The sequence below is a fragment of the Cupriavidus sp. UME77 genome (genome assembly GCF_014170355.1).
Lineage (GTDB): Bacteria > Pseudomonadota > Gammaproteobacteria > Burkholderiales > Burkholderiaceae > Cupriavidus > Cupriavidus basilensis.
Map to the genome: position 1 here is coordinate 55,689 of NZ_LZZU01000050.1, position 45,913 is coordinate 101,601.

Below are 45,913 nucleotides of genomic sequence, written 5' to 3' on the forward strand. Positions count from 1 at the left end.
GATGAAATCCGCCGCGGCGTCGAACCAGGCCAGTTCATGGCTGAGCAGCCCTGAACTGAAAATAGCCGGGCGCGATTCCGCGGCGAAATACCCCTTGAACGACGACGGGCACGTCACCAGCCCCGCGCGGCCGCCGAAGGCCTTGGCCAGGCTGGCGGTCTGGAAGTGGACCCGCTTCGATAGTCCGAGCTGCGCCACCAGGCCCGCGCCGCCGGGGCCATGCGTGCCGAGAGAATGTGACTCATCCACCACGATGACACTTCCCGTACGCTCCGCAACCTCCACGAAATCGGTCAGCGGGCACAGGCTGCCGTTGGTACTGTAGACGGAATCCACCACGATGATGCCGGGGCCCTCCTTGCGGATCTGGCGCTCGGCATGCTCCGCGTCGTTGTGCATGAACGGCACGGCACGGGCGCGCGCGGCGTGGGCGCCCTCCCACAGCGACATATGGGCCAGCATGTCCAGGTAGACCGGCGTGCGCTCGTTGGCGATGCTCTGCAGCAGGCCCACATTGGCCACCCAGCCCGACTGGCAGAGGATGCTGTCCTCGGCGCCGCTGAACTGCGCCAGCTTGCGCTCCAGCCGGCTGGTGGGGTTATCGCCGTACTGGAACACTGCCGACATCAGCAGCTCGCTCTCCGGCCCGCGCATGGCGGCCGTCTGCGCGCGCACCAGCTTGTCTTCGCCGAGCAGGCAAAGATAGTCGTTGCTGGAGAAATGCACGGCGTCGGGCCCGGGTTGCCGGCCGTGCAGCAGGTGGCTGCCGCCCCAGCGCTTCTGTACGCGTTCCACCTCGTGGCCCGCCACCCGCGTGGTGACAAAATCCGGCCAGGCCGCCACCGTGGCGGCGGCCTGGTGCGACGTACGGCTAGCTTGCAGGCAACCCGAATCCATATTGCTCATTACAACCCCCTTGAAGTACTCCGACTAAAGAAAATGGCCGAAACGGCCGATAGAGGTCGAGGCAACACAGGTGCTTCCCGCGTCCTTTGTTTGCAATGTAGGTTCCGGGGCGGAATGCAGCCTGCTGCATGTCTGATGTTGCGCCGACAAGCTATTCTGACGCGTGTACGGGAATTCGCCTTGTTCCGTAGCAGACAAATGGCGCGGCGACGCCACGCCTAGATGCGGGCCAAGGCTTCGGCGGGCAAGTCGGCAGGCGGCAATGCGGCGCCCAGCGGCGCGCCGGCGGCGCGCGGGCTGGCCATGCCTTGGTGCAAATATTCTGTGGGGGCGTGACCCAGCACGCGGCGGAACATGGTCGAGAACGCCGCCGGGCTTTCGTAGCCGAAATCCAGGGCAATGCGCGTGACGGCATCGCCGGCGGCCAGCCGGGATAAGGCCAGGACCACGCAGGCGCGCTGGCGCCATGCCGAAAACGCCATGCCGGTCTGCTCGCGGAAAAACCGGCTGAAGGTCCGGCTGCTCATATGCAGCGCCAGGGCCCAGCGTTGCGGCGAATCATGGGTGTCGGGCTGCTGGAGAAAGGCGTGGCATAGCGGCGCGAGCCGCGCATCGCGCGGCAGCGGAATATGCAAGGGCAGCGCCGTCATGCCCGCGATCTCATGCAGCAGCAGGGCGACCAGCGCGCCGTCCCGGCCGTCGGGATCGTAGTGCGCCGGCATCTCTACCGCGCCAATCAGCAACTGCCGCATCAAGGCGGATATCCCCACCACCTGGCATGTATCGCCCGGCCCCGGCACGGCGCCGGGCTCGATATACAGGCTGCGCGTGCTGACGCCCAGCATCGTGACCTCATGGGCCATCCCCGGCGGAATCCAGACCGCGCGCTGCGGCGGAACGATCCAGTTGCCATCGCACGTCGCCACATGCATCACACCCGTAGCGCCATAGAGCAGCTGCGCGCGCCGATGGGCATGGCGCGGCAGCCGGTAGCCCTTGGGATAATCGGTGCCGATCGCGACCACGGGCCTGGGCACATGGTCGTAGTCGTCGATGCGGACGTTGCGCATGGAAGAAAAGGCGGCGGAAGGGTGGAATGGCCGAAACACAAATATTATTGACCGATCTTCGAAAGTTGGCCATGCCAACCGCACGTATCGTGGGCGGACCTGGAACCCACCCCGCCTTTGCGATGCTCTATCTCCTTTTTGTCCTGTTCGGCTGCCTGACTGGCTTGACTACCGTTTTGTTCGGCTTCGGCGGCGGGTTTGTGGTGGTGCCTTTGCTTTACCGCGCATTGAGCGCCGCCGATGCGCATGGGCCAGGCCAGTCCGCCATGCATATTGCCGTCGCGACCTCGACGGCGGTGATGATCCTGAGCGCCTCGCTCGCCACCCGCAAGCATCGTCTGGCGGGCAACATCCTGTGGCCCTATGTGTGGCCGCTGGGGGGATTCATCGGGTTGGGCGCTGTCATGGGCGCCGGCGCCGCCACGCTGGCGAGCAGCGACGTGGTTCGCCTTGCCTTTGTGGCCTACCTTGGTGTCACGCTGCTGGATTGCCTGGCACGGCGCGGATTTCTCGCGCGCGCCGGAGAGGAATCACCGCAGCGGCTCGGGCAGGCGCAGACGGTGGCGGGCGGCCTGGCGATCGGTGCAGTCGCCACGTTCCTCGGCGTGGGGGGCAGCGTCATGACCGTGCCCGTGCTGCGCCGCCGTGGCCTGAGCATGGCGCAAGCCACGGCGATGGCGAACCCCTTGAGCCTGCCGGTTGCCGTGCCGGGCACCCTGGCCTATGTGGCCATGGCGTGGTACCAGCCGGTGGCGCTGGGCCGCGGTTATCTGGGGTACATCGACCTCGCCGCGTTCGGCCTGCTATCGATCGGCGCCCTGGCCGGCATCCGCCTTGCCGCCCCGCTGGCCGGGCGCATCCCCGACCGCGTGCATGCGCGCGTCTATCTCGGGCTGCTGGCCCTGGTGATGGCCAGCATGATGTTCAAGTAAGCGCGAGCCTGAAGCCGAACGCGCAGGGGCGCGCTAGCGGGCCGCACTGTGCTGCCGCGGCCGGGACAGGCGCGCTTAAGCGCCATCCGGAGCAAGCCATCGCCAGTAGCGTTCGGGCGCAGATAAGTCGGCCAGCTGTGCGCTGCCGAACAGCGGCAACTGACTGGCATAGGCGGCCACCGCGCGGGCCTTGCGGGCCGCATGGGAGGGCTCGCGCAGGGGCGTCTGCGGTGTGGCAGCCAAGCCGGCTGCATGCCAGTTCAGTAGTTGCCGCTGAAGCTGCCCCGGGGTACGGCGGTGGATCGCATCCTCGTAGAACAGCCAGGCCCGCTCCCGGCTGCCGGCCCATGCTTGCGCGCAGGCAGCGTGCACCAGGAGATGGTCGCGGTGAAAGACCCCGGCGGGCGCGAGCACGGGCACATCCGGATGTGCCGCCACGACCTCCGACACCGCTTGCGCGAGCCCTGCCGGCGCGCTCGGCACGCCGTACTGCCCATCGAGAAAGTCCAGCCACAGTGGCGTTGCCCGCAGCATGGCGAGCGCGCTGCGGTCTTCCTCGCGTCTGGCCAGCACCGCCGCGCGGGCGCTGGCAAAGCCCGCACCCGCGTCCCACGGCGGCGCTGCCATGGTTGCGGGTGGCAGGCCCGCAAGCACGGTGACCACCACGGAGCCGGGACACGCTGCCAGCCATGCGCCGCAACTGAATACCGCGTCGTCAAGGTGGGGCGAGATCACGAGTGCTGGCGGGCCTGTTTCGCACATGGCGCCGGCCGCTCAGGCCATGACCCGCGCAGCGTCCGTGCGCGCCCACCAGCGATGCTCGCCCACGGCTTCCAGGAATGCATCGTGCTCGGAGCCCCCATCCTTCCTGGCGAGCACCACGCCAGGGCCGGCAAAGCCGCCGTCGATCCCGGCTGCGCGCGCGGCGGCGGCAACCAGCATCGCGCCGGTGCCACCCGCGCCGATCGGCTTGTAGTGCTTGTAGGCCTCGCAGATGAAGAGCAGGGCAGCGGGGTCGGCCTGCAGCGCATCGACATCGCCTTGCGGCACATAGACGGCATCGAACAATACGGAACCCACCGAGGACAGCGCGTGGTCCACCGGCACCGTTTCGCCTTCGGCAGAGGTGACACCATTAGCGCGCGGGCCGATGACCTTGGCGGATGCCCTGGCCTTCTCGGCGCGCGCCTTGAGTGAGGCCACCGCCGCGCCGCTCACGCCGTCCGCCACCAGCACGGCAATCTTGCGGCCGCGGATATCGCCCTTGGGCTGCGATTCCAGACTCAGCGCCGGCGAAGCGCTCAGCCCGTAGTCATCGATCTCGACGGGATTGCCCACGGGCTCTACGTCAATCCCGAGCTTGCTTGCCACGCCAGCGGCCAGCTCCGGCGCAATATGGGCCAGTTGGCCAACCACACGGGCACGTATATCAGGGAGCACCACCTTGGATAGCTCGAAGGTGTAGGCATCCACGATCTGGCTCTTCTCCGTATCGGTCTGGCTGCGCCAGAAGAGGTTGGCTTGCGAGAAGTGATCGGAGAATGTATCGCTGCGCCGGCGGACCTTGGCGGCACCTTGCGCGGCTTGTTCCGCGTAGCCCAGGTGCGCATCGGCCTCGCCCGCCAGGAAGGGGCAGCCGCCGCCCACGGCGTTGGGCTGATAGCTGGAGCGGCCTTTCACTATCGTCTGGCGCATCATGCCGTCGCGCTGGTTGTTGTGCACCGGGCATAGCGGGCGGTTGATTGGCAGCTCGTGGAAGTTGGGGCCGCCCAGGCGCGTGAGCTGCGTATCCAGGTAGGAAAACAGCCGCCCCTGCAGCAGCGGGTCATTGGTGAAATCCAGCCCCGGCAACAGGTGCCCCGGGTGGAAGGCGACCTGCTCGGTCTGCGCGAAGAAGTTGTCTGGGTTGCGATTCAGCGTCATCTTGCCCACGCGGCGAACCGGCACCAGTTCTTCGGGAATCAGCTTGGTCGGGTCAAGCAGGTCGAAGCCGAATTTGTGTTCGTCCTCCTCGGGCACCAACTGCACGCCGAACTCGTACTCTGGGAAGGCGCCGTTCTCGATCGACTCCCACAAGTCGCGGCGGTGGAAGTCGGGGTCCTTGCCGTTGATCTTGAGCGCTTCGTCCCAGACCAGGGAGTGCGCGCCCAACACCGGCTTCCAGTGGAACTTGACGAAGGTGGCGCGCCCCTTTGCATTGATCAGGCGGAAGGTATGCACGCCAAAGCCTTCCATGGTGGCGAAGCTGCGCGGCAGGGCGCGGCCCGACATGGTCCACAGCACCATATGCATGGACTCCGGCTGCAACGAGACGAAGTCCCAGAAGGTATCGTGGGCCGAGGCCGCCTGCGGGATCTCGTTGTGCGGCTCCGCCTTCACCGCATGTACGAAGTCGGGAAACTTGATGGCATCCTGGATAAAGAACACCGGCATATTGTTGCCGACCAGGTCGTAGTTGCCTTGCCGCGTATAGAACTTCACGGCAAATCCGCGCACGTCGCGCGCCAGGTCCGCGGAGCCGCGCGAGCCCGCCACCGTGGAGAAGCGTACAAACACTGGCGTCTGTGCCCCGACACGCTGGAGGAAATCGGCCGTGGTGAAATCCGCCAGCGATTCATGCAGCTCAAAGTAACCATGCGCGGCGGCGCCGCGCGCGTGCACCACCCGCTCGGGGATGCGCTCATGGTCAAAGTGGGTGATCTTCTCGCGCAGCAGGAAGTCTTCCAGCAGCGTGGGTCCGCGTGCGCCCAGGCGCAGCGAGTTGTCGTCCTCGCCGATCCGCATGCCCTGGTTGGTGGTCAGCACGCGGTCCTCGTTAGAGACCACGTTGCCCACCGTGTCCGAGCCCAGCTCCTTGGGCTCGGGAGCAAGCCGCTCTCTCACGGCGCGGTCGTATGCGGCGTCGGCCCCGGTGGCTGCGCGAGTGGCGGTTTGCGTGACATGGCTTGTGGACGCTCCCGTGAGCGTTTGCGGCGCGTCGGCACTACTGGCAGGCGCGGGCTTTTTGATGGCTGTGGCGGCGGTCTTTTTGGAAGAGGGCGTTTTTGGCATGGCGAATCCTGGACAAGTGTCGGCCGGAAAGAGCAGCAAAGACTGATCCAAGGCAGATAGCGTGCCAAGGGCGCATCGGCATGCACAGGCGCGCTCCGGCTGGTCCTTGCCGGGCCATGCCGGGAAGGGCACGTGGAATTTTCATGGGGATGTAAATTGTGCCGGCACCTGTGTGCAGCTTGCCCCCATGTCCGCGGGGCTGCTGTAGGCCGGCACCGACAAACCGTCGCGCCTTCTCCCTACAGCCGGCGGGGCCGCGCTTTCGTAATGTGGAGGGGTGGCAAGGCAGGGCGCGTCGCAGCGCCGACGCCAAGGCCCGCTTCATCGGCTGTCGTCTTCACGGCGCCACTCTCTTTGAGGTTCTGAATCCCCGGACCCTTGAACACTGTCTTTCAACCCGCTGTAAGGAGCTCACATGGCTGACAAGAATATCTCCGTACTGAACGACCTGATCGAAGTTTCGCGTGACGGCGAGCAAGGCTTTCTCAAGGCAGCGGAAGATGCCCAGAATCCTGAGCTCAAGTCACTCTTCACCAGCCGCGCCACGGACATCGCCGCCGGCGTGAGGGAATTGCAGGCACAGGTGGCGGCGCTCGGCGGCAAGCCCGAGGAACACGGCAGCGTGGCCGGCGCGCTGCATCGCGGCTGGGTCAGCCTGCGCACGGCGGTGGCCGACCGCAACGATCTCGCCATTCTGGAAGAAACCGAGAAGGGCGAGGACGTGGCCAAGAAGAAGTACGCCGACGCGCTGCAGGAAACCGAGCTGAGCTTCGAAGTCCGTGCGCTGGTGGAACGCCAGTACCAGGGCGTGCTACGCAACCACGACCTGATCCGCGACCTGCGCAACCGCTATCGCGCAGCCTGAGGCCAGCCGCATCCCGCACGTCAGGCTCGTCATGGCAACCAGCGCCCCGCGTGACCTCGATGGCAATATTGCACGCCTGTTTTGTCAGCTGACGGAGCGGGCGTGCGACATGCCGTTGCCCGGCGCCGGGAACACCTGGCTAAGGTGGATGGCGCTTGCACAAGTGGCGGCGCAAGACGTCTGCCTGATCAAGCTGTTCGAAGCCCACGCCGATGCGCTTGCCATCCTGGCGGAGCTTGGACGGCCCCAGCCGCCGCCCGGGACGCGCTGGGCGGTCTGGGCCGCGGAGCCGCCGGATGCGCGCGTGGTGCTGCACGCGCACGGCAGCGGCCACGGTGGCGCTGTGCTCTCAGGACGCAAGGCATGGTGCTCGGGCGCGCCGTTGGTCACCCATGCCTTGCTGACCTGCTGGGACGCGTGCGAGCAGCCGTGCCTGGCCGTGCTCGCGCTCGATGCTCCCGGCATCGCGATCGACGAGGCCGCGTGGCGCTCTCCGGCCATGACAGCCGCGCGCACTGCCGACCTTGTGCTGGACGGCACGCCGGCGCGGCAACTCGGGGCATCCGGCGCCTACCTGCGCCGCCCCGGCTTCTGGCACGGCGGCGCGGGCATCGCCGCTTGCTGGCTCGGCGCGGCGGTTCCCTTCGTGCTCGCCCTGCGTGCGCTGGTGGCGCGGCGCGCCGAGGCCCATGCCGCCGCGCATTTGGGTGCGGCGGATATTGCCCTGCGCGGGGGCTGGGCGATACTGCGCGAGACCGCGGCCTGGATTGACGCGAACCCCGCGGCCGATGCCGCCACTGTGGTCCAGCGCGCGCGGCTTGCCGCGGAAAAGGCTGCCACCGACATCATGGCGCACGCCGGCCGAGCCCTTGGCGCCGGGCCCTTGTGCCGCGACGCCGCGTTGGCCGCGCGCTTCTGCGACCTTCCGGTCTTCCTGCGGCAGAGCCACGCCGAGCGCGACCTGGCGGCGCTCGGCATCGGCCTGGCTCTGCCCGGGCAAGGCGGTGATGCCGGCTGGGCGCCTTGGCTATCCGTGATGCCCGGGCAGGATCCATCCTAAGGATTGCACCATGACTCTCCCTGGGCCGCTGGCAGACAAGCTAGACGATGCGCCGGCTCTGGCGCCCGACGCCGGGGCTGCCTCGGGCCTCGCCTCGCACTTCGATGCGCTTTATGCCCGCAGCGACGACCCATGGTCCTACCGCAACAGCTGGTACGAAGCCCGCAAGCGCGGGCTCATGGTGGCCATGCTCGACCGGCCGCGTTACCGCTGCGCGTTTGAGCCCGGCTGCGGCAACGGCGAGCTCAGCGCGGCGCTGGTTCGCTACTGCGACAGCCTGCTGGCCGCCGACATGCATCCGCGCGCAGTGCAAGCCGCGCGGGCTCGGCTGGCGGGAATGATGAACGTACGCGTGATGCAGATGACGGCGCCCGAGCAATGGCCCGAGGGTAGCTTCGAACTGATCGTCATTAGCGAGTTTGCTTACTATCTGCCCGAGGCCACAGTCGCCAGGCTCGCGCGCCGCGTAGGGCGCACGCTGGCACCCGGCGGCCTGCTGCTGGCCTGTCACTGGCGGCACCCGTTCGCCGAGCGCCTGATCACGCCTGAGCGCGCCCACGAACTGTTGGCGAAACATGCCGGCCTGGAATGCATCGCTACCCACGTGGAGGCGGATTTCCTGATGCAGTCCTGGAGGCACGAAGGACGTTCCGTGGCAAGCCGGGAGGGCATCGCATGATCGGCGTGATCGTTCCGGTGCATAACGAGGAGGGCTGCCTGGCGGCGTGCCTGCAGGCGGTGTCGCGCGCGGCCGTCTGTCCGGGGCTGCGCGGCGAAGCCGTGCTAGCCATCGTGGTACTGGATACGTGCCATGACCGCTCGGCCGATATTGCCGCCGAGCACGGCGTACTGACGCTGTGCATTGCCGCACGCAATGTCGGCATGGCGCGCGCCGCGGGCGCGGCCCATGCGCTGGCGCTGGGCATGCGGTGGCTGGCGTTTACCGATGCCGACACCATCGTCTCGCCCGACTGGCTCAGCACCCAGGTGCAACTCGGCGCCGACGCCGTCTGCGGCTGCGTGCATGTGGAAGACTGGCAGGACAATCTGGAACTGGTGCGGCAGCGCTACCAGGAACGCTATTGCGCACAGGATGGGCATCAACACATCCACGGCGCCAACCTGGGGGTAGCTGCGGATGCCTATGTGCGCTGCGGCGGGTTTCCCGCGCTGCCAAGCAGCGAGGACGTGGCGCTGGTGCGTGCGCTGCAAGCGTGCGGTGCCAGCATTGCGTGGAGCGCCGCGCCGCGCGTGGTGACCAGCGCACGCCGGCACGCCCGGGTGCGGGACGGCTTCGCCGGCTACCTGCGCGCGCTGGCCGACGCGCCGGAGCCCGGCACTGCCTGCGCGCCCGTGATCGGCGCAGGATTGGCATCCCGCCCATAAGCCTTCTAAGATCAAGTCACACTCACCCGTCCAGGGACATGACCATGACCAATGCGAGCAAGCCTGCAGCGCCGACGCATCACAAGGCGCCCGCACCATCCAAAGCCAAGCCATCGCCGGCCAGCAAGGCCGCCCACGTGGAGGAAGAGCTCGACGAAGCCCTGAGGGAAACCTTTCCCGCGAGCGACCCGATTTCGGTGGACCACGGACGCGTCATCCGGCCTGCGAAGTAGCCGCGGCACGGGCCGCCCCGCTAGACCAGTTGCCGCAACTGCGCGACGACGTTCATCAGTTGCCCGTGCGCCACGATCACGCCTGACTCGTCCTGCAGCGCCTGCTGGTAGCGGTCACGAAACGCCGGGTCGCTGTCGGGACCAAACAGTTTCTCGGTGGCCGCGGCCACCGCCCTGCAGGTTTCATCGTGATGCTCGGGCGCGTCCAGCTCTTCGTCAATCTCGATGATCAGCCGCGAGAGCGGGTCCAGCCAGCGGAAATAGGTCTCCTCGGTCACAACCTGCACGAACAGCCCGGCCGGGATCGGGCCATGCAGGCGTTCGTACTCGGTGCGATTCAGCGCGATCACTTCCTTGTGCACCTTCAAGAGCGCGGCCCGCAGGGCGCGCAGGCCGCTGCGGCGATCCTCCTGCTTGGCCAGGAATTGCTCGTGTGCCATAGCCATTCTCCTTTTCTTGTTGGCTCAGTGGGGCTGCTTGTCAGTATAGGCAGGAGGGCACGCCCGGCGGTGCGCGCGTGGCTTGGCAGCAACCCCTAGGGTTAGCGCTGGCTTGCTTTGCGGGATGCCTTGTTGGCATACATGGCCGCATCGGCCTCGGCCAACAGTGCGGTGGTGCCATCGTGGCGCGCGGCATCGAACTGGACGGAGCCGACGCTGAACGCGATGTCATAACCTCGCGCCGCCTGCTCGTTGATCGCATCCATGGCCGATTTCAGGCGCGCCAGCGTAGTCTGGCACAGCGCGGCACTGGAGCCGGTCAGCAGCGCCACGAACTCATCGCCGCCCAGGCGGCCGATCACATCGGAGTCACGCAGCGACTGGCGCAACTGCGCGGCAAAAACCGACAGGGCACGGTCGCCCTCGGCATGGCCGAAGCGGTCGTTGATGCCTTTGAAATTATCCAGGTCGAAGAACAGCAGCGTGGCGGGCTTGTCCAGGCGCTTGCACACATTGAGCGCATGTTGCGCCAGCGCCGAGAAGCCGCGGCGATTGGACAACATCGTCAGCTCGTCCATGGTGGCCAGTTGCAGCGCGGCCAACTCCTGCTCGGCCATGCGAGCCAGGTCGCGCAACAAGGCGCGGTCTTCCTCGCCGAACTCGCGGGGCTGCACGTCGATCAGGCACAGCGTACCCAGCTTGCTGCCGTTGGCCACCGATAACGGACAGCCCGCATAAAAGCGGATGCCGGGCTCGTCCACCACCAGCGGGTTGTCGTGAAAGCGTTCGTCGAGCAGCGCGTCGGGCACCAGCAGGATGCCGTCATCGAGGATCGCATGCCCGCAGAACGAGACCTCGCGAGGGGACTCGGTGGTAGACAAGCCAATGCAGGACTTGAACCACTGGCGGTTGGCGTCCACCAGGCTGACCAGCGCAATGGGTACGCCAAACAGGCGCCGAGCCAGCCGGGTCAGGCGGTCGAAGCGCTCTTCCGCCGAGGTATCTAGGATATTCAGGGTACGCAGCGTATCCAGCCGAAGCTGTTCGTTGGCGGGGATCGAGGGCGGCGTCATAGGGATTCGGCGACTGGCAGGGGATGGTGTGCGACATCACGCTCTCTGGCTGCGATTGCACGCGCACCGCCTGTATATCGGCATACCCGGCGCGGATTGTAGTGGCTAATTCAAACAGGCATACGAACACGCATTCGAGCGATGTCCATGGCCTCAGCAGCGCAGCCGCGCCTGCTGATCGCGCAGGTTACGGTAGCGCCGGCGGTAGTCCTCCTGCTCCGGCAGCCGAGCCAGGCGGCGCGCACTGTAGTCGGACTCCAGCAGCCGCATCTGGTTGGCCAGCCAGTAACACTGGTTGACTTCGGTGCGGGCGGCCTCGTTCTGCTCGCGCACCAGCCGCGCCTGGTATTCGCGCTCCTCCGCCTCGCGTTTTTTCAGGAACTGCTGGTTGGCCGCGTCGGTAGCCGGTTCGGGGCTGATACGAGAGAGATTGCCGCCCAGCGCCGCGCCCTGCCAGCCGGCCGGGCACGGGGAGTCGGTGTAGAGCGTTTTGTTGCCGCTTACGCATTTGCCGGCGTGGGCCAGGCCCATGCAGCAGGCAAGCGCAAGCAGGACAAGCCAGTGCCGCATGGCAGTCTCCCGTTGGCACCGCCGGTGGCGGCCGCCGTGATTGTCGATCTGGAATCTGGTGGGCGTGTGCGCAACCCGGCCCATATTCTTGTCCGCCCCGGGGCGGCTTGTCCAGCGGTGCCGACCGTTCTCCCATGATCCTGGCGCCCTTGCATTCTCGGCAACAGAATCAGATTCAAGACGTTCTCCTTGCATCAAGGAGAACTACACATGGAAGGCGGCATCAGCTGTCACGGCTCGGCATCCTCGTCCGGCAAGCCGATCAGGTCAGCCGCCACCGAGCGGCGCGCATCCGCCGCCCGGAAATACCGTACCAGCGTCGCCACGCTGGTGTGCCCCGTCATGGCCATGGCCTCGGCCATCGGCACCTGGCGCGAAGCTGCCTCGGTCACGAAACCCGAGCGCAGCGAATGCGCCGAGAAATCTCCCTCCAGCCCGGCCGCCTCGCAACGCTGCCTGACGATCTTGCGCACGGCGGCGTCGGACAGCGCTTCGCCCACATGCCCGCCACGGCGCACGCGCCGGAAGATCGCGCCGTCGCCAATCCCCGAAGCCGCCAGCCAGGCCTCCAGCGCCGCGCCCGCCGCGCCGATCACCGGCTTGGCGTTGTCAGGCAGGTCGGCCCCGGCCTGGTTGGTCTTGGACCAGCCCAATTGATAGACGAACTCGCCCGGCGCGAGGCGCCGCAGGTTGGCCAGGGTGGCCCCCGCCACCTCGGAGCGCCGCCGGCCACCGCTGGACCAGGCGAACAGCAGCAGCGCACGGTCGCGCAAGCCGATCAGCGATTCGTCGCAGGTCTCCAGCAGCCGGGATAACGGCTCACGCGTCAGCGCCGCCTTGCGCGCGGGACGTTCGCCGCGCTTGGCATAGGCCCGGCGCGTACGTGCCACCAGCTCACGCGCGGCCGGGTCGGCGCAGGGGCTATCCAGGTTCTCGAGCCGATGCGCCTTGGCAATAACGGCCAGCCGGTGCATCAGCGTGGCTAACGCCGGCGGGCCCGTACGCGCCTTGAGGCCACGGGCGACCAGTGCCGCATCGATGGCCGGCGGTAATTCGCTGACCGGGCCCTGGGGCGTGGTCCGCGTGGCGTGGTCTACGACGAACTGGATGATGACCGCCGGCTGCAAGGGAAGGGCGATCGGCTGGCCGTAGCGCAGCGCGAACCAGCCTGCCCAATACCGTAAGGCGGAACGATAGCTGGCCACCGTGTTGGCGGATTCGCCCTCGCGGTACAGCGCTTCGGCGGCCTGGCGGCCAAGCGGGTCAAGTTCGGACGGGCGCAGCGGCGCGGGAAAATCGGCATGAGCGGGCTTCAGGCTGAGGGAATCGGGGCGATTTGGCAGGTTTTCGGCCTTGTCACCTGGGAATAGTGGTGGTTCTTGATAGATCATCATAAATATGATGTATGCTGTATGAAATTATACATCATTAGCCAATAAGGCACGATAACCATTCATTATCGTGCCTTATCTTTGGGGCGAGATCCAACGCCGCCAAAAAACTTGCCCGGACCATGCAAAACGCCAATCTGCCCGCCACGCGCTCCCGTTCCATCACCCAGCAAGATGTCTGGCAAGCCGCCGATGCCTTGCTGCTGGCCGGCCAGCGCCCAACCATCGAACGGATCCGGCTGCATCTTGGGCGCGGCTCGCCAAATACCGTCAGCCCGCACCTGGATGCGTGGTTTGCCGGGCTGGGCGCGCGTTTGCAGGACCCGCAAGCGTTTGCGGCGCCAGCGAACCTGCCCGAGCCGGTGAACCAGGCCGCACGCTATCTCTGGGATGCGGCACAAGCCGAGGCCCGTGCCACCGTGTCGGCGAGCTATGCCACGCGGGAATCGGAACTGGCGCTGGCGAGGGCAGCCGTCGAGGCGGAGCAAGCCACGCTGGCGCAGGAGCGCGCCATCCTGATGGCGAAGCTGGACGCGGCCGACAACGCCCTGGCCGAACTGGCGCGCGCCCGGGATGAAGCCAGCGAACGCGCCGCCCGCGCCGAGGCGCAACTAGTGGCGCAGCAGGCCGAGAACGACGCCGTACGCGCCGCACTGGGACGCGCGCAGGAAGAAAAGGACGCGCTGCTGCGCGATACCGCTAGCCAGCGTGCCGCTTGGGACAAGGAGCGCGAAACCATGGCGGATCGCTTTGGCGCCAATGAGCGGCGCATGGCGCTGGAACTGGACGGCGCGCGGGTGGCGCTGCGTGAAGGGCAGCGTCAGTTGGACAACGAGCGCAAGGCGGCCCAGCAAAAGCTCGCCGACGCGGCGCAAGCCGCGGGGCGGCAGGCCGAGGAACTGGCAAAGGTGGGGAATGCCCTGGCCGTGCTGGATGAGCGGGTCCGGCAGCAGGATGGCTTGCTGGCCGAGTACCGGCAGCAACTGGAAAACCGCGGAGAGCCGGAAGCGGATATCGGGCGGACAGCACGCCCGCCGATCCGAAAGGCTCGCCCGATGAGGCCCACCCGGCCACCGAGGTTCAAGGTGTAAAGAGGACTCTTCCTAAAGCTAGATCTAGCGTTGACAGTGAGGTGCAACCGGTTGAATTGATTGGATATTCCGAGGAGATTTCCCCACTGGAACACCTGGCACCTGACATCAGAACATGCCGGCAAGTTGCTGATTCACAAGCGTTCCCATGTCCCGGCTCCGTTAGTTCGCCCGCAGCAAGTGCTTCTGGATTTTCCCGCTCGTGGTCTTCGGCAGCGCATCGACGAAGTGATACCGGCGCGGCCGCTTGTAGGCAGCCAGCCGGTCGCCATGCACCAGGAAGCCATCGAGCAATGCCGCGGTAGCTTGCGCCCCGGGCTTGACCACCACATAGGCGCCGACAACCTGCCCCCAGGTAGCATCCGCCTCGCCGATGACCGCCACTTCCAGCACGGCAGCGTGTTCGATCAGCGCATCCTCGACTTCCCGCGGATACACATTCTCGGCGCCCGAATTGATCATGTAGTCGATGCGATCACGCACCCACAGGTAGCCGTCCTCGTCCAGGCTGCCGAGGTCGCCGGTGTGGTACCAGCCGTGGGCCAGGGCGCGCGCATTGGCGTCCGGGCGGTTCAGGTAGCCGGCCATCATGCACGGGCCGCGCACCAGGATCTCGCCGACTTCTCCGGGGGCGCACGGCTGGGCCGGATCGGTCGGGGCGTCGTCCTCGTGCAGCACCGCAACCACCAGGTCGTGATTGAGCGAGGGCAGGCCGGCCGAGCCGGCGTGGCTGAGCTGCTCGTGGGGATACAGCACGGACATGCAGGGCCCCATCTCGGTGGTGCCATACACCTGCACCAGGCCCGCGCCAACCACGCGGTCCCACTCGCGGATCAGGTGCGGCGCCATCGATGCGCCGCCGTACTCCACCAGCCGCAGCGACGACACATCGCGCGTGTGGGCGTCCGGGTGGTTGAGCATCATGCCGACCATGGTCGGCGCGGCGAAGAAATGCGTGACTTTCTCGGCCTCGACCAGTTGCCAGGCCTCGCCGGCATCGAAGCGCCGCTGCAGCACCTGCGTGGCGCCCAGCTGCAGGCGCGGCAGGAAGCTGGTGTGCAGCTCCGCCGTGTGGTTCAGCGGCGCAATCGACAAGCCCACGTCCTCACGCGACAGCGTCATGGCCTGATGCATCATGGCGTTGTGCGCGAGCTTGCTGCGGTGCGTGTGCAGCACGCCCTTGGGGCGGCCGGTGGTGCCGCTGGTATACATCAGGATGCAGGGATCGTTCTCAATCACAGCGATGCCGGGCGCGTCATGCGGCTGGCCCGCGGCCAGCGTGGCCAGGTGGTGCGTGGCAAAGGCCGGTGCCGGCTCGGGGTCCGCGTAGATCCAGCGTGTCGTGCCCGGGGCCAGCTGGGCGGCTTTTTCCACCACGGCGCTGCCTTCCTGCTCGAACAGCAGGGCGCTGGCCTTGCCATCCTCCAGGATAAAGGCCAGTTCCTGGGCGGCCAGCCGGTAGTTGATCGGATTGAAGATCGCACCCACCCGGGCCGCAGCCAGCATGCAAAAGACAAAGGCTGGCGTGTTGTAGAGGAAGGCCGCAACCACATCGCCATGGCCTACGCCGATCGACAGCAGCGCGTGGGCGTGGCGGTTCACCTGCGCATCCAGCTCGGCATAGGTCCAGGTGCGGCGGGTCGGCCCCATGCCGGCGACCAGCGCGGTCTTGCGTGGCAGGTAGCGCGCGGGCCAGGAAAGGGTGTCGCCCAGGGTAAGGACGTGGCTCAAGGCAATGCTCCAACAGCGGGGGTGGGGGTAGGGGCGCCGGCGGGCAAGGCAAGCCGGCGGAAGCGGTCGAAAGAAAGCGGTCGAAAGAAAGCGGTCGAAAGAAAGCGGTCGAATATAAAGCCGGCGTCTCTTTTTGGGAAATAACGATTTGCACTTTGCATATATGGATACGCCAGGGCGCGCCCGGCGCCGAAGCCAATTGACGCAAGACGCCATGCCCGCAACTCGATATCGTGCCAGCAAGGCCGGCGAGCCATGACTCGCCGATGACAACGGCAATCGATGACTGAGGCGAAAGGGGAAGCGCGTCCATGAACAAGCAAAGTCGGCAGGGCAAGGAAAACGTGCGGATAGGCGGCGCCTCCGGTTTCTGGGGCGACAGCGCAATCGGCCCGGTCCAACTGGTGGACAAGGGCGACATCGACTACCTGGTGTTCGACTACCTGGCCGAACTCACCATGTCGCTGCTGGCGGCGGCGCGGCTGAAGAACCCGGAAGCCGGCTATGCGCTGGATTTTGTCACCGGGGCCCTGCGCTCGGTCCTTAAGCCAGCCATGGAAAAGGGCATCCGCATCGTGAGCAATGCCGGCGGCGTGAATCCGCGGGCTTGCGCGGCGGCGGTGCGCAAGCTGGCCGAGGAGCTTGGCGTGACGGTGCGGGTGGCGGTGGTCGATGGCGACGACCTGTTGCCGCAGCTCGACGCGCTGCGCGAGGCAGGCACGCGCGATATGCAAAGCGGCGCCGCGATGCCGGCCCGCATCCTGACGGCCAACGCCTACCTGGGCGCCGTGCCGATCCGGGCCGCGCTGGATGCCGGCGCGGATATCGTGATCACCGGGCGCTGCGTGGACAGCGCGGTGACGCTGGGCGTGCTGATGCACGAGTTCAACTGGAGCCCCACCGACTACGACCTGCTGTCCGCGGGCAGCCTGGCGGGGCACATCATCGAGTGCGGCTGCCAGGCCACCGGCGGCCTGCACACCGACTGGGAGCAGGTGCCGGACTGGGCCAATATCGGCTACCCGGTGGTGACCTGCCGGGCGGATGGCACCTTCCTGGTCGGCAAGCCGCCCGGCACCGGCGGGCTGGTCAGCCCTGCCACCGTCGGCGAGCAGATGCTGTACGAGATAGGCGATCCCGCCGCCTACCTGCTGCCTGACGTGATCTGCGATTTCACGGGCGTCACGCTGCGCCAGGCCGGGCCGGACCTGGTGGAAGTACAGGGCGCCAAGGGCCGCCCGCCGACCGCCAGCTACAAGGTCTCGGCCACCTACGCCGACGGCTACCGCTGCTCGGCGCAACTGACCATCGTGGGCTTCGATGCCGTGCGCAAGGCGCGCCGCAGCGGCGAAGCCTTCCTGGCGCGCACCCGCGGCATGCTGGCACGGGCCGGGCAGCCGGATTTCACCGAGACCCGCCTGGATGTGCTGGGCACCGCCGCGGCCTTTGGCCCGCATGTGCCGCAACCGGCCTTGTTCGAGGCGGTGATGTGGCTGGCGGTGACGCATCCGGACAAGCGCGCGCTGGAGATGTTCGCGCGAGAGATCGCGCCGGCAGGCACTTCATGGTCGCCCGGGACCACCGGGGTAGGCGGGCGGCCATCGGTCAGCATGGCCATCAAGCAGTTTCCCTTCCTGGTGCCAAAAACGCGGGTCCAGCCCGCCGTGTGGCTTGACGAGCAGGCGGTGCCGCTGCCCGCGGCCTTGGCCTGCGCAAGCGATACGCAAGCCAGCACGGTGCCGGCTGCCGGGCCAGCCCGCGTATCGACGCCTTGCGCGGCGGCCACAGAGCCCGCCGCAGACTGGGTCGATGTGCCGCTGATCCGGCTGGCGTACGGGCGTAGTGGCGACAAGGGCGATTTCTCCAATATCGGCATCCTCGCGCGCGACGCCGCCTACCTGCCGCTGATCGCAGCGCAGCTGACGGAGTCCGCCGTGGCCGCGTTCCTTGCGCACAACGTCAAGGGCAGGGTGACGCGTTACTTCCTGCCCGGCATCGGCGCCTTCAACTTCCTGTGCGAGCAGGCACTGGGCGGCGGTGGCATGGCGTCGCTGCGCAACGATCCGCTGGGCAAAGGGATGGGCCAGGTCCTGCTGGCCATGCCAGTGCGGGTGCCACCCGCGCTGGCGCGGGCACTGGGCGCCTGAGCCAGGCCGGATGGGGTTTATCCCGATGCCGACGGCATGCGGCATCGGGATAAACCCCATCCGGCGGCTCTTGGGCCGCCTTCGCTGGCATCATGACGCAGGCGCGCAAGGCCGCAGGGCGGCTGCCCGCGCGTTCTTGCCGAACCAGGCGCCAGCCGTCAGTCACATCAGCCACTTCAGCCACTTCAGCCACGCGCGGCGCCGCGAACAGTGAGACCCAGATGCAGCCAGTTTTGCCATGCACACCGGACGTCACGGGCCTGCCGTGCGGGCGCCCGAGCGGAAGCTTCATGTGGATCGACCCCGACCGCGTGCTCTACGTTGGGCTGCTGGGCGCGCCGTCGGTGCGCTCCATCGGCGCCATCCTGCTTTATGTGGCGCTGGACGCGCCGTTTCGCCTGAGCGTGGCGGATGGCGAGTGGGAAACCGCCGAGATCGCCTTCGTGCCGCCCTACGTCGCGCACCGCATCGCTTCCGACAGCCGCAGCCTGTGCGGCTTCCTGATCGAGCCCGAGACCGTCGATATGTCCCGCTTGCCGCTGCTGCTGCGCGGGCCAGGCGGCGCGCTGGCGGCCCCGCGCATGGCGCAGCATGCGCGCGACCTGATCGCCCAGTTGCGCGGCATGCGGCGGCCAGAGCTGGGCGCCGGGCTGCTCGATGCGCTGTTGCTGGGCGAGCCGCTGGCGCCGCGCGCGCTCGATCCGCGCATCGATGCGGCGGTGCGCCAGATCAAGGCCGACCCGGGCGGGCGCAGCGCCGCCAGCGACCACGCGCGCGACGCCAACTTGTCGTTTTCCCGCTTCCTGCACCTGTTCAAGGAGGAGGTCGGCACGCCGTTCCGCACGTTCCGCACCTGGAAGCGCGCCCGCAGCCTGCTGCACTACGTCACCCAGGAGGCCAACCTGGCCGAAGTCGCGCTGGATACCGGCTATCCGGATTCCACGCACTTCAGCCACTCCATCCGCCGCGTGTACGGGCTCAAGCCGCGCGACATCTTTGCCGGCTCGCGCAAGCTCGCGCTGCATGGCCTGCCGCCAATGACTGCCTATCGTCCCGCGTAGCTGGCCAGGCGGCGACCACTTTGCACAAGACCAGCGGCGCGCTGCGCGCCAGAATCGAAGCCATCGAACCTCTTCAGGCCTGCCGCCAACGGCAGCCAGACACGCCCCATGAAAGCAACCTGCCAGGACCTGCTGGACGAATACCGCGAGCTGGCCGCCCTTTGCGCCACGCTCACCCCCGCGCAATGGCGCGAGCCAAGCGCCTTCTATGACTGGAGCGCCTGGGACGAGATCGCCCACCTGTGCTACTTCGACCAGACCGCGCTGCAGGCCGCCACCGACCCGCAAGCCTTCCTGCGCGACGCGCAAGCGCTCAACGCGCTGATGGCAGGAGGCGGGCATATCAGCGCCGTGGCGCGCGACACCTATGGCCACCTGGACGGCCCTGCCTTGCTGGCGTACTGGCAGCCACTGTACGAGCAGCTGGTGCGCACGCTGGCCACGCTCGACCCCAAGGCCCGCCTGCCCTGGTACGGTCCACCCATGAGCGCCCGCAGCTTTGCCACCGCGCGGCTGATGGAGACCTGGGCCCATGGCCAGGACATCTGGGATACGGCAGGCCGGGCCCGCGCGCCCACCGCCCGCCTCAAGCACATTGCCCATATCGGCGCCACCACCTACGGCTGGACCTTCGTCAACCGCGGTGAGCCGGTGCCGGGGCCCGCGCCTTATATCGCGCTGAGCGCGCCCGATGGCAGCGAGTGGGCCTGGAACGAGCCGCAGCAGGACAACTACGTGCGCGGCAGCGCGGAAGATTTCTGCCTGCTGGTCACGCAGCGCCGGCATCTGGACGATACCGGCCTGCAATACAGCGCCGGGCCGGCCCGGCAATGGCTGGCGCAAGCCCAGTGCTTCGCCGGGCCGCCCGCTACCGGGCCGGCTGCCGGCACGCGCGTGTTGCGCACGGCTTCGGCAGGGTGAACGGCACCGCAGCGCCCGTTCGGGCCGTGCAAGGCGAGCCGCTGGTGCCCGCACTTGCCGCCGGGATCGACGCAGCGCTGCGCAAGCTCAGCGCCGACGCCGGCGAAACCTGCCTCTCCGAGCACGCCTTCGCCAACCTGTACCTGTTCCGGCAAGCGCACGCCTACCGCTATGTCGGCGGAGCCTATCCGCATATCAGCGGCATGACCTATGACGGCGCGCGCCACGTGCTGCCGCTGTTCGCGCTGGAAACCACGCCGGTTGACGTGCTGCGCGCGCTGCTGCGCGAGCACGCCTGCCTCTATCCGCTGTCCACGGCCCAGGTCGCGCGGCTCGACCCCGCCATCTTCACCTGGACGGCATCGCGCGCCGACGCCGACTACCTCTATCCCGCCGCCAACTTCACGGCCTATCGCGGCACGACGCTCGCCAAGAAGCGCAACCTGATGAAGCAGTTGCTGGCGACGCATGCCGTCACCGCGCGCGCCTACCACCCGGGGCTGGCCGGCCAAGCCCTGGCCGTGCATGAGGGCTGGATGCAAGCCAAGCACAAAGCGCACGGCGAAGCCGACGACACCCCCTGCGGCGAGGCCCTCCAACACGCCGAACGCCTTGGCCTTGAGGGCTTCCTGTACGAGATAGCAGGGCAGCCCGTGGGTTTCGTGCTGGCGCAGGAGATCCGCCCAACGGTCTTCGCCATGCGCTTCGCCAAAGGCCTGGCGGACTGCAAGGGCATCTACCAGTACATGTTCCACCACTTCTGCACGGCGTACCCACGCCCGGTAGCGTGGTTGAATTTCGAACAGGACATGGGGCTGGACAACTTCCGTCAGACCAAGCTCTCCTATGCGCCGAGTGCGTTGCTGCCGAAGTTCAGGGTGCGATTGCGCACGGGTTGAGGTACTTCCGGCCCCCAACGCAAAAAGAACAAAGGCACAAAGGCACAAGGGCACAAGGGCGCGAAGCAGCACAGCCAGTTCTCGCAAGACCCTGCCGGCTCCCACCCCTACCATGGCTTCACACCGGCGCACCGCCCCGAACAGTGAACCCATATGGCAAATATCGAATCCAGACTCTCCGTCAGCAGTGAAGCATTCCAGGCCAACCGCGCCGGCATGCTGGCACTGCTGGAGCGTATCCGCGCCTTCGAGCAGCGCGCCGCCAGTTTGTCCGCCGCCTCGCGCGAGCGCTTCGAGAAGCGCGGGCAGTTGCTGCCGCGCGACCGGCTGGCATTGCTGCTGGACCCGGGCGCACCGTTTATCGAGTTGTCGTCGCTAGCCGGGCTGGGGCTGGACAACCCCGATCTGGACAAGAGCGTGCCCGGCGGCGGCCTGATCGCGGGCATCGGCTTTGTGTCGGGCCTGCGCTGCATGATCAGCGCCTCGGACTCGGGCATCAACGCCGGTGCCTTGCAACCCAAGGGGCTGGACAAGCAGCTGCGGGTGCAGGAAATCGCGCTCGAGAACAAACTGCCCTATGTGCAACTGGTGGAGAGCGCCGGCGCCAACCTGATGACCTACAAGGTCGAGGATTTCGTGCGGGGCGGCAACCTGTTCCGCAACCTGGCGCGCCTGTCGGCTGCCGGGCTGCCGGTGGTGACGGTGACGCATGGCTCGTCCACGGCGGGCGGGGCTTACCAGACCGGCTTGTCGGACTACATCATCATGGTGCGCGGCCGCTCGCGCGCCTTCCTGGCAGGCCCGCCGCTGTTGATGGCCGCGACGGGCGAAGTGGCCACCGAGGAGGAACTCGGTGGCGCCGTGATGCATACCTCGGTCTCCGGCCTGGGCGACTACCTGGCCGAGGACGACCGCGATGCGCTGCGCATCGCCCGCGAGATCCTGGGCAAGATCGACTGGCACCGCGACCAGCCCGCCGCCGCGCCGCGCAGCTACAAGCCGCCGCGCTTTGATGCCGAGGAGCTGCTCGGCGTGATGCCGATGGACCATAAGCGGCCGGTCGACATGAAGGAGGTGATCGCGCGCATTGCCGACGACTCCGACTTCCTGGAGTTCGGCGAGAACTACGGCGGCGCCACCGTATGCGGCCATATCAAGATCGAGGGCTGGCCGCTTGGCATCATCACCAACAACGGCCCGATCGATCCGGCCGGCGCGACCAAGGCGACGCACTTTATCCAGGCCTGCTGCCAGTCGCGCACGCCCATCCTCTACCTGAACAACACCACCGGCTTCATGGTAGGCCGCAGCTATGAGGAAGCCGGCATCATCAAGCACGGCTCCAAGATGATCCAGGCGGTGAGCAACGCCACCGTGCCGCAGATCACGATCTATTGCGGCGCGTCGTTCGGCGCGGGCAACTACGGCATGTGCGGGCGCGGCTTCCACCCGCGTTTCTGCTTCTCCTGGCCCAATGCCAAGACCGCGGTGATGGGCGGCGAGCAGGCCGCACGCACCATGGCCATCGTGACCGAAGCCGCCATGAAGCGCAAAGGCGGGCAAGCCGATGCCGACCAGTTGGAAGCACTGCAGAAAGGCATCGTCGAGCGCTTCGACCGCCAGATGAGCGTGTTTGTCACCAGCGCCCACGTGCTGGACGACGGCGTGATCGACCCGCGCAATACGCGCGCGGTGCTGGCCAATGTGCTGGCGGTCTGCCGCGAGGGCGATGCCAGGACGCCGCAAGCCATGCAATTCGGGGTTGCGCGGCCCTGATGGCCAGCGACTCAGCCAGAACAGACATGCAAAAGAACGAACGGAGACCAGCGACATGCTACTGACACCCGAACACGAGGCGCTGCGCGCCACCATCAAGCGCTTTATCGCCGAGCAGATCAATCCGCACGTCGACGCCTGGGAAGAGGCCGAGATCTTCCCCGCGCATGAGGTCTTTCGCAAGATGGGCGATCTGGGCCTGCTGGGCCTGTCCAAGCCGGAAGAGGATGGAGGCATGGGGCTCGATTACTCCTACAGCGCGGTGCTGGCGGAGACGCTGTCCGACATCAACTGCGGCGGCGTGCCCATGGCCATCGGGGTGCAGACCGACATGGCTACCCCGGCCCTGGCCCACCACGGCAGCGCGGAGCTGCGCCGCGAATTCCTGGCACCCGCGATCCGTGGCGAGTACGTGGCCTGCCTGGGCGTCTCCGAGGTGGGCAGCGGCTCCGACGTGGCCTCGATCAAGACCACCGCAAGGCGCGACGGCGACGACTACATCATCAACGGCGGCAAGATGTGGACCACCAATGGCACCCAGGCCGACTTCTGCTGCGTGCTGGCCAATACGTCGGACGGCGCGCCGCACCGCAACAAGACGCTCATCGTGGTGCCAATGAAGACCCGCGGCGTTTCGGTGGCCAAGAAGATCCGCAAGATCGGCATGGACTCGTCCGATACCGCGCAGCTGTATTTCGACGACGTGCGGGTGCCGCAGCGCTACCGCATCGGCGAGGAAGGCATGGGCTTTACCTACCAGATGGAGCAGTTCCAGGTAGAGCGCCTGTGGGGGGCGCTCAGCTCCGCCAGCCGATGCGCCAAGGCGATCGACCTCACCATCGAGTACACCCGCGAGCGCAAGGCATTTGGCCGCTCCATCCTGGACAACCAGTGGGTGCACTACACCTTGGCCGAGCTGCAGACCGAAGTCGAAGCACTGCACGCCCTGTGCTGGCGCGCCGTGGAGCTGATGGTGCGCGGCGAGGATGCCACCCGCCTGGCCACCATGGCCAAGCTCAAGGCCGGCAGGCTGTCGCGCGAGGTGGCGGACCGCTGCCTGCAGTTCTGGGGCGGCATGGGCTACGTGCTGGAGAGCCCGATCTCGCGCATTTTCCGGGACGGGCGGCTCACCTCCATCGGCGGCGGCGCCGACGAGGTCATGATGCAGATCCTGTGCAAGTTCATGGGCACCTTCCCCCAGTCGAAGTAAGCGTTCAAAGCTAAAGACAAGAGAGCAGACCAGGCCACCATGAAGCAGCCCACGCCATTCCAGAAGATCCTGATCGCCAACCGGGGCGAAATCGCCTTGCGTGTGATGCGCAGCGCCACCGCGCTGGGCTACCGCACGGTGGCGGTCTACTCCAGCGCCGACGCCGGCGCGCGCCATGTCCGGCAAGCCGGCCAGGCGGTGTATATCGGCGAGGCGCAGCCGGCGCAGTCCTACCTGCGCATCGACGCCATCATCGAGGCAGCGCGGCGTTGCGGTGCCGATGCCGTGCATCCCGGCTATGGCTTCCTGGCGGAGAATGCCGCTTTTGCCCGCGCCTGCCGCGAAGCGGGGCTGGTATTTATCGGTCCGTCGGCTGAGTCCATCGTTGCCATGGGCAACAAGGCCGGCGCCAAGCGCCTGATGATGGCCGCGGACGTGCCCTGCATCCCGGGCTACCAGGGCGAGGACCAGGATGAGGCGCGCCTGTGCGCCGAGGCCGAGCGCATCGGCTTTCCGGTCATGATCAAGGCCACGGCAGGCGGGGGCGGGCGGGGCATGCGGCTGGTGCCGCACGCGCGGGCCTTTGCCGAGCTGCTGCGCAGCGCGCGCTCGGAAGCGCAGGGCGCCTTCGGCGATCCCGAGGTGATCCTGGAGCGGGCCGTGGTGGAGCCGCGCCATATCGAGATCCAGATCCTGGCGGACCGCTATGGCAACGCCATCCACCTGGGCGAGCGCGATTGCTCGGTGCAGCGGCGCCACCAGAAGCTGATCGAGGAAGCGCCGTCGCCCGCGGTGAGCCCCGAGCTGCGGGCCCGCATGGGCGCCACCGCCGTGGCCGCCGTCAAGGCGATCGGCTACGAAGGCGCGGGCACGCTGGAGTTCCTGCTCGACCGCGACGGCAACTATTACTTCATGGAGATGAATACGCGGCTGCAGGTGGAGCATCCCGTGACCGAGGCCATCACCGGCCTGGACCTGGTGGCGCTGCAACTGCGGATTGCCGCAGGCGAGCCGCTGCCGCTCAAGCAGGAAGACGTGCGCTTTTCCGGCCACGCCATCGAAGTGCGGCTGTGCGCCGAAGACGCCGATCAAGGCTTTATGCCGCAAAGCGGCGAGATTGCACTGTGGCAGGCCCCGCCCGCCTTGCGCGTGGAGCATGCGCTGGGCAGTGGCGCGGCGATCCCGCCGTACTACGACTCCATGATTGCCAAGCTCATCAGCTACGGCGGGACACGCGACGAAGCGCGGCGCAAGTTGTCGCAAGGCCTGGAGGACCTGGTGGCGCTTGGCGTGACCACCAACCAGGTGTTCCTTGGCCGCTGCCTCGCCCATCCCGCCTTTGCCGCGGGAGAGGCCACCACCGCCTTCATCGACCAGCACCAGGACGCACTGTTGCAACCCGATGCGGCGCTACGCCAGCGCGCCGCCGCGCTGGCGGCGCTGCTCCTGTATGAAACCTCGCCGGAGCGCCAGCCGGGCGCGCCAGCCGCGAGCCTGGCCCCGACCCTGCCCATTGGCCTGCGTTACCGGGTCAACGGTGCGGAGCATCAGGCCAGCCTGGCATATGGCGGCGGCAATCGCTTCGCGGTTGCCATGGGCGAGTCGCGCTTTGCCTTCGAGACCATCGCGCTAAGCGAGCATTCGGTACGTTTCAATTGCGATGGCCTGGTCGAGAGCGCCACCTTCCATCGCGACGCCAGCACGCTGCTGCTGCACTACCAGGGCACGCCGCTGCGCATCGAAGACCACACGCGTGCCGCCGCCGCCAGGGCCGGCGAAGCTGCCGGCGACGGCAAGCTGCGCGCCTCCATGAACGGCCGGGTGGTCAACGTGATGGTGGCTGCCGGCGACCAGGTCGAGGCGGGCCAGCCCATGGTCACGCTGGAAGCCATGAAGATGGAGCACATCCACGTGGCCCCGGCCGCCGGCCGGGTTGGCGCCGTGCACGTGCAGGTTGGCGACCAGGCCGCCGCCATGCGCGTGATCGCGGAGATCGAGTTCGAGGCGCCGCCGGCGGAGCCGGCCAAGGCCGCCGCCTGAGCCTGTTGCCACGTCACGCGTCGGACCGAGTTTCAACACACGGACACAGCCTAACCAGCGGAGCACCATGAGCGAATCGGAAACCCCAGCCGTCCTCCATGAAAAACGCGGCGCCGCGTTCTGGATCACCATCAACCGGCCGGACAAGCGCAACGCCATCAACAAGGAAGTCGTGGCCGGCATCCGGGCAGGCTACCGCGCTGCGCACGCAGATCCCGCCATCCGCGCCATCGTGCTGACCGGCGCCGGAGACAAGGCCTTCTGCGCCGGTGGCGACCTGCAGCCGGGCAAGGGCTTTGCCTTCGACCTCTCGCAGCCTAGTGTGGACTACGCCGACATGCTGCGCGAGTCCCAGCAAGCCACGCTGCCGAGCATTGCGCGAATCAACGGCACCTGCATGGCCGGCGGCATGGGCTTGCTGTGCATGACCGATATGGCGGTGGCCGCCGACAACGCCTTGTTTGGCCTGCCGGAGGTCAAGGTAGGCGTATTCCCAATGCAGGTGCTGAGCCTGTTGCAGACCCTGGCGCCACCCCGGCTGGTGCGCGAGTGGTGCATCAGCGGCGAGCCGTTTTCGGCCGCCGAGGCCAAGGCCGCCGGGCTGGTCAACCACCTGGCCGCGCCGGGCGAGCTGGACGCGCGCACCGAATGGCTGGTCGCCCGCGTGGCCGACAAGTCGCCCACCGCCATCCGGCGCGGCAAGTACGCCATGCACGCCATGGCGTCGATGAGCTTTTCCGAAGGCATCGCCTATACCGAAAGCCAGATCGCGCTGCTGGCGATGACCGACGACGCGCGCGAAGGCCTGGCCGCCTTCAACGAAAAGCGCAAGCCGGTCTGGACCGGCAGGTAAAACAACCGGCGAGGCGCGCGCCGGGCGGGGCGCGCTGGCGGTGTCTGCAACGACTGAACAAGGAAGCAGCCTATGAACAAAGCATCGTCCACCCAACCGGACAGCGCCGCCTTCCTGGCGCTCGGCATGGCGCAATGGCTGTGCCGCCGCGCTGCGCGCAGCCCCCGCAGCCCCGCGCTGACCTGCGCCGGGCAGAGCTGGACCTATGCCGAGCTGGTGGCCGACGCCCAAAAGATGGCTGCCGTGCTGGCGGCTGGCGGCGTGGGACGCGGCCAGCGTGTGGGCTACCTGGGCCTGAACGACCCGCTGTTCCTGGTGACGCAGTTCGCCTGCGGCTGGCTGGGCGCCATCTTCGTGCCGCTCAATTTCCGGCTCACCGGGCCGGAGCTGGCCTTTATCCTCAACGATGCCGGCGTGCATACGCTGTTCGCCGATGAAGACTACGCCGGCCTGATCGATGAAGCGCGCCCGATGCTGGAGTGCCAGCGCTACCTGCGCCGCACCGATGCGCCGGGCTGGGAAGGTTTGTCGTCGCGGATGGCGCAAGCCGATGCCACGCTGCCGCCCGTGCCCACCGATCCGGATGATGTGGCCGCGATCATGTACACCTCGGGCACCACCGGACACCCCAAGGGCGCCATGCTCACGCATGGCAACTTCTGGACCAACAACCTGAACGTGATGATGCTGAGCGACCTCGCCAGCACCGACGTCGCGCTCAATTTCGCGCCCCTGTTCCATGTTGGCGGCATGTGCTGCGTGAGCTTGCCCATCCTGATGGCGGGCGGCCATCTCGTGCTGCAGCGCAGCTTCGACCCCGCAGCCGTCATGCAGGCGGTGGCCGAGCACCGCGTGACGGTCAGCTTCGCGGTGCCCGCCATGCTGCTGTTCGTCAGCCAGCACCCGGATTTCGCGCTGGCGGACCTGTCCAGCCTGCGGACCATTTCGGTCGGCGGCGCCCCCATGCCCGAGCCGCTGTTACGCCTGTTCGCCGGGCGCGGCATCCCGGTCAACCAGGGCTACGGCCTGACCGAGACTGCCGCCGCGACGACCTTCCTCGCCCCGGAGCGCGCCCAGGACAAGCTCGGCTCCTGTGGCACGCCGGCCATGATGACCGAAGTCTGCATCCGCGACTTCGACGGCAAGCCACTGACCGAGCCGCAGGCGCGCGGCGAGATCTGCGCGCGTGGCGGCAACATCATGAAAGGCTACTGGAACCGCCCGGACGCCACCGCCGGGGCGTTCTACGAAGGCGGCTGGTTCCGCACCGGCGACGTCGGCTATGTCGACGAAGAAGGCTTCTACTACGTCTGCGACCGCCTCAAGGACATGGTGATCACCGGCGGCGAGAACGTCTACCCGGCCGAAGTCGAAAGCGTGCTGTACGAGCACCCGGCCATTGCCGAAGTCGCCGTGATCGGCGCGCCCGACGAGCGCTGGGGCGAGCATGTGGTTGCCGTGGTGGCGCTCAAGCCGGGCGCCAGCCTGACGCTGGAAGCCCTGCAGGCGTTTGCGGAACCGCGGCTGGCGCGGTACAAGCTGCCGCGTGCGATGCGGGTGGTGGTGGCGTTGCCGCGGAATCCTACGGGGAAGGTTTTGAAGGTTAGGTTGAGGGAGATGGGGTAGGGGTGTTGGGTGGTGTATGGCGGGTTTGCTGATTCTTTTAGCGGCGTTGGTTTTTGGACCCAAGGGCCATACGACATCCCCCTGCGGGGGCTGCCGGTCACTCTTCTTTGCGTCGGCAAAGAAGACTAACGAGAAGAAAGCCGACCCTGCCGGGGGCAGAGCAATCAGGCTATTTGGGCCTCGATGGGTTCGTCGTACGGCCCGGAGTGTTGGCTGGCCTTTGCCATACCGGCTTGAAGGGCATCATAACTGCATGACCCGATGGTCACGTGGTGGTGCCCCTGATCGCTTTGCTTGGTGAGCATTCGACCATCTGCCGTTACCGGTGCGGACCACCACGACACATCGCCCGTCAGTGGTTTCGTGGTGGGGTGGGCGCGGTGGTGAAGGTCTCGGGCCAATCAAGGCGGTGCCACCGCGCCCACGACTGAACCGGTGCGCCTGCAACTTCGTGGCCGGCCACTGCGCGAGCGACAGACGGCTTGAAGCAAGTGATGTCCGCTACCGGGGGCCCCACCACGAATCCCGGAAGCTGGCAGCTTCGTGGTCAGTCAATCCGGTACCGGCAGATGCCCGCAGAACTGAGGCCATACGACGAAACCAGCGTCCCTAGCACCCGCGATTGCTCTGCTCCCGGCAGGGTCGGCTTTCTTCTCGTTAGTCTTCTTTGCCGACGCAAAGAAGAGACCGGCAGCCCCCGCAGGGGGATGTCGTATGGCCCTTGGGTCCAAAAACCAACGCCGCTAAAAGAATCAGCGAAAGAACCAGCAGACCGGAAATTCCGAAAAATAAGAGGCCCCCCAATGGCAGGACCAACCATCAATTTCTGGCAATCCCGCTTCGAATCCGGGCAAACCCCTTGGGAACGCGAAGCCGCCAGCCCGCAACTCCAAGCCTGGCTGGCGCAAGGCGTCATCCAGGCCGGGGAGCGCGTGGTCGTGCCCGGCTGTGGCGGCGGCTGGGAAGTCGCCGCGCTGGCCGCGCATGGCGCGCGGGTCAGTGGTATCGACTACGCGCCCGGGGCGCTGGCCCGCACGCTTGCCCGGCTGGCGCCAAGCGGACTGCAGGCGGACCTGGAAGAAGCGGACGTGTTGCATTGGAAGCCGGCCACGCCGGTGGATGCCATCTATGAGCAGACCTGCCTGTGTGCGCTGCATCCCGACCACTGGACCCGTTATGCCGCCCAGCTTCATGCCTGGCTGCGTCCCGGTGGACGCCTGCTAGCGCTGTTCATGCAGATGCGCCGCGACAGCGCCGGGCAGGGCGTGGTGGAAGGGCCGCCGTATCACTGCGACATCAACGCCATGCGCGCGCTGTTCCCCGCCCAGCTATGGGAATGGCCCAAGCCACCGTTTGACCCAGTCGCGCATCCCGGCGGCGCATTCGAGCTTGCGGTGGTGCTGGTGCGTCGCTGATCCCTTGGCGGCGCACAGCGCCAGCCGCGCCAACCATGGGTAATCCCCAATCCATATACAGCCAGTCCACACAAGAGGCACACCGGTAGTTTTGCTACGGTGGCAGCAGTCGCACCAGTCGCTGCAGTCGCTGCAGTCGCTGCAGTCGCAACACGGCGAAGCGCATGACGGCACGCGTCGCACCCGGTGTCATCGGGCGCGCTTGACCCACCCAATTCCGAGATCGGCCCCGGCCGCCCGCACACAGCGCGCGGCAAGGGGCGGCCGGCACAGGAGACAAGATTGGAGATCCTGCAATTGACGATCTCGGGGATCGCGCTGGGCTGCATCTATGCGCTGATCGCCCTGGGTTTTGTGCTGATCTACAAGGCGACCGAGACGGTGAACTTCGCGCAAGGCGAGTTCATGATGCTGGGCGCCTTCGCTGGCGTGGTGCTGACCATGCTCGGCTTGCCGCTGGTCCTTGCCGTGCCGTTGACGGTGGCGGGCATGGCTGGCTTTGGCATGCTGGTCGAGCGCCTGGCGATTCGCCCCATCCTGGGCCAGCCGCAGTTCACCGTGGTGATGCTGACCATCGGCATGGGCTACGTGATGCGCGGGCTGATCACCATGGTGCCGGGCATCGGCGCCGGCACGCATACCTTGCCGGTGCCCTACCAGGGCATGGTGTGGCGCACCGGCGCGCTGGTGCTGAGCGTGGAGCAGGTGGCGGTGATCGGCGTCACCGCGGCGCTTTGCGTGGTGCTTTACCTGGTGTTCCGCTACAGCCGCATCGGCGTGGCGATGCAGGCCAGCTCGCAGAACCAGCTTGCCGCTTACTACATGGGCATTCCGGTGCGGCGGCTCAACGGGCTGGTGTGGGGCTTGTCGGCGTCGGTGGCCGCGATAGCCGGCCTGCTGCTGGCGCCCATCACCTTTGTCCACGCCAGCATGGGCATGCTCGGCCTCAAGGCCTTCCCCGCAGCGGTGGTGGGGGGCTTCGGCAGCCTGCCGGGCGCAATCGTGGGCGGGCTGGTGATCGGCGTGGTGGAGTCGCTGGCGGGCTTTTACCTGCCCGAGGGCTTCAAGGACGTCGCGGCCTATGTCGTGGTGCTGATCATGCTGGTGGTCAAGCCGAACGGCCTGTTCGGCGAGAACCTGCGCAAAAAGGTGTAGAGACGCGATGCGATTCCTCTTCAAGACCGACTATCGCCAGGACCTGCGCCTGGCCAGGCACCCGGGCCATGTGTTCTGGTACGGCTTGCTGATGGCTTGCCTGCTGATCGCGCCGGGCTGGGCCAGCAGCTACTGGGTCGCGCAGCTTGGCTTTGTGCTGATCTACGCCATTGCGGGCCTGGGCCTGATGGTGCTGTCCGGCTACACGGGGCTGCTGTCGATCGGCCATGCGGCCTTCCTTGGCGTTGGCGCCTATACGCAGGCCTGGCTGACCAGCCACGGCGTGCCCTTCGTCCCGGCTTTGCTGGCCGCGGCTGCGCTGTCGGCACTGACGGGCGTGGTGGTGGGACTGCCGGCGTTGCGTGTCAAGGGCATCTACCTGGCGATCGCCACGCTGGCCTTCGGCCTGATCGTCGAGGAGGTCCTGGCGCGCTGGGAGAGCGTGACCGGCGGCAATGCCGGCCTGCCGGTGGCCGCGCCGCAACTGTGGGGCTATGTGCTTGACGGGCCGGTGGCGTTCTACTACCTGTCGCTCGCGGTTTGCCTGCTGGCCACGCTGGCCGTGCTCAACCTGTTGCGCAGCGCCACGGGGCGGGCCTTTATCGCCATCCGGGACTCGGAGATCTCGGCGCAGAGCATGGGGATACACCTGGCGCGCTACAAGACCTTGTCGTTTGCGCTGTCCGCCGCGCTGGTTGGCATCGCCGGGGCGCTGTATGCCCACAAGCTGCGCTATATCTCGCCCGAGCAGTTCGGCATTGCCCAGTCGATCGACTTGTTGCTGCTGGTTGTGGTGGGCGGGCTGGGCTCTGTGCATGGCGCGTTTCTTGGCGCGATCTTCCTGATCGTCATGCCGCAGATGATCGTGCTGGCGAAGGATCTCCTGCCGCCTGCCATCGGGCAAGCCAGCGGCCTGCAGGCTCTGGTGTACGGGCTGGTGCTGATGGCTTTCGTGCTGTTCGAGCCGATGGGGCTGTACGGGCGCTGGTGCAAGATCCGCACGTACCTGGAACTGTTTCCCTTCTATCGCCAGGGCATGTTCCGGCGCCAGAAGGCCTTCCAGCGCTCCGAGCGCTTGAAATAAGGAGGCCCGCATGACAGACACTCTTCTCAGCGTGCGCGACCTGTCGGTGCGCTTTGGCGGCGTGCTGGCGCTTGGCGGCGTGAGCTTCGATGTGCGGCGCGGCGAGGTCTTTACGCTGATCGGGCCCAACGGGGCCGGCAAGACCACGGTGTTCAACCTGATCAGCCGCATCTATCCGCCCACCAGCGGCGAGGTCCTGTGGCAGGGCAGCAGCCTGACGCAGTTGCCGCCCCACGCGATCGCCGCGCAGGGCATCGCGCGCACCTTCCAGAATATCGAGCTGTTCGAGCACGCCACGGTGCTGCAGAACCTGCTGATCGGCCACCACACGCATCGCGCCAGCGGCTTCTGGGCAGACCTGCTGTTTACCCCCGCCGCGCGCCGCTCGGAGCTGGCCGCGCGCCACAAGGCCGAGGAAATGATCGAGCTGCTGGACCTGCAGGCGCACCGCGACGCGCTGGTGGCGGGCCTGCCCTATGGCGTGCGCAAGGTAGTTGAGCTGGCGCGGGCCTTGTGCAGCAGCCCGCGGCTGTTGCTGCTGGATGAACCGTCTTCCGGGCTGAATGTGGAAGAGACCGAGGACATGGCCTGGTGGATCCGCGATATCCAGAGCGAGCTGGGCATCACCGTGCTGATGGTGGAGCACGACATGAGCCTGGTGTCGCGCGTGTCGGACCGGGTGCTGGCGATGAACCAGGGCCAGGTGCTGGCGCAGGGCACGCCAGCCGAGGTCCAGGCGCACCGCGGGGTGATCGAAGCCTACCTGGGCACCGTGGACGACGTAGCCTCACTGCGGAGGGCGGCATGAACCTGATGCAAGGCGCTGAAAAGATGCGCGAAATCCACGGCACGCCCGTGCTGGCGCTGGCCAACGTGGAAAGCGCCTACGGCCCGGTCAAGGCGATCCGGGGCGTGAGCCTTGCCGTGCAGCGCGGCAGCATCGCCACCGTGCTGGGCGCCAACGGCGCCGGCAAGACCACCATCCTCAAGACCATTTCCGGCGTGCTGGACCCGACGCGCGGCAGCATCGCCTTCAAGGGCGAGAGCATCGCTGCGATGGACCCGGCGCAGATCGTGCGGCGCGGCCTGAGCCACGTGCCCGAGGGCAGGGAGGTGTTCCCGCTGCTGTCGGTGCGCGACAACCTGCTGATGGGTGCCTATACGCGGCGCGACCGCGACGGCGTGGCGCGCGACATGGAGATGGTCTACGACTACTTCCCGGTGCTGCGCGAGCGGGCCGCGCAGGATGCCGGCCTGCTCTCGGGCGGCCAGCAGCAGATGCTGGCGATCTCACGCGCGCTGATGGCCGCGCCGGAGCTGATCCTGCTCGACGAGCCCAGCCTGGGCCTGTCGCCAAAGCTCACCAAGGACATCTTCGAGATCGTGGTGCGCATCAACCGCGAGCGCGGCACCACCATCTTGCTGGTGGAGCAGAACGCCAATATGGCGCTCAACGCGGCGGACTATGGCTATGTGCTGGAGAATGGCCGCATCGTGGCCGAGGACACCTGCGCCGTGCTGCGCGAGAAGGATGACATCAAGGAGTTCTACCTCGGCATGAAGGACAACGGCGTGCGCGGCGAGCGCCGCTGGAAAAAGCGCAAGACCTGGCGGTAAGGCGCTAAACGATCACCAAGTTGAGAGCAATCAATGTCAATGGCAATGGCGACGGCGCACACCATGCAGCCCCTTTCCGAAGCGGCATTCGAGACCTTGCCGCAGATGTTCTGGCACGCCGTGGCCCGGCGCGCCGACGCCGTGATGATGCGGCAGAAGGACCTCGGGGTCTGGCGCAGCTATCGCTGGCGCGAAGTGGGCGAGATCGTGGCCGATGTCGCCGCGGGCCTTGCCGAGCTCGGCCTGCAAGCAAGTGAGGTGGTGTCGGTGCTGTCCAGCACCAATCGCGAATGGGTGTGGAGCGACCTTGGCGCGCTCACCGCCGGTGCGGTAGTCAGCGGCATCTATCCCACCGACTCGCCTTCGCAGGTGGAGTACCTTTGCCACGACTCGGGCAGCGTCATGCTCTTCGTCGAGAACGAGGAGCAGCTGGACAAGTACCTGGAGGTGCGCAAGCGCCTGCCACGGCTACGCAAGGTGATCGTGTACGACATGGAAGGGCTGGCCGGCTTCGACGACCCTGGCGTGCTCAGCTTCGACGCGCTGCTGGCGCTCGGCAGGCAAGCGCGGGCGCGGCAACCGGGGCTGGTGGCGGCGCGGCTGGCCGCCGGCAGCGCCGACGCGCTGGCGGTGCTGGTCTATACATCCGGCACCACGGGACGGCCCAAGGGCGCGATGCTGTCGCATCGGAATGTGCTGCGCAGCTGCCTGACGCTGCGCGAGTTCCTCCCCGCCACCACCATCGGCGAGCGCATGGCGTTCCTGCCACTGTGCCACGTCTCGGAGCGGATCTTTGGCGAGTACTACTCGATCCTGTCCGGTGCCGTCGTCAACTTCGTCGAGAACCCCGACACCATCTTTGACAACATTCGCGAGATCCAGCCCGACGCCTTCCTGGCGGTGCCGCGCGTGTGGGAGAAGCTGTATTCGAGCGTGACCATCGCGGTCCGGGAGGCGACCCGGCTGCAGCGCTGGGCCTATGACTGGGCGCTGGCCGCCGGGCAGGCCCGCGTGCACGAGGACGGGCAGGCAACGGTGCTGCCGCTGTCCGCGCGCCTGAAGCTCTGGCTGGCCGATACGCTGGTGCTGGGCAATGTGCGCCGCATGATGGGCCTGAACCGCGTGCAGCTGGCGGTGACCGGCGCGGCGCCGATCTCGCCCGACCTGATCCGCTGGTATATGGCGCTGGGCATCGTGCTGCACGAGCTATGGGGCATGACCGAGATCACCGGCGCGGCCACCTGCAACCCGCCCGGCCGGACGCGCCCGGGCAGCATCGGCATTGCCTTGCCGCATACCGAGGTGAAGGTCTCGCAGGATGGAGAGCTGCTGGTGCGGGGCCCGCAGGTCTTCATGGGCTACCTGAACCTGCCCGCCAAGACCGCCGAGACCATGGCCGATGGCTGGCTGCGCACGGGCGACGTGGGCCGGGTGGACGAGCAGGGCTACTTCTATATCACCGACCGCATGAAGGACCTGATCATCACCGCTGGCGGCAAGAACGTCACGCCGTCCGAGTGGGAGAACCAGCTCAAGTTCAGCCCCTATGTGACCGACGCCGTGGTGATCGGAGACCGCCGGCCCTACCTGAGCTGCCTGGTGATGATCGACCAGGACAACGTGGAGCAGTGGGCGCAGGAACACGACGTGCATTTCTCCGACTACGGCTCGCTGTGCCGCAGCAAGGAGGTGATCGCGCTGGTGGGCCAGGAGATCGACCGTGTCAACAAGCAGTTCGCGCGGGTCGAGCAGATCAAGGCATTCCGGCTGATCGAGACCCGCCTTGGCGCCGAGGACGAGGAACTGACGCCCACCATGAAGCTCAAGCGCAAGCTGGTCAACGACAAATACAGCACGCTGATCGAGTCAATGTACCTGGCCAAGGTGGCCTGAACGCAAGCGGCCCCAACAGGAGGCAGGAGGCAGGAGGCGCCATGAGCGATGCGGACAAAGCGGTTCCCGTCAGCCTGGTTCGGCACGGCCGCATCGGCCTGCTGTGCATCGACCATCCACCGGTGAATGCGCTCTCGGTGGCGACGGTGGCGGGGCTGGATGCCAAGGTGGCGGCCTTCGAGGCCGATTCATCCCTCGATGGCTTGCTGATCTGGTGCGCGGGCCGCACCTTCGTGGCGGGCGGCGACATCGCCCAGTTCGATGCGCCGGATTTCACGGCTGCGCCTTACAACCGCATCCTGGCCCGGATCGAAGCCAGCGAACGGCTGGTCGCGACCGTGCTGCACGGCACCGCGCTGGGCGGCGGGCTGGAACTGGCGCTGGCTTGCCATTACCGCGTGGCCGTGCCCGGCACGCGGGTCGGGCTGCCCGAGATCAAGCTGGGGCTGCTGCCCGGCTCGCTGGGCTCCCAGCGGCTGCCGCGCGCCTGCGGGGCGGCCCTGGCGCTGGACCTGATGCTGAGCGGGCGCATGCTCGATGCCGAGGCGGCGCTGGCCGCCGGCATCGTCGATGCGCTGGTGGCGGGCGAGCCGTTGGCCGCTGGCCTTCATTATCTGGAAGACCTGCTGGCGAGGCGGGCGCCGCCGCGCCGGCTGTCGACCTTGTCCGTGCCTGTTGCCGGGCTCCCACCGGATTTCTTCGCGCAGGCCGTGCGGCACGCCACGCAGGAGCGCGCGCGCTATCCCGCGGCCGCGGCTGTCGTGCAAGCGGTGGAGGCGGCGGCGACCCTGCCGTTCGCCGAGGGCGAGGCAGTGGAGGCTGCCCTGCTTGCCGCCTGCGTGGCGTCGCCGGAATCGCGGGCGCTGCGCCACCTGTTCTTTGCCGAGCGCCAGGCGGCCCGCGTGCCCGGGGTGCCCTCGGGCATCGCGCCGCGCGCGCTGCATACAGCTGGGGTGGTAGGGGCCGGAACCATGGGCAGGCGCATCGCCATGAGCCTGGCGGACGCCGGCTTGCCGGTCACGCTGGTCGAGGCCAGCGACGCGGCGCTGGCCAAGGGCCTGGCGTCCGTGCGCGCCCAATACGAGGCCAGTGCCGCGGCCGGGCGGCTGCAGCCCGATCAGGTCGCCAGGCGCATGGGCCTGATTGCCGGCACGCTGGATTACGCCGCACTGGCCGGCTGCGAACTGGTGATCGAAGCGGTGGTGGAGGACATGGCGCTCAAGCAGCAGGTGTGCGCCCGTCTCGGCCAGACCTGCAAGCCCGGGGCAATCATTGCCACCAATACCTCCACGCTGGACGTGGAGGTGCTGGCCGAGGCCTGCGGCCGGCCGGACGATTTCGCCGGGCTGCATTTCCGCAACCCGGCCAATGGTGGGCGGCTGATCGAAGTGGTGCGCGGCAGCGCCACCGCGCCGGATGTGCTGATCACTGCCATGCACCTGGCGCGGCGGCTCGGCAAGGTGGCGGTGGTGACGGGCGTGTGCTTCGGCTTTATCGGCAACCGCATGGCCGAAGCCTACCTGCGCGAGAGCGAGTTCCTGCTCATGGAAGGCGTGAGCCCGGCGCGGCTGGATGCCGTGATGCAGGCTTACGGCATGGCGATGGGGCCGTGCCGCATGCTGGACCTGGCCGGGATCGACACGGGCGCCAAGATCGTGCTGGAGTACGGCAAGGCCGGGGGGCTGCCGCCCGATCCCGCCTATCGCGCGGTGGTGCGCACGTTGTACATGCTGGGGCGGCTCGGCTGCAAGAGCGGCGCGGGCTACTACCGCTATCCGGACGGCGAGCCGGTGGCGGACCCGGAAGCCGAGCGCATCTGCGCCGCGCTGGGCCGCGCGCACGGCATTGCCCAGCGCAGCGACATTACCGATACCGAGATCGTCGAGCGCCTGACTTTTCCGCTGATCAACGAGGCCGCCAAGCTGCTGGAGGAGGGCATGGCCTGCCGGCCCGGAGACATCGACATGGTGTGGACCGCCGGCTATGGCTTTCCCGATTATCTCGGCGGCCCTGTGTGGCACGCGGACAGCATTGGCCTGCCCCGCGTCAAAGCCGGGCTGGAGCGCTACGCCCGCCTGCGCGGCAATCCTTACGACTACTGGGACATCTCCCCCTTGCTGGCGGCGCTGGCGCAAAGCGGGCAGCGCTTGTCCGACTGGTCCGCGCCGCCGCCAGCCGCCGATGCCGTGGCACCGGGCCATGCGCCTATCGCATTACCGCCGGACTCTCGACCCGCGCCAAGCAGGTTCCAGCCGGGACTCAAGCCGCCGCAGAGCGTGCATTGAAGCCAAGGCAAGCCACCAAGAAAGCAACAAACCGATAAGACAAGGAGACAACCATGATCTTGAAGACCACCATTGCCGCCATTGCGCTCGCGCTCAGCGCCGGCGCGAGCGCGCAGACGCGCGGCGTCACCGACAAGGAAATCGTGCTCGGCCTGATCACCGATATGTCCGGGCCGATCGTCAACTACGGCAAGGAGTCGCGCAACGGCATGACCATGGCCGTGGAAGAAATCAACGCCCGCGGCGGCGTGCAGGGCCGCAAGCTGCGGGTGGTGGTGGAAGACAATGGCTACGAGCCCAAGCGTGCCGTGCTGGCCGCGCAGAAGCTGGTCACGCAGGACGGCGTGTTCGCCATCATCGGCCACCTGGGCACCGCGCCCAATATGGCCACGCTGCCGTTCCTGGTGCAAAGCAAGGTCTTCAACTTCATGCCGCAGAGCGCCGCGCGCGACATGTATGAGCCGGCCAGCCCATACAAGATCGCGCTGGGGCCGTCCAACTTCCTGATGTCCACCACCATCATGGATTACTTCTTCAAACAGAAGCCCTACCAGCGGGTGGGCGCGCTGTACCAGGACGACGACTACGGGCGGGAGTCCGTGGAGGGCGTGCAGGCCTACCTCAAGACCAGGAACATGACGCTGGTGGAGAAGGTGTCATACAAGCGCGGTGCCACCGATTTTTCCTCGCAGATGGCGCGGCTCAAGGCGGCCAACTGCGACCTGGTATTCAACGCCTCCACGATGCGCGAGTACATCGCCTCCGTCCAGGAAGCTCGCAAGATCGGCTTCAACCCGGTCTTCGCCGGCACCTCGGCCAACTACGCGCACCAGGTGCCATTGCTGGGCGGCAAGGCCATGGAAGGCCTGCATGCGGCGGCTTTCATCATGCTGCCCTATGCGGACGATGCAAACCCGGCGGTACGGCAATGGGCGGCCGCCTACAAGAAACGCTTCAATGAAGACCCGGGCGTGTACTCGATGTTCAGCTACTACGCCTACACCACCTTCGCCACCATCGCCGACAAGGCCGGGCGCAACCTGAGCGCGGAGTCCTTCAATGCCGCCATGGAGTCGACCAAGCTACCGCAGGACGCCCTGGGCAACCCGGGTTTCAATGTCTCCGCCAGCAACCGCCTGAGCAACGACCGCATCCGCATCATGAAGGTGGCTGGCGACAAGTGGATCCCGGCCAGCGACCTGCTGCCGCCGCCCAAGCTGAACTGAGCGGGCGCGGCATCCATGAACAACCGGAGACAACCATGAGCACAGCAACGGAACAGGCGCGCGAGCGCATCGGGCGCATCGCCCTGGGCGATGTGATCCACCGTGGCGCCCGGCGCTTCGGCGCCCGCACGGCATTGATCGAGGGCGACCACAGCCTCAGCTATACGGCGCTGAACGCCGCCACCAACCAGTTTGCCCACTACCTGCTGGCCCAGGGCATGCGCAGCGCAGAGCGTGTCGGCATGCTGTGCAACAACTCGATCGACATGATCGTGGCGCTGCTGGGCATCCAGAAAGCGGGCATGGTGTGGGTGCCGATCAACACGGCGCTGGCGCCGGATGCGATCCAGTACATCCTGGAACACGCCGAGGTGACGCGCCTGGTGGCGGACGCGTCCGTGCTGGCGCGGCCCGGCATCGGCGAGCTGGTCGCGGCGTCGCGCATTCCCGTCGTGTTGCTGGAGCCGGCGGGCGAGGCGGCAGGCGAGATGGCCGGGTTGGCAGGGTTGGCGGTTACTCGGCATGCCGACGCGCTGGCCGGCCAGCCGGCCACGCTGCCAGATGTGGATGTCGCCAGCGGCCAACTGGCACAGATCATGTACACCAGCGGCACCACCGGCCCGCAAAAGGGCGTCATGCATTCCCACGCCTCGGTGCATTCGGTGCTGGCGGCCAACCTGGTCGATACCGGCTGCGGGACGGCGAGTGAAGTCTTTACCTGCCTGCTGCCGATGTTCCACTGCGCGCAGCACGGCAATACCATGAGCGCGCTGCTGGGCGGCCATGCCGTGGTGATCGGGCGCGGCTTCGATCCGGCCCGGGTGCTGGCGGACCTGGCCCGGCACCGCGTCACCGTGGTGGTGGCGCTGCCGATGATGTACCGGGCCATGCTGGAGCACCCGCAGTTCGCCGCGACCGACCTCTCCAGCGTGCGGCTGTGCATCTACGGCATGGCGCCGCTGCCCAAGAACCTGCTGCTGCGCCTGCTGGATGCGTTTTGCCCCAACTTCGTCCTGTGCTCGGGCCAGACCGAGATGTACCCGGCGGCCACCATCTTCGAGGCGCAGGAGCAGCGCAAGCGCTTTGGCGCCTTCTGGGGCGTGGGCACGGTGGTCAACGAGGTGGCGGTGATGAGCGACGACGGCCGGCTGCTCGGCCCGGGTGAGCCTGGCGAGATCGTGTTTCGCGGGCCGAACGTGATGCTGGGCTATTACAAGGACGCCGAGGCTACCGCCCGCGTGCAGCGCTTTGGCTGGCATCACTCCGGCGATCTTGGCGTGCTGGACGAGGATGGCCAGTTGCTTTTCCTCGACCGTATCAAGGACATGATCAAGAGCGGGGGCGAAAACGTGCCCTCGATCAAGGTCGAGGAAGTGTTGCTGCGCCATGCCGCCGTGGCCAATGCGGCGGTGGTCGGGCTGCCGCATGCGCGCTGGGGCGAGGCGGTGACGGCCTTCGTGACGCTGAAGCCCGGCGCGCGGGTGGAGGACGACGAGCTGGGCGCGCACTGCAGGGCCCACCTGGGCGGATTCGAGGTGCCCAAGGCAGTGCTGCTGCTGGCGGCATTGCCGGCCACTTCGACCGGGAAGATCCAGAAGTTCGCGTTGCGCCAGCGCTATCACGAGCATTACGATGAGCAAGACAAAGAACACGACTAAGAGCACCACGAGCACCATGACAAGGGCTGAGCACCGGGCCCCGCCGGTGGCTGGCATAGCCACCTGACATAGCCACCTGACGCAAGACGTAGCCGGTAGCCCCGGCTACGCTGCTTTTTGCGTCGCATTTTTGCATCGCATCATGGCGGCGCACCGAGAGCAAATGACTAGCGGGCCTGGCGACGCACCCATCGGTGCGCGGACGGTGCCAGCAGGAGACGAGGACATGCAGATGCAGGCACCAGGCATTGCGTGCCCGCCAGCGACGACCGTGGCGCCTGGCGCCCGGGACGGAGCCGGCCGGGTGATGTGGCTCACCCCCGACAGGCTGTTCTACGCCGGCCTGCTTGGCTCGCCTTCGGTCCGCACCATGGGTGGGCTGTTGATCTATGTGGCTTTGCGCGCACCCATCCGCATCCGCTTTGACGACGGGCCCTGGGCATCCACGGACTTGGCGGTGGTGCCGGCGTACATGCCGCACTCGGTCGCTTGCGACGACCGCATGATCTGCGACCTCGCACTGGAAGCGGAGAGCATCGACCTGGCGCGCCTGCCGCCGGTGATACGCGAGCGGGCAGGGCCGGTGGACGATCCGGCCTTTGTGCGCCATGTGCGCCAGGCGCATGCCTACCTGAGCGAGCGCGGCCGGGAGTTGGAACTGCAGGCGGACAGCTTCGACCAGATCTTCTTCGGGCACGCGCTGGCGCCGCGCAAGCTGGACCCGCGTATCGAGGCCGCGGTACAGCGCATCCGCAACGCGCCGTCGGCCACGGCCACGGCCGAGTCATGCGCCGCATCGGCCCATCTGTCCTTCTCGCGCTTCCTGCATCTGTTCAAGGAGGATGTCGGCACGCCGTTCCGCAGCTTTCGGACCTGGAAGCGCGCCCGCAGCCTGCTGCACTATGTCACCCAGGACTCCAACCTGGCCCATGTGGCGCTGGATGCCGGCTATCCGGACTCGACCCACTTCAGCCATTCCATCCGCCAGGTATTCGGGCTCAAACCCAGCGATATCTTTGCCGGCTCGCGCAAGCTCGCCCTGATTGGCGAGCGTGCGGAGGTGGGCAGCGGCATGCCCGGCTAGGCGGGCCGGGCAGGGGTATCCGGCGCGTCCTCCGTGCGCAAGGCCGCCTTATGGATCTTGCCGGCCGGCGTGAGCGGCAGCGCATCGCGCAGCACCACCTGGCGCGGCACCTTGTAATCCGCCAGGCGGGTCCCGCAGTACGCGCGGATTTCCTGCTCCGAGACCTGGCAGCCAGGCTTGGGCACGATGTAATAGCGGCCGATCTCGCCCAGCACGGGGTCGGGCACGCCAATGCCGGCGACCATCATCACCGCCGGGTGCCGCGCGATCACGCCTTCGATCTCGGCCGGATAGACGTTGAAGCCGCCCTGGATATACATATCCTTCTTGCGCCCCTTCAAGTGGATATAGCCGCGTTCGTCCACATAGCCCAGGTCGCCCGAATGCAGCCAGCCCTGGGCATCGAATCCATCCTCCCCGGCCGCGCCGCCCACGTAGCCCGGGCAAACGCCCGCGCCACGGAAACAGAGCTCGCCGATTTCGCCGGTGGCCAGGCTTTCGCCAGCAAACGAGACCACCCGTACCTCGGCAGTGTCGAACACTCGGCCAATCGATTGCATGAGGTCCTGCCGCTGCGCGTCCCAGGGCGTCATGACGATCGCGCCAGAGGATTCCGAGAGGCCGTACAGGTTCATCACCGTCGCCTGCGGCATGCGGGCCTGCAACTGCTCCAGCAGGGCCGCATCCACGGTGGCGCCGCCCACGATCACGAGCCGCACGGAGGAGAAATCCACCTTGGCCGAGTCGGGATGCATCAGCAGCAGCGTGGCCATGGTCGGCACGCCCGAGAAGATGGTGGGCGGGTGCTGGCGCATCCGCGCAAGCACCAGGTCCGCCTTGAAGGCTGGCACGAGCTCGCAAGTACCGCCGCCCAGCAAGAAGTTCAGCACCCCGCAGGTGATGCCGCCCACATGGTTCAAGGGCAGGGCCAGCTGGAGCTGGTCGGCCTCGGTCGTGCGCACATGGCGCGCTTGGGCCAGGGCTGCCGCCAGCATGCTGCGATGGGACAGTCCCGCGCCCTTAGGCCGCCCGGTGGTGCCCGAGGTGTAGATCACCATGGCCAGGTCCTCAGGCACGACCCGCGCCTCGGCGGCCTCCAGCACGGCCGCGTCCGGCGCGGTGGCCAGCAGCGTGGAAAGCCGCAGCGAGCTGGTGTCGGCCGATGGCGCCGTGTCGATTGGGTCGATTGGGTCGATTGGGTCGATTGCGTCGATCAGCACCACATGCGACAAGCCCGGCATGCGCGGAGCCAGCCGGGCAAGCATGCCTGGAAAATCGAAGCCCTCGCACTCCGGCACCGTGAAGACCGCCTTGACCGCGCTGTCGTTGACCATATGCTCGATCTCGTTGTCGCGGTAGCGCACGCTCAGGCCCACCACCGCCACGCCGATGCGGCTTGCGGCATAGAACAGCTGCAGCCACTCGATCTGGTTCAGGCCGATCACGCCGATGCGCTCGCCACGGGCGATGCCCAGGCCAAGCAGCCCACAGGCAAGCCGCGCGGAGCTGGCCTCCATCCCGGCAAAGGTATGGGCCTGCGGCCCGCAGCGGTAGGCAGTGCGCTGGCCCCACCGCTGGCTGGCCTGGCGAAGGGCGGCACCAATGGTGGCGGGCGGCGGGTTGGCAGTCATGCGGACTCTCCTGGCGTTGGATGGCAAATTGGATGCGGCAAAGACCCGGGGCAGGTCAGAGCGACAAGCGTAGCCAAGTCGCGTGGGGCAAGGCTTGCGGAAAGTGGCTGGGTCGCTGCGTATGGCCGCAGCGTCGTCTCAGTGGACGTAGATGACGCATGAACTAGGGGTCATGCCAAGATACGGTCAATTTGCTATCATAAGCCTTACGGTTATGATGAAATCGAATAATAGTGCGATTTCGATATAAGGAATCGCTAGCGATTCCACAGGATTTGCCAGGTGCCGGCGAACGCAGCATTGATCTGTCGTGCCCGTTTCACATCGTCACCGTGCAGGTAAATCGAAGTCGTCGAGATGGATGCATGCCGAAGATTGTCCCGGACCGTGGTCAATTCCGCGCCACGCGGAAGTAATCCGCGCCCGGCACATTGTGCGGAATCTTGGGCAGCCACAAGCCGGATCGTGGCGCAGGTTGCCGGCTACGACATTGCGGTACCCGCTGCGCACGCCGCATTTTCTCTTCCGGCGTCATGTAAGCCCGGTCCATTGTGACGGTGCCCAGGTACTTTGCCTCGCCATCCGCCCGCGGATCGATATTCGAATATTCCTGATCCTTGAAGAAAGACAGATAGACATTTACGGGATAGCAGGAAACAAGGTCCACACCAGCGTCATAAGTAAAATCGATAAACGTCGCGGGGTCGATATTGAAGGTGACGTAGTTGGAAGCGCGCTGCAGACCGAGCCGTTTCTCAAGATCCTGCTTACTGACACCAAGCATATAGCCCCCGTTGATGGTCACGCTATCTACCGACTCCGATAATCCATCTTTGGTTCTTGTAAAACCAATATCAAAAGAAATATCACTAAGATCCGGGCGAGTGTATATGTATGCGTTGTCATGTGTGCTGTAATAAATCTGTTTCCCAAAAATATTCTTGACTTCCTCAAATGGCACGTCGTCCCGCAACAACCGCATGGCCGTTTCCGCAATCTTCAGATACAGAGCGGCCTGCTCTGGCGTCAACGTCTTCACGTTTTCTAGATTCGGCTCATGGACAAGCGGCTTGCCGCACCATGGCGACGAGTTATAGTTACAGCCTGGCATCGGGTCTTTCTCCGTCCTTGAGGTCGTAGAACTGATTGCAGCGGTCGGGCTCAGGCAAAGCACGGCCAAACCACTGCTGACCAACCACGAAGTCGCAAGCAAACGCATCGTCTTCCCAGGGGCGCAAGCGGTAGCCCAACCCCTGGTCAGGAAGTTTCTTATAATCGATTGGTCTGCCATTTCTCTCTCATCCCACGCGGCACCACCAAACTTCCTCTCCGTCATTCTGCCGAGTCTTCTCGTTCCAGACCGGCGCTTGCGGAAATACTTTGCCGGCGGCAAGCTCGAACACACTGCCGCCCGTGAAGTGGTGCACGTAGTGCCGCCCGTCCGGAAATACCGGCACGTATTTGCCTGATTCGTGGCACATGTCCCCGCTCATCGGCAGCGGGCCATAGCGCTGGCGCAACGACACCGGCATCTCGCGCGCCCGCTGCTTGCGCTCTTCCCGGGTGAGGATCGGGTAGTCACGGCTGATGCGCACTTCCGCCAGCACCGGGGCGGTCAGGCCACCTTGCTCCGGCGGCTGCGCACCCGGCCGAATGTAGTCAAATTGCACCTTAACCGGAAACTTGCTGCCGGGCACCGCCAGCGCCTGATAGCGGTAAGGGTCGCCGAAGGGCATTAATGGATCAGCCGGGAATCGGTTGTACGGCACAACTCGACCACTCGGAAACCGGTAGCTGCCAACCTTCAACTGCAGCATCGTCTCCAGTTCCTCTCGCGCAAGTTTGTCCAGGTTGGGGGTAAAGTGAATTGAAAAGTGGACCGGCACCTCGGCTACCCTGCTGCGGTCCTCGCGGAAATCGGCGGGGTCGCCGTTGGTATAAAGTCGCATCGCCACTCTGGGGAACTGAGGGTGCTCAAAGCGATAGCGGTTGCCAACCGTGCCCGGGATTGGCTCAATCTTCCAGGTCTCCCCGAACACTGCCTGAACCTGGGCCAGCGGTATATCATCCCGTAATAGCCGCATGGCAGCCTGCAATATCTCCTGCACAACCTTCCGCTGCTGATCGTTGTAGCCTTCAGCCATGATTGTGGTTCCCATCGGGGCGGGTGGCATCGGAGAACTCTCTTGTGCAAGTGCCTGGGTTGTGCAGCAAAGGAACGCCATCGCGGCTAGCCCAGTAAGCCTGAACTGCCGCGCCGCAAATGAACGCGTTGTATTCGCGGAGCTGTGAAGGGTAGCCCGTGTCATGATTCCCACATGGTGTCGAGATTGATCGATGATGGATGAAACGTCTCGCGACTGCGAGCTGGCCGGTCCGGCCGCCAGCGGCAATTTCCTGCTGATGCATCCATTAGCCCACGCGGCACCACCAAACTTCCTCTCCGTCATTCTGCCGAGCCTTCTCGTTCCAGACCGGCGCTTGCGGAAATACTTTGCCGGCGGCAAGCTCGAACACACTGCCGCCCGTGAAG

The 45,913-nt window shown here is 66.7% G+C and carries 39 protein-coding genes (1 of these 39 running past the window's edge); 27 read left to right on the plus strand and 12 right to left on the minus strand.

What is annotated here, in order from left to right:
* Both cqsA and A9975_RS20495 read right to left on the minus strand, forming a co-directional pair.
* On the minus strand, window positions 1-906 hold the 5' portion of the coding sequence (gene cqsA, locus A9975_RS20490) for an alpha-hydroxyketone-type quorum-sensing autoinducer synthase (protein ID WP_255503331.1). 423 nt of this gene lie to the left of the window's left edge; only the first 906 of its 1,329 coding nucleotides appear in the window; the start codon lies at window positions 904-906; its stop codon lies beyond the left edge, outside the window.
* Window positions 907-1,124: 218 nt separating this feature from the next.
* On the minus strand, window positions 1,125-1,976 hold the full coding sequence (locus A9975_RS20495) for a helix-turn-helix domain-containing protein (RefSeq protein WP_183034404.1): 852 nt from the start codon (window positions 1,974-1,976) through the stop codon (window positions 1,125-1,127).
* Between the two features lie 122 nt (window positions 1,977-2,098).
* Here A9975_RS20495 and A9975_RS20500 point away from each other — a divergent pair, with 122 nt between their 5' ends.
* The gene (locus A9975_RS20500) at window positions 2,099-2,908 is read left to right on the plus strand and encodes a sulfite exporter TauE/SafE family protein (protein WP_183034444.1); all 810 of its coding nucleotides are present in this window, start codon (window positions 2,099-2,101) and stop codon (window positions 2,906-2,908) included.
* 75 nt (window positions 2,909-2,983) lie between these two features.
* Here the strand turns inward: A9975_RS20500 and A9975_RS20505 are convergent, their stop codons facing one another.
* Window positions 2,984-3,670 carry a PIG-L deacetylase family protein gene (locus A9975_RS20505; RefSeq protein WP_183034405.1) on the minus strand — a complete coding sequence of 229 codons (687 nt, stop codon included), beginning with the start codon at window positions 3,668-3,670 and terminating at the stop codon, window positions 2,984-2,986.
* 12 nt (window positions 3,671-3,682) lie between these two features.
* Window positions 3,683-5,959, minus strand: coding sequence for a catalase (locus tag A9975_RS20510; RefSeq protein ID WP_255503333.1), 2,277 nt, complete (start codon window positions 5,957-5,959; stop codon window positions 3,683-3,685).
* A gap of 415 nt (window positions 5,960-6,374) precedes the next feature.
* Between A9975_RS20510 and A9975_RS20515 the strand changes: the two genes are divergently transcribed.
* Genes A9975_RS20515 through A9975_RS20535 form a run of 5 tightly spaced genes read left to right on the plus strand, consistent with a single transcriptional unit; the run spans window position 6,375 to window position 9,503 of the window.
* Entirely contained in the window at window positions 6,375-6,824 is a 450-nt protein-coding gene (locus A9975_RS20515) for a PA2169 family four-helix-bundle protein (RefSeq protein ID WP_183034406.1), read from the plus strand.
* Between the two features lie 31 nt (window positions 6,825-6,855).
* Entirely contained in the window at window positions 6,856-7,884 is a 1,029-nt protein-coding gene (locus tag A9975_RS20520; RefSeq protein WP_183034407.1) for an acyl-CoA dehydrogenase, read from the plus strand.
* 10 nt (window positions 7,885-7,894) lie between these two features.
* Window positions 7,895-8,563 carry a bifunctional 2-polyprenyl-6-hydroxyphenol methylase/3-demethylubiquinol 3-O-methyltransferase UbiG gene (locus A9975_RS20525; protein WP_183034408.1) on the plus strand — a complete coding sequence of 223 codons (669 nt, stop codon included), beginning with the start codon at window positions 7,895-7,897 and terminating at the stop codon, window positions 8,561-8,563.
* Window positions 8,560-9,270 (plus strand): glycosyltransferase family 2 protein, encoded by a 711-nt coding sequence (locus tag A9975_RS20530; protein WP_183034409.1) that lies wholly within the window; start codon window positions 8,560-8,562, stop codon window positions 9,268-9,270. The genes A9975_RS20525 and A9975_RS20530 overlap by 4 nt, the downstream gene beginning before the upstream one ends.
* Before the next feature lie 44 nt (window positions 9,271-9,314).
* Entirely contained in the window at window positions 9,315-9,503 is a 189-nt protein-coding gene (locus A9975_RS20535) for a hypothetical protein (protein WP_255503334.1), read from the plus strand.
* A gap of 20 nt (window positions 9,504-9,523) precedes the next feature.
* On the opposite strand, the gene A9975_RS20540 is transcribed toward A9975_RS20535, so the two are convergent.
* From A9975_RS20540 to A9975_RS20555, 4 genes are all read right to left on the minus strand, one after another.
* Window positions 9,524-9,949: a hypothetical protein gene (locus A9975_RS20540; RefSeq protein WP_183034410.1), complete on the minus strand. Its 426-nt coding sequence runs from the start codon at window positions 9,947-9,949 to the stop codon at window positions 9,524-9,526.
* Between the two features lie 95 nt (window positions 9,950-10,044).
* Entirely contained in the window at window positions 10,045-11,016 is a 972-nt protein-coding gene (locus A9975_RS20545; protein ID WP_183034411.1) for a diguanylate cyclase, read from the minus strand.
* 153 nt (window positions 11,017-11,169) lie between these two features.
* Entirely contained in the window at window positions 11,170-11,586 is a 417-nt protein-coding gene (locus A9975_RS20550; RefSeq protein WP_183034412.1) for a hypothetical protein, read from the minus strand.
* Between the two features lie 230 nt (window positions 11,587-11,816).
* A complete protein-coding gene (locus tag A9975_RS20555; protein ID WP_255503335.1) occupies window positions 11,817-12,980 on the minus strand; it encodes a site-specific integrase in 1,164 nt (387 codons plus the stop codon).
* A 119-nt stretch (window positions 12,981-13,099) separates the two neighbouring features.
* Between A9975_RS20555 and A9975_RS20560 the strand changes: the two genes are divergently transcribed.
* Window positions 13,100-14,068: a DNA-binding protein gene (locus tag A9975_RS20560; RefSeq protein ID WP_255503336.1), complete on the plus strand. Its 969-nt coding sequence runs from the start codon at window positions 13,100-13,102 to the stop codon at window positions 14,066-14,068.
* A gap of 162 nt (window positions 14,069-14,230) precedes the next feature.
* Here the strand turns inward: A9975_RS20560 and A9975_RS20565 are convergent, their stop codons facing one another.
* Window positions 14,231-15,799, minus strand: coding sequence for a fatty acid--CoA ligase (locus A9975_RS20565; RefSeq protein WP_183034413.1), 1,569 nt, complete (start codon window positions 15,797-15,799; stop codon window positions 14,231-14,233).
* Between the two features lie 311 nt (window positions 15,800-16,110).
* Between A9975_RS20565 and A9975_RS20570 the strand changes: the two genes are divergently transcribed.
* The 19 genes from A9975_RS20570 to A9975_RS20660 all read left to right on the plus strand — a co-directional run bounded on the left by A9975_RS20570 (window position 16,111) and on the right by A9975_RS20660 (window position 41,749).
* Window positions 16,111-17,946, plus strand: coding sequence for an acyclic terpene utilization AtuA family protein (locus tag A9975_RS20570; RefSeq protein WP_183034414.1), 1,836 nt, complete (start codon window positions 16,111-16,113; stop codon window positions 17,944-17,946).
* A gap of 290 nt (window positions 17,947-18,236) precedes the next feature.
* Window positions 18,237-19,007 (plus strand): AraC family transcriptional regulator, encoded by a 771-nt coding sequence (locus A9975_RS20575; RefSeq protein ID WP_220810832.1) that lies wholly within the window; start codon window positions 18,237-18,239, stop codon window positions 19,005-19,007.
* Window positions 19,008-19,115: 108 nt separating this feature from the next.
* On the plus strand, window positions 19,116-19,928 hold the full coding sequence (locus A9975_RS20580) for a TIGR03084 family metal-binding protein (protein WP_183034415.1): 813 nt from the start codon (window positions 19,116-19,118) through the stop codon (window positions 19,926-19,928).
* On the plus strand, window positions 19,925-20,827 hold the full coding sequence (locus A9975_RS20585; protein WP_183034416.1) for a phosphatidylglycerol lysyltransferase domain-containing protein: 903 nt from the start codon (window positions 19,925-19,927) through the stop codon (window positions 20,825-20,827). Before A9975_RS20580 ends, A9975_RS20585 begins: the two co-directional genes overlap by 4 nt.
* 153 nt (window positions 20,828-20,980) lie before the next feature.
* Window positions 20,981-22,603: an acyl-CoA carboxylase subunit beta gene (locus A9975_RS20590; RefSeq protein ID WP_183034417.1), complete on the plus strand. Its 1,623-nt coding sequence runs from the start codon at window positions 20,981-20,983 to the stop codon at window positions 22,601-22,603.
* Between the two features lie 55 nt (window positions 22,604-22,658).
* A complete protein-coding gene (locus tag A9975_RS20595) occupies window positions 22,659-23,813 on the plus strand; it encodes an acyl-CoA dehydrogenase family protein (protein ID WP_183034418.1) in 1,155 nt (384 codons plus the stop codon).
* 39 nt (window positions 23,814-23,852) lie between these two features.
* On the plus strand, window positions 23,853-25,853 hold the full coding sequence (locus A9975_RS20600; RefSeq protein WP_183034419.1) for an acetyl-CoA carboxylase biotin carboxylase subunit: 2,001 nt from the start codon (window positions 23,853-23,855) through the stop codon (window positions 25,851-25,853).
* Between the two features lie 67 nt (window positions 25,854-25,920).
* Window positions 25,921-26,706, plus strand: a complete 786-nt coding sequence (locus tag A9975_RS20605) for an enoyl-CoA hydratase/isomerase family protein (protein WP_183034420.1) — start codon at window positions 25,921-25,923, stop codon at window positions 26,704-26,706.
* A 72-nt stretch (window positions 26,707-26,778) separates the two neighbouring features.
* Entirely contained in the window at window positions 26,779-28,332 is a 1,554-nt protein-coding gene (locus A9975_RS20610) for a long-chain fatty acid--CoA ligase (protein ID WP_183034421.1), read from the plus strand.
* An 803-nt stretch (window positions 28,333-29,135) separates the two neighbouring features.
* Window positions 29,136-29,747, plus strand: a complete 612-nt coding sequence (locus A9975_RS20615) for a methyltransferase domain-containing protein (RefSeq protein WP_183034422.1) — start codon at window positions 29,136-29,138, stop codon at window positions 29,745-29,747.
* Between the two features lie 282 nt (window positions 29,748-30,029).
* A complete protein-coding gene (locus A9975_RS20620) occupies window positions 30,030-30,902 on the plus strand; it encodes a branched-chain amino acid ABC transporter permease (RefSeq protein ID WP_043355187.1) in 873 nt (290 codons plus the stop codon).
* Window positions 30,903-30,909: 7 nt separating this feature from the next.
* Window positions 30,910-31,986 carry a branched-chain amino acid ABC transporter permease gene (locus tag A9975_RS20625; RefSeq protein ID WP_183034423.1) on the plus strand — a complete coding sequence of 359 codons (1,077 nt, stop codon included), beginning with the start codon at window positions 30,910-30,912 and terminating at the stop codon, window positions 31,984-31,986.
* A 10-nt stretch (window positions 31,987-31,996) separates the two neighbouring features.
* Window positions 31,997-32,794 (plus strand): ABC transporter ATP-binding protein, encoded by a 798-nt coding sequence (locus tag A9975_RS20630; protein WP_183034424.1) that lies wholly within the window; start codon window positions 31,997-31,999, stop codon window positions 32,792-32,794.
* Window positions 32,791-33,603 carry an ABC transporter ATP-binding protein gene (locus A9975_RS20635; RefSeq protein ID WP_370565096.1) on the plus strand — a complete coding sequence of 271 codons (813 nt, stop codon included), beginning with the start codon at window positions 32,791-32,793 and terminating at the stop codon, window positions 33,601-33,603. Before A9975_RS20630 ends, A9975_RS20635 begins: the two co-directional genes overlap by 4 nt.
* 63 nt (window positions 33,604-33,666) lie before the next feature.
* Window positions 33,667-35,496, plus strand: a complete 1,830-nt coding sequence (locus tag A9975_RS20640) for a long-chain fatty acid--CoA ligase (RefSeq protein ID WP_255503338.1) — start codon at window positions 33,667-33,669, stop codon at window positions 35,494-35,496.
* 41 nt (window positions 35,497-35,537) lie between these two features.
* Window positions 35,538-37,781, plus strand: coding sequence for a 3-hydroxyacyl-CoA dehydrogenase NAD-binding domain-containing protein (locus A9975_RS20645; protein ID WP_183034425.1), 2,244 nt, complete (start codon window positions 35,538-35,540; stop codon window positions 37,779-37,781).
* A 53-nt stretch (window positions 37,782-37,834) separates the two neighbouring features.
* On the plus strand, window positions 37,835-39,007 hold the full coding sequence (locus A9975_RS20650) for an ABC transporter substrate-binding protein (RefSeq protein ID WP_183034426.1): 1,173 nt from the start codon (window positions 37,835-37,837) through the stop codon (window positions 39,005-39,007).
* Between the two features lie 35 nt (window positions 39,008-39,042).
* The gene (locus tag A9975_RS20655; RefSeq protein WP_183034427.1) at window positions 39,043-40,665 is read left to right on the plus strand and encodes a class I adenylate-forming enzyme family protein; all 1,623 of its coding nucleotides are present in this window, start codon (window positions 39,043-39,045) and stop codon (window positions 40,663-40,665) included.
* A 226-nt stretch (window positions 40,666-40,891) separates the two neighbouring features.
* A complete protein-coding gene (locus A9975_RS20660; RefSeq protein ID WP_255503339.1) occupies window positions 40,892-41,749 on the plus strand; it encodes an AraC family transcriptional regulator in 858 nt (285 codons plus the stop codon).
* Here the strand turns inward: A9975_RS20660 and A9975_RS20665 are convergent.
* From A9975_RS20665 to A9975_RS20675, 3 genes are all read right to left on the minus strand, one after another.
* The gene (locus tag A9975_RS20665; RefSeq protein ID WP_183034428.1) at window positions 41,746-43,380 is read right to left on the minus strand and encodes a class I adenylate-forming enzyme family protein; all 1,635 of its coding nucleotides are present in this window, start codon (window positions 43,378-43,380) and stop codon (window positions 41,746-41,748) included. The two genes, A9975_RS20660 and A9975_RS20665, sit on opposite strands and share 4 nt — an antisense overlap.
* A gap of 391 nt (window positions 43,381-43,771) precedes the next feature.
* Complete coding sequence (locus tag A9975_RS20670) at window positions 43,772-44,671, minus strand: hypothetical protein (RefSeq protein WP_183034429.1); 900 nt, start codon at window positions 44,669-44,671, stop codon at window positions 43,772-43,774.
* A gap of 7 nt (window positions 44,672-44,678) precedes the next feature.
* Window positions 44,679-45,524 (minus strand): hypothetical protein, encoded by an 846-nt coding sequence (locus tag A9975_RS20675; RefSeq protein WP_183034430.1) that lies wholly within the window; start codon window positions 45,522-45,524, stop codon window positions 44,679-44,681.
* A 193-nt stretch (window positions 45,525-45,717) separates the two neighbouring features.
* Between A9975_RS20675 and A9975_RS20680 the strand changes: the two genes are divergently transcribed.
* Window positions 45,718-45,913, plus strand: a 196-nt coding sequence (locus A9975_RS20680) for a hypothetical protein (RefSeq protein WP_183034431.1), incomplete at its 3' end; no start/stop codon positions are given.

Coding starts and splice junctions, on each gene's coding strand:
- A9975_RS20500 (WP_183034444.1), top strand. CDS start 2,099: ATGCTCTATCTCCTTTTTGTCCTGTTCGGCTGCCTGACTGGCTTGACT.
- A9975_RS20530 (WP_183034409.1), top strand. CDS start 8,560: ATGATCGGCGTGATCGTTCCGGTGCATAACGAGGAGGGCTGCCTGGCG.
- A9975_RS20595 (WP_183034418.1), top strand. CDS start 22,659: ATGCTACTGACACCCGAACACGAGGCGCTGCGCGCCACCATCAAGCGC.
- A9975_RS20555 (WP_255503335.1), bottom strand. CDS start 12,980: ATGATGATCTATCAAGAACCACCACTATTCCCAGGTGACAAGGCCGAA.
- A9975_RS20635 (WP_370565096.1), top strand. CDS start 32,791: ATGAACCTGATGCAAGGCGCTGAAAAGATGCGCGAAATCCACGGCACG.
- A9975_RS20640 (WP_255503338.1), top strand. CDS start 33,667: ATGCAGCCCCTTTCCGAAGCGGCATTCGAGACCTTGCCGCAGATGTTC.
- A9975_RS20560 (WP_255503336.1), top strand. CDS start 13,100: ATGCAAAACGCCAATCTGCCCGCCACGCGCTCCCGTTCCATCACCCAG.
- A9975_RS20535 (WP_255503334.1), top strand. CDS start 9,315: ATGACCAATGCGAGCAAGCCTGCAGCGCCGACGCATCACAAGGCGCCC.
- A9975_RS20660 (WP_255503339.1), top strand. CDS start 40,892: ATGCAGATGCAGGCACCAGGCATTGCGTGCCCGCCAGCGACGACCGTG.
- A9975_RS20590 (WP_183034417.1), top strand. CDS start 20,981: ATGGCAAATATCGAATCCAGACTCTCCGTCAGCAGTGAAGCATTCCAG.
- A9975_RS20510 (WP_255503333.1), bottom strand. CDS start 5,959: ATGCCAAAAACGCCCTCTTCCAAAAAGACCGCCGCCACAGCCATCAAA.
- A9975_RS20665 (WP_183034428.1), bottom strand. CDS start 43,380: ATGACTGCCAACCCGCCGCCCGCCACCATTGGTGCCGCCCTTCGCCAG.
- A9975_RS20520 (WP_183034407.1), top strand. CDS start 6,856: ATGGCAACCAGCGCCCCGCGTGACCTCGATGGCAATATTGCACGCCTG.
- A9975_RS20650 (WP_183034426.1), top strand. CDS start 37,835: ATGATCTTGAAGACCACCATTGCCGCCATTGCGCTCGCGCTCAGCGCC.
- A9975_RS20580 (WP_183034415.1), top strand. CDS start 19,116: ATGAAAGCAACCTGCCAGGACCTGCTGGACGAATACCGCGAGCTGGCC.
- A9975_RS20600 (WP_183034419.1), top strand. CDS start 23,853: ATGAAGCAGCCCACGCCATTCCAGAAGATCCTGATCGCCAACCGGGGC.
- A9975_RS20630 (WP_183034424.1), top strand. CDS start 31,997: ATGACAGACACTCTTCTCAGCGTGCGCGACCTGTCGGTGCGCTTTGGC.
- A9975_RS20615 (WP_183034422.1), top strand. CDS start 29,136: ATGGCAGGACCAACCATCAATTTCTGGCAATCCCGCTTCGAATCCGGG.
- A9975_RS20570 (WP_183034414.1), top strand. CDS start 16,111: ATGAACAAGCAAAGTCGGCAGGGCAAGGAAAACGTGCGGATAGGCGGC.
- A9975_RS20495 (WP_183034404.1), bottom strand. CDS start 1,976: ATGCGCAACGTCCGCATCGACGACTACGACCATGTGCCCAGGCCCGTG.
- A9975_RS20505 (WP_183034405.1), bottom strand. CDS start 3,670: ATGTGCGAAACAGGCCCGCCAGCACTCGTGATCTCGCCCCACCTTGAC.
- A9975_RS20625 (WP_183034423.1), top strand. CDS start 30,910: ATGCGATTCCTCTTCAAGACCGACTATCGCCAGGACCTGCGCCTGGCC.
- A9975_RS20515 (WP_183034406.1), top strand. CDS start 6,375: ATGGCTGACAAGAATATCTCCGTACTGAACGACCTGATCGAAGTTTCG.
- A9975_RS20610 (WP_183034421.1), top strand. CDS start 26,779: ATGAACAAAGCATCGTCCACCCAACCGGACAGCGCCGCCTTCCTGGCG.
- A9975_RS20670 (WP_183034429.1), bottom strand. CDS start 44,671: ATGGCAGACCAATCGATTATAAGAAACTTCCTGACCAGGGGTTGGGCT.
- A9975_RS20605 (WP_183034420.1), top strand. CDS start 25,921: ATGAGCGAATCGGAAACCCCAGCCGTCCTCCATGAAAAACGCGGCGCC.
- A9975_RS20550 (WP_183034412.1), bottom strand. CDS start 11,586: ATGCGGCACTGGCTTGTCCTGCTTGCGCTTGCCTGCTGCATGGGCCTG.
- A9975_RS20545 (WP_183034411.1), bottom strand. CDS start 11,016: ATGACGCCGCCCTCGATCCCCGCCAACGAACAGCTTCGGCTGGATACG.
- A9975_RS20675 (WP_183034430.1), bottom strand. CDS start 45,524: ATGGCTGAAGGCTACAACGATCAGCAGCGGAAGGTTGTGCAGGAGATA.
- A9975_RS20540 (WP_183034410.1), bottom strand. CDS start 9,949: ATGGCTATGGCACACGAGCAATTCCTGGCCAAGCAGGAGGATCGCCGC.
- A9975_RS20645 (WP_183034425.1), top strand. CDS start 35,538: ATGAGCGATGCGGACAAAGCGGTTCCCGTCAGCCTGGTTCGGCACGGC.
- A9975_RS20655 (WP_183034427.1), top strand. CDS start 39,043: ATGAGCACAGCAACGGAACAGGCGCGCGAGCGCATCGGGCGCATCGCC.
- A9975_RS20575 (WP_220810832.1), top strand. CDS start 18,237: ATGTGGATCGACCCCGACCGCGTGCTCTACGTTGGGCTGCTGGGCGCG.
- A9975_RS20525 (WP_183034408.1), top strand. CDS start 7,895: ATGACTCTCCCTGGGCCGCTGGCAGACAAGCTAGACGATGCGCCGGCT.